Here is a 56,499-nt window from a genome sequence, read left to right as displayed (position 1 = left end):
TGGTTTGGCGGCCGGTGTCAACGAGCATGTAACCCGTGGGCAATATCTCAAGGGTGCTGTCGCGTAAAAGCGGAGCGGCTACCACATGCTGGCCAATGAGGAAATCGGGGTTACGGCCCGAAATCAACGAGAGCAGCAAAATGGCGTCGGCTTGGCTGTCAATGTGCAAGCTGTTGCTGGGGAACAGCACCACAGGCACATCAGATGCCGATTTCAGCAAACGCAGCAAGGCAGCTTGGTGCTGCGTAGTCACCAAGCTGCCACCCACGAAGAAGTAATCAACGGCATGTGCCGTAGTCAATTCTAAAATACGCCGACAAGCCGCCTCGTCGAGGTTATCAGGATCGAGCAACACGGCCAAAGATTTCTGGCCGCGGTGCCGACGGGCGTACAGGTCGTCATGCAGGCGGGTTAGGCGCATGCGCGTCGTCGTGGTGGATGACAAAGTCGATGTCCTTGGTTTCAGGCTCAGTGGCCGAAGCTGCAAGGTCCGAATTTTTGTTTACATCCATCAAGTCATTCAACTTACGGGTAACCACCGCAATGAGCACCCCCGTTGCCTGACCGATCAGCATCTTGCCCGCGTCGGACTCGGCAAACGCTTTGAGCGTATCCCAAACCAGCGAGTTTTGCGGCTCGGGCTGCCGGTAGCGTTTTTGGGGCTGGTAATGAGCCACCGGCACCACGGCCGAGGCCTGGCCACCCGCATCGAAAGCGGGAAAAGGGTCGGAGTCAGCCGCGGCGTGGTATACGTCGGGGGCTAACTGAGCGCGCGGGTGTTCCCCGCCGCCGAAGCCGTAATCATCGGCCTGCGGTGCTAAACGGGGTTTGCGCTGCCCTTTTTTGCCTTTCTTCAGCTTAGCGGGCTGGTACTCATACTCGTCGTCATCATCGGAGCTACGCAGCACTTTGCTGACCAGCCAGAAGCCGCCCAGCAAGGCAGCTCCAATGGCCACGTATTTGCTCACGCGGGCTGTTTGGCCCTTGATGTGGTCGACGTCGCCCAGCAGGGCGCGTTCGTATTCCAGCTTCTGGCGTTCCAGAAACTCCCGTTCGTCGTCGAACAGCGGGTTATGCAATTCGCTCATAGCGCAGCTGTTGAGGTGGTTATTGGCGCTTGTCCGATTTATAGATGGTGTCGTCCAGCATTTTGTCGGCTAGGCCTTGGTAAAGCTTTTTCCCTACGCCCACCACAAAAATGATGAGCAGCAGCAAATAAACGCCCGCCACAATGCCGAAGCCCCAGTAGTGGCTGTCGAGGGCGCTGTTAAGAGCCAGGCCCGCGAAGATGCTCAGGAAAATTAGGAACAGCAGCCCCAGTAGGGCCAGCGTGATGCCTTGCGCCGCGCCCACGAAGGCGGTTTTCACTTTCTGCTGGACCTCGAGGCGAATTAGATCGATGCGCGTGTCGAGGTAGCCCATCAGATTGCTCATCAGGGAGTCGTTGCGGGGCGTTTTGTCGTCGTCGGTAGCCATACGGCGGCAGATTCGGTTAGGTGAGAAGGACGGGCGGAGGCAAAGAAAAGCAAGCGGATCGGTCGAACTTCAACCGCCGGAGCGGAGTTGTACTGACCGAGGCATTCATACGGAAAAGCAGACCGCGCGTCTGAACTTGCCGTACTTTTACCTTCTTCCCGAGCCCCCGTGAGTCAAACCCTCTACCAGGTGCTGGGCGTGGCTCCGTCGGCTACGCTGGCCGATATAAAGCAGGCTTACAAGCAATTAGCCTTGCGGTATCATCCCGACCGTAACGGGGGAAGTACGCGCTACGAGGAGCAATTTAAAATAGTAGCTGCCGCATATAGAGTGCTGGCCGATGCCGGCCGGCGGGCTGCTTATGACCATCAGTTGCGCACGGCCGCGTTGCGGGGTGAGGAGCAACGACGCGCCCAAGCCTACCGGCCGCAGGCCCAGCACGTGTACGGCGTACCCATGCCACCGCCTGCGCCACTGCGCACCCGGCGCCCGGCAGCGTCGGCCGAGCGGCATTACGTACGCCGCGGCAAAGCCCGCTTTACCCGCCGCGACTACCAACTGGTGGCGGTGGTGATGCTGGGTATGCTGGTTTTCGGGTTCAGCTTGAAATGGGTGATGGACCGCGTTACTGCCGCCAACAACTACCGCGACGGCCTGCGGGCATACACGCAGCGTGAGTGGAGCACCGCCCATAGCTACTTATCCGATGCGCTGTATGTAAAGCCCGACCACGTGAAAGCCTTGCGGCGGCGGGCCGAGATAGAGCAGTTGGTGCTCCGCAATTACCAGCAGGCCCGCACCGATTACGTAGCCGCCCTGGCTCATACCACCGACAACCGGGTTGCCGCCCAGCTTCTGTACCGTATTGGGCAGTGCGAAGCCGCGCAGGGCAAACCGAAAGTGGCTATCCAGAGCTTTTCACGGGCCTTAGTGCTTGATACCGCCCTGAGCAATGCCTGGCTGGCACGGGGCGAGGTCTGGCTTTTTGAGCACCGCCGGTTTCCCACCGCGGTTCACGACCTGAGCGTAGGGTTGCGGCAGCGGTCGGCACAGCAGGCGCCATCGGCAAAATGGTTAACCTACCGCGGGCTGGCGTTTTTCAAGATGGGCGAATACTCCAGCGCCCTCGCCGATTACCAGCAGGTGCTGCTAATGCAACCGTATAGCGGCCAGATTCATTTTTTGCTGGGCCGGGTGGCGCAAAAGCAGGGACGCAAACGAGAGGCCTGCGAGTTTTTTCGGCGGGGAGAAAAGCTGGGCTACCTGCCCGCCGAGCAGGCCCGCCGCACCAGCGGCTGCGGCGGTTAACGCACAAAGCGGGCTACCAACGGCGGGGTGCAGTACGCAGGGCCGTATCGAGATTAGCTGCCACATCGGCGAAGTACGAGTGGTCATCCAGGAACGTCATGTCGAACGCTTTGGCATTCAGGCCTGCCGTAGCCGGGATGTAGCTTTCCAGGGGTTCTTCCAACTTGGACCTAGGCGTGGTAAAGTCCGTCAGCTCGTACCGAGCGCGCCCTTCCTTGGTTTCGATGGTAACGGTGCACGAACTGGGAGTGCCGTCTTTGGCCAAAGTAACACGGCCTTTGATGCGGCCGGCGTACGGGGTTTCGGCTAGCTCGATTTTGGCCAGCTGGCGCTTGTTGGTGATGAGCCACTCTTTGGCCCGGCGGTAGAGCTCGGCTTGGGTGGCACCGGGTACCTCCACCACAGCGGCATACGTAATCTTGCCCGAGACCGAATCGACGGGGAAGTTCTCAATGCCCCGGTAGTGATACTTCTGCGCTGAGGCGTGCAGCGACAGATAGAACACAAGAATAAAAGTACAAAACCACTTCATCGCTGAAAATTAGTAAAACGGAATGGCAGCATAACAATCGGAGCTGTTAATATTAGATAATTTGGTAGGGTCAGGTTTGTGAAAAGCCCCGGTTGTGCTCATAAACACGACTCTAACTCGTTGCGGTCTAGATAAGCTTGCTGGCATCAGCTCAGGTTCGTACCGTCTAAGGCCGAGGTAACCGTTGAGCTTATAAATACGAATGTCTTGAAATAATTAAAATTTAAACTAGTTAATAACCGTGCTTGTAAAAGGAGGGTCCTAAATGGTAAGGCCATTACAGGCTTAAAACAATGTGAGTAGATAGCCCAGCAGTGCTCCACCCACCACCACGAAAGCGCTATTGATTTTAGGGTAGGCAAGCGAAACTCCGAGGCTGAGCGCCGCAATAAGCAACGTGAGCCAGTCGGTAAGAGCCATGCGGGTCATGGCCACCAACACGGCCACTATTAAGGCCACCGAGGCGACGTTTACGCTGTCCAGAAACGCTGAAAAAAGCTGCGACTTGCGCAGGCGTGGCAGCAGCGGGTTCAGCAGCCACACAAAGACGAAGGAGGGCAAAAAGATGCCCACCGTGGCGGCCAGCGCCCCGCCCCAGCCACCGAGCTGCCAGCCCACAAAGGTCGCCGTCGACAGCACCGGGCCGGGAGTAAACTGCCCCACGGCCACGGCGTCGAGCAGTTGCTGGCGGCTGAGCCAACCGGGTGCCACCAACTCGCCTTCCAGGTACGCAAACAGCACGTAGCCACTGCCGTAAAGCGTAGCCCCTACCTTCAGAAAGCTCCAGAAAACACCGCTAATGGACAAGCCCGTGTTAACAAGCGGCCCGGCTAGAATGCTGGCGAAGGGCATCACGCTCAGCGTTTGGCGGAGCTTGGGCGGTTGGCGTAAGGTGTGCAATACCAAGCCAGCCATGCCCGCGCCCAGCAGGGCTACTATCTCGTGCACACCCAGTAGGGCCGCTAGTAGTGTAGCCGCGCCTATCCCGGCCAAGAGCTCCGACTTTACCGCTTTGCGCCCCAGGGTGTAAGCGGCCCCCGCTATGATGGCAATAACGGCAGGAGCAATACCGTACACGAATGGAGCAACCTGCGGCAACTGCCCATAGCGCTGATACAGCCAGGCAAATACCCCCGTAATAATCACGGAGGGAAGAATGAAGGCCAGTCCCGCTACCACCAGCCCTGCACCTCCGGCCCGCTCGTGGCCGCAATGCATGGTCATTTCGGTGGAGTTCGGACCCGGAATAAGGTTTGTGGCGCCAATCAGGTCCAGAAAGTGCTCGGCGCTCATCCACTGGCGCTTGCGTACCACCTCCTCCTCCATGAGGGCAATGTGCGCGGCTGGCCCCCCGAACGACAACGCCCCGAGCCGGAAGAACACCGCTGCAACTTCCCGCAGGCGCGCTGGGGTAGCTTTGGTTGGCAATTCGCTCATACTGCCCATCGGTTAAGCTGCGGTTCAGAAGCCCACCGCTGGCCAAACGCAATTAACACAACACGGCAGAATCCCAGTGTAAGCAGACCCGTCTCATGGAATCGTCGGGCTGCGTGGGACTTGGTTGATAAGATTATTGGTTGGCCTGCTGCCGAGTGAAAAGCGAAGCGCATCATCAGCCTAAGCAGCGAGTTAGTAGCGTTGGTGGGAATGAGCGGTTTGGAGAGCATAAGCAAGAGCGTAAACCTGCCATGAACCATAAGTGTAGCCTGAGGGCGGCAAAATAGTGCGGGTTTAACCGCTGAACGTGGTTTGCGCCTGCTTACCGATGCCACGAAAACGCACCGGAGCTTACGCTTGCTGAGGGTATCCGCAGGCAAAAGCTAGCACCGGTTTAGCTGGGTGAATCCGCTGAGCTAGTGGCCTGCGCCGGGTAATACTTGCGGCGAAACCAAAAGGCCACATTTACCAGCGCAATAAGGGCCGGTACTTCAATCAGCGGGCCGATGACGCCCGCAAAGGCCTGCCCCGAATTCAAGCCGAATACGCCTATGGCTACCGCAATGGCCAGCTCGAAGTTGTTGCCGGTGGCCGTAAAGGCAATGCTGGTATTCTCGGCGTAGCTCGCGCCCAGGTACTTGCCGGCCACAAAGCTCACGACGAACATGATTCCGAAGTACAGCGCCAGCGGCAGCGCAATGCGCAGCACGTCCAGCGGAATGCGCACTATTAACTCGCCCTTCAGGCTGAACATCAGGACAATGGTAAGCAATAGCGCAACGAGCGTAACGGGGCTGATGGCGGGCAAGAACACCTGCTCATACCACGCGTCGCCCTTGAGGCGGCGCAGTACCAGCCGCGAGAGGAAGCCGGCCGCAAACGGAATGCCCAGGTACACCAGCACGCTTTGAGCAATATCACCGATGCCAATGTTTACGGCGTAGCCTTTCAGGCCGAAGTAAGGCGGCAGCACGGTGATGAACAACCACGCGAGCAGGCTGTAAAACAACACCTGAAAGATGGAGTTCAGAGCCACCAGGCCAGCGGCGTACTGCCGGTCGCCGTCGGCTAAATCGTTCCATACCAGCACCATGGCAATGCAGCGGGCAATGCCAATGAGAATCAGGCCCACCATGTAATCGGGCTTGTCGGGCAGCAGCCAGATGGCCAGCAAGAACATCAGCAAGGGCCCCACCACCCAGTTCAGAAACAGGGAGAGGCCGATGATGCGCGTGTTTTGAAAAACCCGGCCGAGCTGCTCGTACTTCACCTTGGCCAGCGGCGGGTACATCATCAGAATAAGCCCCAAGGCCAGCGGCACGTTAACTGTGCCTACGGAAAAGTAGTTGATGCCTTGCTCGATGCCGGGCACCAGATAGCCCAGGGCCACACCCAGGGCCATGGCCAGAAAAATCCACAAGGTGAGGCCCCGGTCGAGCCCCGAAAGCTTTTTGCGGGCCACCGCTTCGGCCGCGGGGGCCGCTACTGGAATCGAGGGCGCTTTCATATAGATAGAGACGGGGCGGTAAGGGCAACCTGGCGCGAATGAAGCCCAAGCGGCAAGGTTAACGAAGCCAATAGCCGGGAAACCAGACTACTGGTCGGTGTTGGGTACGCCCACGCGGGCACTGCGGCGTTCCAGCAGCAGGGTGTCGCGCCAGCGGCCGGCCATTTGTCCTATTCGTTCACGCCGACCCACCTGCCGGAAGCCCAGTGCCTCATGCAACCGCACGCTGGCTTCGTTTTCGGGGAATATGCCGGCCTGCAGCGTCCACATACCGTAGTCCTCCGACTCGGCGACGAGGGCAGCTAGTAACTGCCGACCCACGCCCTGGCCGCGCGCCGCGCCGGCCACGTACACGCTCACCTCGGCTACGCCACCGTACACGCACCGGCCCGATACCGGCGACAAAGCCGCCCAACCCAGTGCCTGGCCCGCGTCGTTCAGGGCCACCAATCGGCTGTGGGGCAAGTGGTCGGCGTCCCACTTTTCCCAGCTGGGAGCCTGGGTGGTAAACGTGGCATTACCGGTGGCAATGCCCTCCTCGTAAATAGCACGCACCTCGGGCCAGTGCGCGGCAGTAAGGGGTTGCAGTTTCATGAAAGTAGAAAAGCAGTTAGTAGGCTTGGCGCAGCATGGCGGCGTATTCGTTGGGCAGGGGCGAGGCCTCCACGGCCCGGGCGGCTTTTTCCACGTCGTAAGCCACGCGTACCAGTTCCGAGCGTACTCCATGCGGGTCGGTTAGCGTGGTGTTTTCGTCGAGGTACAGCAGTTGGTAGGCCGCACGCGGGTCGCCGTCCTTGGGTTTGCCCACCGAGCCGATGTTCAGGGCGTGGCGGTAACGGGTTGCGCCCTCGTGCTGGTAGGCGAAGGTGCGGTGGTAAGGCTTGTGCGTGTGGCCGAAAAGCAGAATATCGGCGCTGGCGTCCTCCAATATGCGCAGGAAACTGGCTTCGAGGCGGTCCTCAAACAGGTACTCGTTGATCTTGCGGGGCGAGCCGTGCACCATCAGCAAACTCAGGCTGGTGGGTTCCTCCTGAAAGTCCAGGCGCATGTGCTTGGGCAGGTAACGCAGGTAGCGCCGCTCGTCGGGGCCTATTACTTCGTTGGTAAAGGCAATGCTCTGCGCGCCCAGGTCCTTTTCGGTATCCGATTTGTACGCGCAGCCGCAGTTGGCGCTGGCCAGCCCAATGCCCTGATCGTAATTACCGGCCAGAGTGGGAATGCCGCGGCGGCGCACTTCGTTCACTACTTCGTTCGGCCAGGGTGCGTAGCCCACCAAATCGCCCAGGCAGAAAATCAGGTCGGGGCGGCGCTGCTCCATATCAGCCAGCACCGCTTCCAGGGCCGGCAGGTTGCCGTGCACGTCGGAGAAAAAGGCAATTGTCATTCGGTGGAAGGCAACAGTAAGGGGAGAGGAAGCAAAACGGCGCTACCCGCGAGGGCAGCGCCGTTACACGAGCTTAGCAGCATCCGCCGCCGGGGGTGCAGGCAGAGCCGGCTACTTGCAGCTGCGGCAGCGCAAAGGCCTCGGCCGGTATGCCGCAGGCGTCCTGGGCCAGGCAAGCCGTTTGCTTTGAGGTCAGCACGAAATCGGTACCGTCGAAGGTGAGACCGAACTTGCCGATGGTGGCCTGCTGGTATTCCACTTCGATGCCCAGGTCTTCGCTGCCCAGAATTTTCTCCGAAAGCTTCAGGATGTGCAGGAATTTTTGGGGCGCCAGGCGGTGGTCGTAGTCGCCGGCTTCCCACAGCTGGAAGTTGGCCACGGTTTCGCGGCGCTCCACGCCCCCGCAGTCGATGAAATGCTTGCTCACCAGCCCCACCTCCGTCACGTGGAAGTGCGCGGGCAGGTATTCGCCATTCGGCAAGCGGAAGTTAACAGCGGCGAGTCCTGCCAGGGACTGTTTCATTTCGGAAATTTTCATGGTCAGAGCGGGTTGAAATGAGTACCGGAAAAAAGTAGGGTTAGCAGGCGCAGGCATCGGCTGGCCCGCAGGCGCCGCCGGTGGTGGCCTCAATAAAGAAGGCTGTGAACTGCTGATGGACTTGCTTCAGCAGATCGGTGTTAAGACAGTAGCAGACGGTCAGGCCCTCAATTTCGCCGCGTATCAAATCCAGGGCCTTCAGTTCCTGCAGGTGCTGCGACACGGTAGTTCGCGACAGGGGTAATTCGGCGGCTATATCGCCCGAAATGCAGGTTTGCTTGGACGCCAGCAACTGGATAATGGCTATGCGCGCCGGGTGGGCAAGGGCTTTGGCCACGCGGGCCAGCTGCTGTTGCTCTTCGGTAAAGGCGGCGGTTTTGGCGTAGGTCATCAGTGGGTTATGAAGTGTGTCGCAAATATACGACATTCATTGACGTATGTTTACGTCATAGCCAAAAATTTTTCTTGCAATTCAGTGCGTAGCCCTGCGTAGCCCTTTTCAGCCAATGATGACGAGGTTGGCAAGCCTTTGTTAGTAGTTGCTCTGGGACTAAATCGTACGCCAAAGCACAGGCAGGAAGGCCCTGAAAATCAAGACAATTAGATGAAAGCTCTGTAAAAATTCAGCGCGCTGGCGGCGGGTGCTGTTATTTGCCGATGCCGTTAACCGAGTGCATACTGCTTCAGCTTGCGAGAGGATGACCGAAGTGGGTGTGCAGCAGGTTGCTGATTTTTTCCCTGGTCAGCGGCTTGTTGAGGTAACCGGCAATGGGCAGGCTTTGCATCTGCGCCATGTCGTTGGGGTTTAGGGAAGTCGTTAAGATAATGATAACGGGTAGCGGCAAGCGGACGGGCTGCTGGGCATAAGCCTGCAGGAACTGCACTCCGTTCATCACGGGCATGTTCAGATCCAGCAGGATTAGCTCTGGGCACGGGGATTCAGCGGACTGATTGCACAAGGTGTGCAGCAAGTTCAGGGCCTCTTGGCCGTTGAGGGCCACCAGCGAGTTGGAGAAGCCCAGTTGCTGAAAAAGCCGTTGGTTAAGGAAGTTGGTCGTGTCGTCATCATCAACAAGCAGGATGCGGGGAAATAACGGCATAGCGCAAAGAAGGGAGCGGAGGTAGGGGAAATCAGGCCGAAGCCCCAAGTGCGTGCGGTAGAGCTACGGAAAAGGTAGTGCCCGTTCCAAGCTGGCTGCGCACCTCAATTCGCCCACCGGCGTTTTCAACCATGCGTTTGACCATGAAAAGCCCAACGCCCGAGCCCTCTACGTGGTCGTGGAAGCGTTGGAACATGGTGAAAAGCCGAGGCAGGTGGGTTTCAGACAGGCCTAAACCGTTATCGTGCACCTCCAGCACCGTGTAGTTTCCCTCTACACGGGCTTGCACATGAATACTAGGCTCACGGGCGGGCGAGCGGTACTTCAATGCATTGCTGAGCAAATTGAAAACCACCGAACGTAGGTTCTTTTCGGCAATCAGCACGGCGGGTACTCCGCTAACATCCAGATGCAGCTGAGCACGGCTTTCCTCCAGCAGCGGGGCCAGGTCCAGGCGCACCGCCTCCACAACCCGCGCCAGATCTACCGACATGGTAACCGGAGCGTGCTCTTTTTGTAGTCGGGATACGTCGGTCAGGTGTTCGATAGTGCGTTTGAAGCGTTCCACCGCGTCGAGCATCCGTGTAAGAGTGGCTTCTACGTATCCATTCTGCGCTGCCTCGGCGGGCAACTCTTCGCGCAACAGGTATAGCAGGCCCTCAATGTTACTGATGGGCGCTTTTAAATCATGCGAGGCAGTGTAGATGAAGTTGTCCAGATCCACGTTGGTGCGCCGCAGCTGCTCATTGGCCTGTTTGAGTTCGGTAATATCAATGGCCGAGCCCACGTACCCGTACAGCTCACCACCCGGCAGGTAGCTCGGCGCACCTTGGGCCAGCAACCAGCGGTATTGCCCGTCGTGGCGCCGCATGCGGTGCTCCACTATATAAGGCTGCCTGCGCCCAATTGCCACCGACAGGGTCTGCTGCGTTAGTTCCAGTTCATCGGGGTGGAGGTATAGGCGCCAGCCCGTGGCCATGTACTCCTGCTCGGTTTGCAGTCCTACAAAGTCGAGAAAAGCGCGGTTAATGTAACGGATAGACGAGTCCGGGTTCACGGCCCACACCATGTTGGGGGCGGCGTCGGCCATGGTGCGGAAGCGGGCCTCGCTTTCCTGCAGGGCCGCTACAAAGCGCTGCTGCTCCGTAATGTCGCGGGCTACTACCAGCAGGTGAGGCTGGCCGTCGAGCTGTAGTCCAGTCGCGCTGATTTCCACGGGGTACACGTACCCGTCCTTGCGCCGGTGTATGGTTTCAAATAGCGGAATGGCTTCCTGCTGTGCTTGGGTAAATAGCTGGCCGAAAGAGTCTTCCTGGTAAATCAGATCGACGTCGGGTACGCGCAGGCCTGCCATTTCTTCGGCCGTATAGCCCCATGCCTCCAAGGCGCGCTGATTCAGGTAAGCAAAGCTGCCGTCGGCACGCGTGAGAATGAACGGGTCGCGGGCCTGGTCGGCCATGAACTTGAAGCGTTTGAGCTCCTCACTGCTGTCTTCCACGCGCTTCCAGGCTTGCACCTGCTCGGTCACTTCCAGCGCGAAATTCAGAATCCCATTCACGCGGCCTTGCTCGTCGCGTCGGGCCTGGTACACGAAGGTGAAGTAGCGGTCCTCCAATGCCCCTGGCTGTCCGTTCTCATCGACGCGAGCAATGGGAATGAGAAACGCTTGCTCCTGCTGTGTCTCTCCTGTCTCGTACACCTGCCGGAGCAGGCGTTCGACGTCCGTACCCGCTAGTTCAGGCATAACTTCCAGCAGTGGCCGACCCAGCAGCACCCGGCCAGGCAGCAGCCGCTTGTAGCTCTCGTTAACGAACTCGTAAACCAGATCGGGACCGACGAAGATGCAAAGGCCGACGGGCGCCTCCTCGAATAGCGTGTAGAACTTGCGCTGCTGCGTTTCGCGCTCCTGCCGGGCCCGCACCTGTTCGCTTACATCATAGGCAAAAATGGAAATGCCGGCTACGGTGCCGTTCTCTTTGTAGGCCTGATAGGTGAAAGTAAAGTACTTGTCCAGGGCCGGTTGACCGTCGGCTTGGTCGATGGTAAGCAGTATCTCTGTGCCGAAAAACGTTTCACCGGTCTGGTACACGTTGTTCATCCACGCTACAAACCCCTGCGCTTCGGTTTCGGGCAGGGCTTTGCGCAACGGCAAGCCCAGCAACTGCCGGCCGGGAAACAGCTGCTGATAGGCCGCGTTAACGTACTCGAACCGGTGCTCCGGACCGCGCAGCAAGGCAATACAAGCCGGCGTTTGCTCGAATATTTGGTAGAATGTTTCGCGCTCCTGCACTTGGCGCTGTGCTACGGCCAGCACTTCCGCTTGTAGAGCATCGGCCTGCTGCCGGGCCTGTACCAGTTCCGTCACTTCAAACCCAAAAACCAGTACGCCGTCGATGCGGCCCTGCTCGTCGTAGCGCGGTTGCTGTACATAGGTGAAGTAGCGGTCCTCCAGCACCCCATCAGTGGCGCGGGTCAAGGGGGTGTGCAGAGCCTGCTGCCAACTGGTTTCGCCCGTTTCGTACACCTGCCGCATGCTGTGGTACACGGCGTGGTCGGCCAGTTCCGGTAAAGCCTTCTGCAAAGGCTTGCCTAACAGTTGGCGTTCGGGGAAAAACTGCTGATAGATGGGGTTAACCAGTTCAAAGACCAACTCCGGACCGCCTACGATACAAATGGCTGCCGGGGCCTGCATGAACAGGCGCTCCAGCCGTTGGCTTTGCTCGCGTACTTGCTCGGTGCGTTCCTGCACGCGGGCTTCCAACTCTTGGTTCAACTGCTCAACCTGCCGGCGGGCTCGCACTTGCTCCGTTACTTCAGTCCCAACCGAACGGATGCCGATGACGCTGCCATCGGGCTGGAATTCGGGTTGAAAGACAAAGTTCCAGTACACTACTTCCGACCGGCCGTGGCGGTTAATGATCGTGTGCTGTTCGTGGGCCGTGTACGGGGTGCCGGTCGTGAAAACCTGGTCAAATATAGCCACAACGCTAGGGGCCGCTGCCTCGGGCAAAACCTCAAATACCGGCCGGCCTAGTACGTCAGGGAGCGAGCGGCCCCAAATAGCCAAGGTTGTGGCGTTTGCCAGTTCCACTATGTACTGCGGCCCCCGGTAAACTGCTACCGCCACGGGAGCGTGTTCTACAAAATCCCGCAGTTCGTTGCGCTGCTGCTCGGCTTCGGCGCGGGCTTGCCGCTCACGCACCTGGCTTTCACGCAGGGCTACTTCCACGGGGGTGCGGGGCTGGTCGGCGGTATCGGTGAAGCTCACCAGCAGGCCTTTGCCGGCGCGGCGGGCCGTAAGGCGGTAGTAATTGTCGTAGCCGTCGGCCTGGTAGTTGATGTTGTAGCTGCGCGGCTCCCCGGTCACATAAGCATCCACGTGGAAGGCAAACGTGCCGTGTTCCCGGCTGTGGGGCCACTGCTCGTTGTGCGTTAGGGTAGGCCGGGCCGGCATGTGCATCATGCGCTGGGCCGTGGGGTTGAGATACTCGAAGCTGAAGTCGACGATGTCGCCGGAGCCAGCGGGGTCGTAGATGGGCAGGTAGAAGATCAGCCCGGTCATCGACACGTTAAGCACCTCGCACAGCATTTCGTCAAAGGGCAGCCAGGTAGGCAAATCCGCTGGGCTGGCAGCTTGAATCGAGGAAGCAGGCATGAACGGGCGACGTGGAAGCGAGAACAGAAACGTGGGGCTGCGGCAATGACTTCGGGGAAGTACGAATTTCTCCGGTCTGCGGACAGCAACCAAACAAACAACCGCAAGCTTCCGCCCAAGGCGGTTGGCCGGAACGCCGTAGAGTTAGTGGCTAATATGTCCCGTATTTATAACAGCAACTTGGACCCCGAGCTCGGCGCGCAAGCGTTTAAAGAACCAAGGTAGATGGTTGACGGGTAAAGTATTAGGAGCAAGGGCCTAGCGGGTGAGACTAATTGCCGTGGCTAGTTATAGCAAGATGGACAAGGTAAACTGAAACCGCAAAGGCCCCAATGCCTAACCTGGGGCATACTACTGACCCACAGATGCAGCACACGCCATAACTGCAAGGGGGATATAAAATGAAATAGGGGTGGTCGGCTTTTCCTGTGCCCAGGTCCACAGAACGCGCTAGGCGAAACCTAATAAACGCAAAAAACCCTCTGGCAGACCAGAGGGTTTTAGTGGTGATGGACGGAATCGAACCGCCGACACAAGGATTTTCAGTCCTTTGCTCTACCAGCTGAGCTACATCACCGTATCCGTTCGGGTGAGCTGAACGGAGCGCAAAAATACGAACGACCCCGCAGCAAGCAAGATTTTGCCCAAAAAAATCTTTGTGCCGAAACGGATTACTTTTGTTCGCGTAGCAAAAGTATTAGGCATGCCTACTATCTTGCCACTCACGTAACCCCTCTCGTCCGTGATTCAACAAATCCTCTTTTTCCTCGTGGCGGCCGCCGGCTTCGGGCTGTTTGCCTGGCAGGTGATGAAAATCCGCGCCAACATCCTCAAAGGCAAAGACCGCGCGATGGGCGGTCCAGTCAGTGAGCGAATCAATAAAACGATTCTGGTAGCCCTAGGCCAGCAGAAAATGTTTAAGCGCATTACGCCGGCGTTGCTTCACTTAATTGTGTACGTCGGCTTTATCGTCATCAACATCGAGGTCATCGAAATTATGATTGACGGCCTCTTCGGTACGCATCGGGCGCTGAGCTTTCTGGGGCCGGTGTACGATGTGCTGATGGCCACCAACGAAATTCTGGGTGCTCTGGTGATTCTTGCGGTGGTGGCTTTTTGGTGGCGCCGCAATCGTTCCCAGCCCGTGCGCCGCTTTACCGGCGTGGAAATGCGCGCCTGGCCCAAGCTCGATGCCAACGTTATCCTGTATGTGGAGGTCATTCTGATGGCGGCCCTGTTCACCATGAACACCGCCGACTTGAAGCTGCACCAACTGGAAGGGGTAGACTTGCCGGGTTCGTTTCCCATTAGCTCGTTGTTGGTGGGCCTGTTCCCGGATAGCCCCGCGGCCTTGCACGTAATGGAGCGCGTGGGCTGGTGGTTGCACATCTTGGGTATTCTGGCCTTCCTGAATTACTTGCCCAGCAGCAAGCACTTCCACATTATCATGGCCTTCCCGAACGTGTACTACTCACGTTTGGTACCGCAGGGCCAGTTTTCGAACGTGGACAGCATTACCCACGAGGTAAAGGCCATGATGGACCCCAGCTACCAGGTGCCGCCGCCCCCCGTGGATGCCGAAGGCCAGCCATTGGTGCAGCGCTTCGGTGCCAAAGATGCCGACGACCTCTCGTGGCTGAACCTGCTAAACGCCTACTCCTGCACCGAGTGCGGCCGTTGCACCTCGGTGTGCCCGGCCAACATTACGGGCAAGCTGCTTTCGCCGCGCAAAATCATCATGGACACGCGCGACCGGATTGAGGAGCAGTACAACTCGCCACTCGTTTTTGCCCCGAACAAGTACAACGGCGACACCGGCGCGCAGCCGGAAGAGCTTACCCTCGTACGGGGCAAGGTAACGCCCGAGGAATTGTGGGCCTGCACCACCTGCAACGCTTGTGTGGAAGCCTGCCCGGTGAACATCAACCCCTTGGACAGCATCATTGAAATGCGCCGTTTCCTGGTGCTGGAAGAGTCGGCCGCGCCGAACTCCCTGAACGTGATGTTCTCTAACATCGAAAACAACGGCGCACCGTGGGCCTTCTCGCCTTCGGACCGCTTTAACTGGGCCGACGACCTGTACGTGGCCGAGAAATAGCCATCAGCTGTTGGCTGTAAGCTGTTAGCAAGCTGGAAAGCCAACCACTGCCGCCGAAAATAAATCATTCAAAAAGCTAATAGCTGACAGCTAAAAGCCAACAGCTTTCCTAATTATGGCTGAGCAAGAAATAGCCAAGCGCCAAGTTTCCGTTCCGCTCATGGCCGATTTCGCGGCCCGCAACGAGCAGCCCGAAGTCCTGTTCTGGGTGGGCTGCGCCGGCGCCTTCGACGACCGGTACAAGCGCGTAACCCGCGCCTTTGTGCGTATTCTGGAACACGTGGGCGTAAAGTACGCCGTGCTGGGCATGGAAGAAACCTGCACCGGTGACCCCGCCAAGCGCGCTGGCAACGAGTTCCTATTTCAGATGCAGGCCATGCAGAACATCACCACGTTCGACGGCTACGGCATTAAGACCATTGTAACGGCCTGCCCGCACTGTTTTAACACCATCAAGAACGAGTACCCGGCGTTGGGCGGTAACTACGAGGTAATTCACCACAGCACCTTCCTGCAGCAGCTCATTAACGACGGCCGCGTGAAAGTGCAAGGTGGCGAGTCGTACAAAGGCCGCCGCATTACCTTCCACGACTCCTGCTACCTGGGCCGCTCGAACAACATTTACGAAGCCCCACGGGAGGTACTGGCTGCCCTCGATGCCGACCTCGTGGAAATGAAGCGCAGCAAAGCCAACGGCCTGTGCTGCGGCGCCGGTGGTGCCCAAATGTGGAAAGAGCCTGAGCCCGGCAAAAAGGATATCAACGTAGAGCGCACCGAGGAGGCCCTGGCTACCCTCGACGGCAACGCCGCCGCGCTGGATGCGCTGTACGGAGTAGAAAGCGGTAACGCTGGTGCTACCCCTGCACCCAAGGCCAACAGCCAAGGCAGCATCATTGCCGTAGGCTGCCCGTTTTGCATGACCATGATGAGCGACGGCGTGAAAAACAAGGAGCGCGAAAGCAACGTGCAGGTGTTCGATCTGGCCGAGCTGGTGGCTTCCGCCGAAGGCCTGAACGCTTAACCAATACCCGCGTTTTCGCGGTAGCTTAGCGGCCCGGCCTGGTGGAACTTTCCACCGGGCCGGGCCCTTTGTTTTTTACGGGCCCGCCGTATGCCGGCCCATTGTCAACCAAGCTCTTACCGGCCGCTTTCCAACCTTTATGTACGTTCCCTTCGACCAATTGCCGCCCGAGGCGCGCATCTGGATCTATCAGGCCAACCGCGCCTTAACCGAGGACGAGATACAAACCGTGCAGCCTTTGCTCAGCCTGTTCGCCGCCGAGTGGACCAGTCATGGCCGCACCTTGCACGCTTCGGCGGCCTTTCTGCATCACCAGTTCTTAGTGCTTGGGCTTGATGAGGCCGCCGCCGGCGCCAGCGGATGTTCCATTGATGCTTCCGTACGATTTGTACAGGGGCTGGAGCAACGCCTTGGGATTCAACTTCTAGCCAAAGAAGCCTTGGCATTTTTGGGCCCTGATGGCCACGTTCAATTGTTCAACCGCCGGGACTTGCGCCAAGCCGTGGCCGAGGGTCGCTTGCGGCCTGAGACACCGTACTTTGATAACACCGTTGCCCAGCGTGGGCAGCTGGCCACCACATGGCCGGCGCCGGCCGCAACGACCTGGCTAGCTCGATATTTTACAGCTTGATATAAAAAAATTGGGGTGTAGCCAGAAAGCACGTCATTATTAGTATAATTGCTAGCCCTAGATTGGCTTTGCACCGATTTTGGCGCTTCAACTCCACACCCACCCACCCCCTTCTCTTTTCATTTATGAGGAACCTGATAGTTGCCTGCGCCGCGGCCGGCTCGGTAGCCGTGCTTAGCGGTTGCGCCGCTTCGGGCGGCCTAAGCAAGGCCGACAAACGCTTCCAACGCGGCGAGTACGAAACGGCCATTGAGCTGTACAAAGCCGATGTGGCCAAAGGCAAGGACATTGCCATGGCTAACTACCGGATTGGTGAGGCCTACCGCCTTTCTAACCGGGCCGAGCAGGCTGAATCGTACTACAAAGCGGCACTGGATGGGGGAGTGAAGAATGCCGATGCCGTTTTTAATTACGGCTTGGCGCTGAAGGCCAACGGTAAGTTTGAGGAAGCTGCCGCGCAGTTTCAGCAGTACGCCACCAGCGGCACAAACCGCACCTTAGTGGCTCGCGCCGAGCGCGAGGCGCAAAACGCCCAGGCAGCCACCCAGCTGACGGCCATGCGCACCAACAACGAGGTGATGCCGCTCGACCAGATTAACACCCCCGCGGCGGAGTTTAGCGCCACCATGAAGCCCGATACCAAAGAGCTGGTATTTGCTTCGGGTCGCGACGGAAAAAAATATGCTGGCAACGGCGAAGGCTTCAACGACCTCTACACCATTCGTTTCGACGACGTGGTGAAAATGACGGGTGGTACGGTTCAGTCGTTAGAGGCCTCGACTACGGCCCCCGCTGCTGCCGGTGCTACGCCTGGCTCGCCCACGGCAACCCCGGCCAAAGACAAAGACGCGGGCAAGCCCATCTTTAACAAAGCCAACACGCACGAAGCCTCCGCCACGTATTCGCCCGATGGCAAGACGATGATCTTCGCCCGGTCGAACGACGGCTCTAAAAAAGGCTTCCTGAGCGTAGACTTGTACGTATCGTACTTCCGGGGTGGTACCTGGACCGAGCCTGAGCTGGTGAAGGGCGTGAACAACAGCAAAGCCGACGATTTTTCGCCGGTTTTCTCGCCCGATGGCCAGACGCTGTACTTTGCCTCAAGCCGCCCCGGCGGCCAAGGCGGTAACGACTTGTACAAAGCCACGATGGGCGCCAACAACCGTTTCTCGGCTCCCGAGAACCTGGGCGACCAGATTAATACCCCCGGCAACGAGAACTTCCCCGCCGTGGCCCCCGATGGCACCATGTACTTTTCCTCCGACGGGCACCCCGGCCTGGGCAAGCTCGATTTGTTCCGGGTAGAGAAGAATGGCAAGGTGACCAACATGGGCGCCCCCATTAACAGCACCGGCGACGATTTTGCACCCTACTTCACGGGGCAGGACGTGGGCGTCTTCTCTTCAAACCGCGCAGGTGGCAAGGGTTCGGACGATTTGTACATGTTCCGCAAGAAGCCGCTGAAGCTCGTCACATTCTACGCCGAAGGCAAAGTGCAGGAGATGGACACGAAAACGGGGGCGGTGGCGCCATTGGCGGGCGAAACCGTGACCATTATGAACAGTGCTGGCCAAAAAGTGCAGGAAGTGCAGGCCGGAGCCGATGGCACGTTCAAGGTGAAGCTCGACTCGTCGGCGGCTTATTCGCTGATGGCTGACCGTCCGGGTTACTTCGCGGCACGTCAGAGCGTAAGCACCGTGGGCCGCATGCCCGCGCAGGATCAGCTGCCCAACGAGATGAACGACATTGCGCTGCCGGTAACACTGACGCTCAACAAGATCGTGGTGAACAAGGCCATTGTGGTGGAGAACATCTTCTACGACTACAACAAGTGGGACATTCGCGCTGACGCTGCTACCGAGCTGGACAAGCTGGTGCAAACGCTGGTCGACAATCCCAACATCAGCATTGAGCTTAGCTCGCACACCGACGCCCGCGGTAAGGATGCGTTCAACCAAACCCTGTCGCAGAAACGCGCGCAGTCGGCCGTCGACTACATCATCTCGAAAGGCGTAGACAAAGGCCGCATTACGGCCAAAGGCTACGGCGAAACCAAGCCGGTGGTGAAAGTAGCTAAGTCGGAAGATGAGCACCAAAAGAACCGCCGTACGGAGTTCAAGGTGACCAAAATCAACGAAGGCAACTAGCCCGTAAGCACACAGCAAAAAGGCCCCATGCTCATCAGTATGGGGCCTTTTTGCGCTTTGTTAGGTTCGCAGGCTAACGACCTCGGACAGCTGGGTAGGCCAATTGATTAGCGCGTGTTAAAGGGCATACGGATTGGCATAGAAGTTGGCTTATGGGCTGAACTGGTGGCTACTGCATAGCCGTCGGTTTAGCTCTCAACAAGCCATGAACAGATTCTTACTCTTATGCCTGGGGCTGGTGCTAATGGCCCAGGCGGCGTTGGCCATTCCCGCAGGCATGGCCGTGCGCTCGGAAAACGGCCTGCCCTTCCGGCTGCGCCTCGATGGGCAGCGCATTGGGGGGCGCTATGGCCTCACGCAGGTTCGTTTCGATCGGCTGGCGCCTGGTTACCACTGGGCCGAATTCCAGGTTCCTGCTGGCCGGGGCGTGATTAACTACCGCACCCAGGTGCGTTTGCCCGAAGGCCGCGAAAGCCGCTTTATACTGGTAACGCGTCGCGGCTACCCACCAGTGCTGCGCCGTTTCGATGAAATTCCGCTGGCCGGGTGGGCCAACTACCGAGGCGGGCCTTTCGCCGACTACGGGTACCACTGTGAGCCTACGCCCTATGGAAACGCCGGCGGCTGGCCCGTTCCAGGAGGGCGCGACGATTGGTACAACGACCGGAACGGCGGCTATGACGAAGGCGGTTACAGCCATAACGAGCCCTATAATCAACAGCCTAACGGTGGATATAACAACGGCTACCCCCATAATGGAAACTACAACAACGGCGGGTATAACGGCAGCGGCGCTTACGGCAGCAACTACCGCCACCTGCTGGAGCCGCGCGAGGTAGAAGACCTGCTGCGGGCCGTGAACAGCAAACCCTTCGATAGCAGCAAGCTTGCCATAGCTAAGCAGGCACTTGATCAAAGTGACATCCGGTCCGAGGACTTGCGCCGCCTGCTCGAGGGGCTGGACTTCGAAAATTCCCGCCTCGATCTGGCTAAGTTTGCCTTTAACCGCGTGGCCGATCGGCAAAATTTTCACCGCGTGTACGACGCTTTTGACTTCGAATCGAGCGTGCGCGAAATGCAGCGCTACATCGATGGCAACCGCAGCTAAAAACTGTTAGGACAGCAAAAGGCCCCTGCCGGTAATTTCGGCAGGGGCCTTTTGCTGTCCGTGTTTGCCGGTGTTTAGCGCAGGCGGTCCATGGAACGCACCAATTTCTCATCGGAGCGGATAAAACGGTTGGCCAGCAGGTTCAGCAGCAGCGCCAGTGTGGGCAGGTAGAAACCGGCTTCGAAGTCACCGGGAATCTTCACGTTCAGCATTTGTTCGCCTACTGAAGAGTAATAAAAGCTGGCGCCGAGCGTGGCTGAAATCAGGAGCAAGTTGAGGGCGCCTAATTTCAATTGGTTGAACCGGTTGCGGAATTGGAAGATTTCGAACAGCGCCACAGCGGCCGATGCCAAGGCCAGTGCCCCAATTGCGTATGTGGCCATACTCGTCACGCCCGTGCCCGTGAGTTGCCAAGCCGTCATGGTAAGGGTTTGGCCGCTGGTGGGGTCGGTTTTAGACCAGATGGGCAGGAACGCTACGCTGATCATGGCCAAGGCCAGCAGCAGGAGAAACACGCTTTGGATTCTTTGTATCATCTTTGTTGTTAAGAGCTGAGTCGGTCGTTTCGGGCCGGCAAAAATAGCCAAAAGACTCCGGTAACCCGCATTTACTCAATGCCAGAAGCATATATCGTAGACGCCGTTCGCACGCCCGTGGGCAAATTCGGCGGCGCCCTTAGTTCTGTTCGTCCCGACGACATGGCCGCGCACGTACTGCGCGAGCTGATGCGTCGCAACCCCTCCGTCGACCCCGCTTTCGTGGAAGACGTGATTATGGGAGCCGCTAACCAGGCCGGTGAAGACAACCGCAACGTAGCCCGGATGGCCAGCCTGTTGGCTGGTTTACCGCTAACGGTAGGCGGCGTAACCGTTAACCGTTTGTGTGCCTCGGGCCTGCAAAGCATCATCGATGCCTCCCGGGCTGTGCGCTCCGGCGACGGCGACGTGTACCTGGCCGGCGGCTCGGAGAGCATGACCCGCGCTCCGTTCGTTATGGCCAAGTCGGAAACCGCATTTGGTCGCGACTTCACGGCTCACGACACCACCTTGGGCTGGCGTTTTGTGAATCCGAAGCTGGCCAAGCTGCACCATCCGTACGCAATGGGCGAAACCGCCGAGAACGTAGCCAACAAGTACGGCATCACGCGCGAAGAGCAGGATCAGTTCGCGTTTGAGTCGCAGCGCAAGTACCAGCGGGCCTTTGAAAAAGGCCGTTTCCGACGCGAAATCGTACCCATTTTCGTGGCGCAGCCCAAAAACGACGCCGTGCTGTTCGATACCGATGAGCATCCGCGTCTAACCTCGGTGGAAAAGCTCGCTACCCTCAAGCCCGCTTTTGCGCCCACGGGTGGCAGCGTTACGGCCGGTAACTCGTCGGGCATTAACGATGGTGCCGCCGCTACAATGGTGGTAGGAGAGGAGGCGCTCAAGCGCTTTAACCTTAAGCCTTTGGCCCGTGTGGTGTCTACTGCCGTAGCGGGTGTCGACCCAGCCATGATGGGCATGGGCCCGGTGCCGGCTACCCGCAAAGCTCTGCAGCGCGCCGGTCTCACGGTACAAGATCTGAACCTGATTGAGCTGAACGAGGCCTTTGCCTCACAGGGCATTGCCTGCATGCGTGAGCTGGAGTTAGACCCCGCTTGTGTGAACGTGAACGGGGGTTCCATTGCCATTGGTCACCCATTGGGAGCCAGCGGCGCCCGCATTACGGCCACGCTGCTGCACGAAATGCACCGCCGCGAAGGCGTGCGTTACGGCCTCGCCACCATGTGCGTAGGCGTAGGGCAGGGAGCGGCTATCATCTACGAAAAGCTGTAATGCAACCCGCCCCGGCTACCGACTTGCTCCGGCCCGTGCTGGAACTGCCGATAGTCGGGGTGCGCCTGCGGCCTTTCCTGCCCACCGATGCGCCCACCTTGGCCCAACACGCCAACGACCGCGCTATCTGGCTGAATTTACGCGACCGTTTTCCGCATCCGTACACCTTGAAGGATGCGGAATGGTACGTGAAGTTCGTGCACAATGAAGGCCGCAACGACCTGCACTTGTGCATTGAAGCAGCCGGCGAAGCCGTGGGCAGCATCAGCGTGTTGTTTCAGGACGACATAAACCGCCGCGAAGCCGAAATAGGGTACTGGCTGGCGCGTTCCTGCTGGGGAAAGGGCATTGCCACGGCAGCGGTTAAGGCGTTAAGTGACTACGTGCTGGCCCACTTCGATATCTGCCGGCTGTACGCCACTGTTTTCGAGTACAACCCGGCTTCGGCCCGGGTACTTGAAAAGGCCGGCTTTGTATTGGAAGCGCGCCTGCGTAAAAGCATTACCAAAGCCGAGCAGACCGTGGACGGTTTGCTGTTCGCGTTGGTTAAAGACTGAGTGCTGTTTAACACCGGTAAACCATTCTCCTCAGCATTTCTCACGTGCGCTATTTCCTTGAGTTGGCTTACGACGGCACCCGCTACCACGGCTGGCAGGTGCAACCCAACGCATTGAGCGTACAGCAGGAACTGGACCGCTGCCTTTCGCAGGTGTTGCGGCAGCCAATTCATACATTGGGCAGTGGCCGCACCGATACCGGCGTGCACGCCAGCCACCAGGTAGCGCACTTCGATGCCGAGATGCCCGCGCACCTCGACGAAACCACGCTGCTCTACCGCCTGAACCGCGCCCTGCCGCCCGATATTGGCGCCCACGCGCTTACGCCGGTGCGCGCCAACGCCCACGCCCGCTTCGATGGGCTGGCGCGCAGCTACGAGTATCACGTAACCCTGCGTCCCGACCCCTTCAAGGTAAACCAAGCCCTGTGGCTCGACCGGGCTCCTGATGTGGCGGCCATGAACGAAGCAGCTGCCTGCCTGTTGGGCCAGCGCGACTTTATCAGTTTTTCCAAGACCAAAGGCGCCGAAACGCATTACGTGTGCTGGGTGCACGAAGCCGCGTGGCACCCCACCCCGCACGGGCTGGTGTTCCGCATTCGAGCCAACCGTTTTGTGCGCGGCATGGTGCGGCTGGTGGTAGGTACTTTACTCGATGTAGGCCGCGGGCGCCTAAGCCCTGCGCAGTTTGCCGATGTGCTGCACCGCCAACAACGCATAGCGGCTAGCGGCGCAGCAGCGGCGCACGGCTTGTTTCTGAGCCGCGTGGAATACGCTCCGGATATTCTGTCGCCTGGCCACGAGCCAGCCGAACGCCCGTATTTTGTAACCGAACAGGAGTTAGCGCCGCACTATTGGAACCAGGGCCCAGGCCTCGAAAACGCCGCGCCTGCGGTTACGCCGTAACTTGCGCCCGCACCGCCTGTTTGGGTAACAACTGCTGGCCGCGCAGCCCGTACGCCTTACTTGCTGTTATTTCTCCGCTTCAGTCTGTCTGTGGAATCCGCTACTCCTACTTCTGCCACCAAAACCGGCAACATCTTCGACTGGCAAGTACTGCGCCGGCTGATGGTGTACGTGCGGCCATATCGCGGCGTGTTCGTGCTGCTCATTTTCCTCACCGTTGCCACGGCAGTGTTGGGCACCGTGCGTCCCTTCCTGATTCAGCAGATGGTGGACGTGCAGATTGCCGACGGCGACTGGGGCGGGCTGAACCGCATGTTTGCTCTGCTGCTGGGCGTGCTGGCCGCCCATACCGGCGTGAGCTACCTGCAAACGTATTACGGCGGCTGGCTCGGGCAATTCATTGTGCGCGACATCCGCGTGGACCTTTACCAGCACATCCTGAACCTGCGCCTGCAGTTCTTCGACCGTACGCCGCTGGGCGTGCTGGTAACGCGCAATATCTCCGATGTGGAAACGCTGTCGGATGTGTTTAGTGAAGGATTAGCCGCTATGATTGGCGACATTCTGCAGTTGGTGTTCATTACGGCCTTCATGTTTTACATCGATTGGCGCCTGACTTTGGTGAGCCTCTCGGTTATTCCGCCGCTGCTGCTGAGTACCTATGTGTTCAAGGAGAAGGTGAAAAAGTCGTTTCAGGAGGTGCGTACAGCCGTGGCTAACCTAAACGCCTTTGTGCAGGAACACCTAACGGGCATGAACGTGGTGCAGATTTTCGGCAACGAGCAGCGTGAGTTTCGCAAGTTCGAGAAGCTGAACCAAGAGCACACCCGCGCCAACATCCGCTCGGTGCTCTACTACTCGGTGTACTTTCCGGTGGCCGAAGTGTTGGCCGCCATCGGCGTGGGCTTGCTGGTGTGGTATGCCGCCCAAGGCCAGATTGAGGGCACTATTTCCAAGGGTGCGCTGATTGCCTTTATTATGTACAACGCGCTGTTCTTCCGGCCCATCCGCCAGATTGCCGACCGATTTAACACGCTGCAGTTGGGCTTGGTAAGCACCGAGCGTCTGCTAAAATTGCTGGACAGCAAGGAGTTCATTGCCGACGAAGGCACGCGCCAAGCCGAAAACCTGCGCGGCCAGGTAGAGTTCGACCACGTCTGGTTTGCCTACAACGAACCCGAGTGGGTGCTGCGCGACATCAGCCTGAAAGTGGAGCCCGGCCAAACCGTGGCCTTGGTAGGCGCTACCGGCGCCGGCAAAACCAGCATCATCAACCTGCTGAGTCGCTTCTACGACATTCAGCGCGGCCACATTCGCGTAGATGGCCACGACCTGCGCGAGTACGACCTGAAGACCTTGCGCCAGCAAATAGGCGTGGTGCTGCAGGACGTATTTCTGTTCGCGGGGACCATTCAGGACAACATCACGCTGGGCAACCACAGCATTAGCGAGGAGCAGATCTGGCACGCAGCCGACCTCGTAGGAGCGCGTAAGTTCATTGAGCGGCTGCCGGGTGGTTTGCAGTACAAGGTGATGGAGCGCGGCGCTACGCTATCGGTAGGTCAGCGGCAGCTCATCAGCTTTGTACGGGCCATGGTGTACAATCCACGCATCATCATTCTCGACGAAGCCACGTCTTCGGTCGACTCCGAAACCGAAGAGCTCATTCAGGAAGCCATTGAAAAGCTGATGCGCGGCCGGACTTCGCTCGTTATTGCCCACCGCCTGAGCACTATTCAGAAAGCTGACCGCATCATTGTGCTGGAGCGCGGTGAAATAAAGGAAAGCGGCCAACACGAAGAGTTGCTGCGCCTCGGCGGTTACTACGCCCAGCTTTACCAAATGCAATACAAAGACGTTATCAACCCCGCGTAATGGTTTCTCGCTGGTTTCTAATTATTGGGGCAACGCTGGTCCTGGGTTTTGCGGGCGTGTATGCCTGGCTGGGCGGCTTTCGTACGCCCGAAGTGGACGTCACGACCACAGCCCGTCCTGTTTTCTTAGCGGGACAATACTACAGCGGCCTGCCCAACAACGATTTCGGCAAGCTTTTCAGCCGGGCCAACGAGCTACAGCGCAACGGGCAGATTAAGGGCACTTTAGGCAACATCATCTACAACAATCCGCAGAAGGAAGGTGACTCGGTGAAAGCATTCATCGGCTTGCTCGTAGCCGATACCACGAGCCAGTCGTTGCCCGCCGGGTATAGCTACCGCATCTTTAGCGCCGGGCAGCGGGTGTTGCGCGCGCGCGTTAACGCCCACTTCATGCTGGCCGCTGGCCGCCTGTACCCGGCCCTGGAAAAAACGGCCAAAGAGCAAAAGCTCAAGCTAAACCATGTGTACCTCGAGCAGTTTCCGGCCGATGCGCCGGCCGAAGTACTGGCCGTAATTCAGTAGCATCACAGCCCAAGGAACGCGTCGGTAAGAAGATGCGTCCTTCACAATTTGTTAACAAAGCACCGTCGAGGCCTTGCCGAGTTATTCGGTAAGGCCTTTTTCGGCTAATAGCGCGCTTGAATGGAATAAAGCGGCCGCCGATTGCTCGCGGGTACGCGCAAGGCAGAGCAGTACCTCCAGCTTTCCGACAAGGAAACAACCGGGGCGGAGTTGTACTTTACAGGAGGCTCTTCTCTTGTTTCAAATAGCTGCTGGAGCAAAGGTGTATTGCCCGCAATGCTCACCCACCTTTTCTTTCTCTTATGAACAGACATCTTACGCTTTTCTGCGGCCTGCTGCTAGCCGGGGTTACCGCCCAGGCGCAGGCACTCACGGGTACGGTTACGGTGGGCGGCGCCAATTCCACATACCCATCGGTTACCGATGCAGTTACGGCCTTGCAAACCAACGGTGTGGGCACGGGCGGCGTTACCATTGCCGTCCGGCCGGGCACGTACGCGCAGCGCATTCAGCTGAACAACGTAACCGGCTCGTCGGCTACCAACCGCATCCGCTTTGTAGGACGCGGCGGAGCGGTAACGCTGCAGCCGTTGGGCACCAGCGCCACCAATGACGCCGCCGTAAGCATCACGGCCTGCGACTACGTGACCCTCGACTCCCTGAACGTGGTTGACGGCGGCACTACGGCCGCCGACCAGATCGAAATCGGCTACCTTATCACGGGCACCGCCACCAAGGGCAGCACCAACATTACGGTGAGCAACTGCAGCATCCGCTTGGGTGGCGGCACGGCTCAGGTTAGTTCCACTAACGTCCGGGGCGTAAGCATTGCGTCGGTGGCTACAGCTGCCAGTGGAGCCAACAACAACAACCGCATCCTCAATGTGCTGGTGGATAAAGCGGCGGTAGCCGTGCGAATGGCCGGCGCTGCCAATCTTGCTGGCCTTCCTACTTTTCCCGATCAGGGCAACGAAGTGAGCGGGTGCATCTTCGGCAGCCGGGCAGCCATTGGCCTGGGCGGCGGTACGGGCAGTTCGGGCAGCGGCATTCAGGCTGGGTCGCAGCGCCGCATGGTACTGACCAACAACCGCATTGATAGCGTGCTGGTGCGCAACGTTAGCCCAGTGCTGCCAGGCAATACCTCCGGTATCAGCCTCGACAATGCCAGCGGCCGCCTCGAAAACAACCGCCTCGGTTACATCCGCTTCGCGGGGCAGGGCGGCACATTGGCCGTGGGCATCCGGGCCAGCATCATTGCCGGCGACACGCTCAAGGTGTTCAACAACTTCATAAGCGGGGTGCAGCGGGTTGATTTCACGGCCGGCACCACCGACAACAGCCTATACGCCCTGGGTATTTGGGTATTCCGGCAATCAGGCGGCGGTGGGCTTATGCAGGCCTTCCACAACTCCATTGTAATGCCAGCCGCCCCGGCACCGGTGGCGTACAGCTCGGCCGGCTTTTACCTGAACGGCGGCAGCACGGGTCTTTTTCCGGCTGAGCTGCGCAATAACATTATTGTCAACCGGCTGAGCACCAGCGCTGCTGCGCAAAACGCTATTGCGGTAGTTGATGGCAACACCACCCGGGGCAACCTCACCAGCAACAACAACCTGCTGCTGGCGCCCGGCACCAACGGCGCCGTGGGCCAAACCGGCCGCGAGCTGGGCGGCACCCGCATTACCTCGGCCACGCTCGCCGATTGGCGCACCAAATCGACCTACGACCCCGGCTCCGTGAGCAAACCCGTAAGCTTCGTGAGTGAAGCCACCGGCGACCTGCACCTCGCCGGCACCTCGGTAGGCGACCGGGACCTGGCCAGCCCCCGCCTGCCGTCCGTACTGCGCGACATAGACGGTGCCGCCCGCGCGCTTGCCACCTACAAAGGGGCCGATGAAGGCGCCATCGTGTTGCGGGCCGCGGCCTCCCAGGCATTGTTGCTGGGCCTGGAAGCTTACCCGAACCCGGTTCAGAATACATTAACGCTACGCTACCGGCAAACCGCTGCCGGTGCCGCCCGCATTCTGGTGTTCGATGCGCTTGGCCGGAACGTTAGGGATATAACTTCCGCAGTCCATGCCGCCGGGCAGCAGCAGCAGGCCGTAGATGTAAGTGCTTTGGCGCCGGGCGTGTACACCCTTCAAATAACCATCCCTTCTGCAGATGGTTCCCCGGTTTCGGCCGCGGCTCGGGTAAGCGTGGTTCGCTGAGTGTTTGTCACCAAAAAAGCCCCGCCGAACAACTCGTTCGGCGGGGCTTTTTTGGTGACAAACATTAAGTGCTGGAGCAGTTTGAGAGGCGACAGTCTTACAGGCCCAGGTAGAAGAAGGCTCCTACCGAGAGGTTGCGCAAGCCGAAATTGGCGTTTACACCGCTTTCTTTAACCTCGTAAGGCCGAAAGTTTGGGTTGTCTGATGTGTAGTCGCTTTTGAGGCTGGAGAAGCCAAAGTTGCCCAGGGTTAGCTCCACGCCGAACTTTTCGGTGGGGAAGTACACGAAACCGGGGGTGAGGTTCGCAAAACCGCCATTTCCTTCAATACGCTCATCGAAGTCACCGGGACGCGACGTATCATATTCCGTTTTCCGGCTTTGCAGACCGCCGGCCAGCTGCCCGAAAAAGCCCGCTTTGCCCTCGTCGCCTACCAAGTGGTAATAGCGCACAAACGGACCAACCTGGGTTTGGCGGGTCGTTTCTTCGGCTTTGAACTCTACGCCGCGGCCATCGAACAGAGGGCTGGTTCTTTTCTGATTGGAGAGGTCAGCGAAAAGCCCTACTGCCAGATTATCGGACAGGAAGTACCCCACTTGCGGGGCAATGCTGAAGGAGCGGCTTTTTACTTCGGTGTCGGGTTGCGTCGAGCTAAAGTCTGTTTCAGTGGTACGGCTCGAAAAGCCCAAGCTACCGCCCACCATAATGGTACCGGCAGATGTTTGAGCCTGGGCGGCACCTGCGGCCAGCAGCAAGGCAGCGGCAAAAACAAAGTTCTTCATGTAAATGGGGTAGGTGAAAGCGTTGTTTCTGAACGCGAACTTAACAGGCAGTAGTATACCAAGCCGGCTGGTTCAGAAAACCGTAACGCTAACCACCTCATTTTGGCCCGGTAGCAAACGAATAAAAACACGAAAGCCCGCCAAACCGAAGTTCAGCGGGCTTTCGTGTTCGTCGGAGTGGCAGGATTCGAACCTGCGACCTCCAGCACCCCATGCTGGCGCGATACCAGGCTACGCTACACCCCGAGAGGGGCACCCTTGCCGGTAGCAAAGGTAGCCTACATTGTCCAGGGAAAAGGCATCGGCACAAGTGCCAACACATATTACCTCCTGGTAGTCGGGGTGGCAGGATTCGAACCTACGGCCTCTACGTCCCGAACGTAGCGCGCTACCGGGCTGCGCTACACCCCGTTTTCGGACAATGTGGCTGCAAATGTACACAACCGGGCCGCATTTCCGCAATGTAGATCAGGGTAAATTTTCTTTGCCTCGGAAAAAAGTTGGTACAAGTGTTGCTAAATAAAAACGGCGTACAAGCGTTTTATCCGGCGGCGTCTCTTCTTGTCGCCTCTGATCCAGAGCGCTAAATACGTATCTTGCATCCTGATTTGCAGCACGTTTGTCTTATGAAGCACTTCTTCTTTCTCGCCTTACTAATTGCGCTGCCAGTACTGACGATGGCCCAATCGGCTCCTTCGGTAGCCAACTCGGCCCTTATCAGTTCCGATACGGTAAAGTCTAAGCTGGACGCGCCCTCGGTTACGTTTAACCTGGAGGCCAACCCAGTGACGAATGCTTTGCGCGTACGCACTAACGCCAAGGGGCCCATGCGTTTGGAGATTAATGATACCGACGGACGGCCCGTTTTCACCAAGGCCTTATCCGCTACGGGCTCAGCCCTATCGGTGCCTTTGGGCAACCTGCCGGGCGGCACGTACGTGGTACGCTGCACCGTAGCCGACAAAGTGTACATGCGCCGAATGACTTTGGGGCAATAGATCCAGGTCGCTCAGGAAAGCCCAGTCCTGTATTTTAGCCTTCCGGTACATCGTGCCGGAAGGCTTTTTTTGTTGACGTTATGCCCGCCTCGATTTCTTACTGGGAGCATCAAACATTTCTGAGCAAAGCCGACGTAGCGGTGGTAGGGGCCGGAATTGTGGGGCTGACAGCTGCTATTTATACCAAGCGGCGGCGCCCGGCAGCGCGGGTCCTGGTGCTGGAACGCGACGTGCTGCCCAACGGTGCCAGCACCAAAAATGCCGGTTTTGCTTGCTTCGGTAGCGTTTCAGAACTGATTGAACAAGAACAGAAAAGCGGAACCGCTGCTTTGCTATCGGTGGTGGAATACCGTTGGCAGGGGCTAGAGCAGTTGCGCGCTTTACTCGGCGACGCGGCCGTTGGTTTCGAGCCGGTAGGGGGCTACGAGTTATTTCGGGAAGCCGATGACTCACTGGCTGAAACCTGCCTTAACCGGGCTGGCTATTACAACGACCTGCTCGCGCCCATCATCGGACGGGAAACCATTTTCCGGGATGCCATGGCTCAGTTACCGGCCTACGGTTTTGCCGGTGTACGTACCATGCTGGAAAACACGGCCGAAGGGACGATAAATACCGGCCAGATGATGCAGGCGTTGCTGCGTTTGGCGTGGCAGGAAGGCGTGGTGGTGCTGCACGGTTTGCCGGTGCAGGCCCTGGAGGCTACGGCCTCAGCTGTGAAACTAAGAACTCCCCTGGCCGATATAGAAGCCGGACAGGTACTGCTGGCCACGAATGCCTTCAGCCGGCAGTTCTTTCCGGAACTGGACGTAACGCCCGGCCGCGGACAGGTGCTGGTAACCGAGCCTATTGCCGGGCTGCACCTTCCCGGCAGTTTTCACTACGACAAAGGCTATTACTACTTCCGGCAGGTGGGAAACCGCCTGCTATTGGGCGGCGGCCGCAACCTCGATTTCGCGGCCGAGGCTACCACCGAGCCCGGTTTGACGCCACTGGTTCAGCAGCGGTTGGAACAGCTACTAGCGGAGGTAATTTTACCTGGCCGGCGCCCAGCCATTGATTACCGCTGGAGCGGGGTAATGGGGTTTGGGCAAGACCTTGAGCCTTTTATAGGCGAACTGGCCCCGAATATAATCGGAGCGCTGCGGTGCAACGGCATGGGTGTGGCCATGGGCACGCGAAGCGGAGAGCGGGCGGCGGAGCTGCTGTCGGCCTAAGCAAACCGACTACGCGGCTTCCTCGCCTTGCAGCTGCCGCTCGTAGAGGGCGCGGTACAGGCCTGCGGCGTCGGCCATGAGTTCCTCGTGGGTGCCGTGCTGCACAATGCGGCCGTCGTCGAGCACTAGAATGTGGTCGGCGAGCTTCACCGACGACACACGGTGGGAAATAATCAAGCTGGTGCGGTCCTGCATAATGCGCTGCAGGCTGTTGAGAATCACGTTTTCGGTTTTGGTGTCGACGGCCGAAAGCGAGTCGTCCAGAATCAGGATGCTGGGTTCTTTCACCAGCGCCCGAGCAATGCTCACGCGCTGCTTCTGGCCGCCGGACAGCGTAATGCCCCGCTCGCCGACTTTGGTATTGTAGCCCTCAGGGAACCGCAGGATGTTCTCGTGCACGTCGGCATCCTGCGCGGCTTGCACCATTTTCTCCTCGCTCAGGCTGTCGAGGCCAAAGCCGATGTTATGGCCGATGGTATCGGAAAACAGGAACACATCCTGCGGCACATAGCCGATTTGGCCGCGCAAGGATTCCAAGTTGTAGTCGCGTACGTCCACACCGTCTACCAGAATGCGGCCGTCGGTTACGTCGTAGAGGCGGCAGAGCAGGTTGGCAATGGTGCTTTTGCCCGAGCCGGTGTTGCCGATAACGGCCAGCGTGTGGCCCGGCTGAATGCGGAACGATACGTCCTGCAAGGCCTGAATGCCGGTGTCGGGGTAGGTAAACGAGACGTGGTCGAACACGATGTCGCCTTTGATAGCCTGCTCGATGTTCTGGCGCGACACGATATCCGTTTGCTGGTGCATGAACTCGTTGATGCGGGCCTGCGAGGCTTCGGCGCGCTGTACAAGGCTGCTGGTCCAGCCCAGAGCCGTAACCGGCCAGGTGAGCAGGTTCACGTAAATAAGGAACTCGGCAATGGTACCGATGCTAATGGTGCCGCGGATAACCTCCTGCCCGCCTACCCACACGGTAACCAGCGTGCTGATGCCCACCAGAAACAGGATTAAAGGGAAGAACAGCGCGTTTACAAAGTTAAGGTCCAGCGTTTTGGCTTTGTACGCATCCGAGGCGGCCGTGAAGTTGCGGTGCGAATCCTGCTCCCGCACGAACGACTTCAGCACCCGAATACCCGAAAACGCTTCCTGTACGAACGTGGTCATGTCGGACAAGGCGCGCTGAATTTCGTCGGACTTCTTTTCAATCAGGTTGTTGACGTAGAAGATGCTGATGCTCAGAATGGGCAGCGGCAGCAGCGTCAGCAACGTCAGCTTCACATTTACCACCAGCATGAGCGGCACGATGAGCAGGAACAGGATAACCAACTGCATGAAGTACATGATGGCCGGCCCGATGTACATGCGCACCCGGCCTACGTCCTCGGAAATGCGCGCCATCAAGTCGCCGGTGCTGTGGCGGCGGTAGAAGCTGAGCGGCAAGGACTGGTAGTGCTGGTAGATTTCGTTTTTCTGGTCGTTTTCGATCAGCCGCGACATGACGATGAGCGTTTGGCGCATGAAAAACAGAAACACGCCGCGTAGCAAGGCCATCAGAATAATGAGGCCCCCGTACAGCACTAGGTTTCGGCCAAACAGGGAATAGATTTCCTGTTGGCCCGAAGTGCCGTTGTAGAGGTGGTAGAGGTCAATGCCTTCCTGCACTAAATCGAAAGCGTAACGCACGATTTGGGCCGGGAAAATGGCCAGCAGCGTACTCAGCGCCACGAACAGCACACCGCCCAGAAAATGCCATTTGTAGCGGAGTAAGTACTTATCGGTAGCGCGTAAAGCTCTCAAGGCAATGGGGAAATAGAGGCGGAAACCTAGGCCGAAAGCGAAGAGCCTCGGTGGCCTAAGTGGGAAAAACGGGTTACCTTTGCGGCCGGTTTCAGGGGGCAGTGGTTCCTTGTAGCCAAAGGTACGGGAGTAGCAGGTTTTGGTGTCGGGGGTAGCAGTACCACCGGTATAACCGTCAAAACGCCTGTTCGTCCCGGCCTGTTCGCCCTCCCATCCACATTTCCCCAATCTTTTTCATTTCCCCAATGGTTGAGATTCAAGCCCTGTCCGATACCAGCATTTTCGGACAAATTGCCGAGCACCAGCACGAGCAAGTGGTGTACTGCCACGACCACGAAACCGGTTTGCGCGCCATCATCGGCATCCACAACACGGTTCTGGGCCCGGCTCTGGGCGGCACCCGCATGTGGCACTATGCCTCCGATGCGGAAGCCCTCAACGACGTACTGCGCCTTTCGCGCGGCATGACCTACAAGGCTGCTATTTCGGGCCTGAACCTGGGTGGTGGCAAGGCCGTGATTATCGGCGACGCCAAAACGCAGAAAAATGAGGCACTGCTGCGCAAGTTCGGCCGCTTCGTGCAGAACCTGAACGGCAAGTACATCACCGCCGAAGATGTGAACATGACCACCAAGGACATGGAGTACATCCGGATGGAAACCAAGCACGTAGCAGGCCTGCCCGAAACGATGGGCGGCTCCGGCGACCCGTCGCCGGTAACGGCTTTCGGTACCTACATGGGCATGAAGGCCGCCGCTAAGAAGGCGTTCGGCTCGGATAGCCTTGCCGGCAAGCGCGTAGCTGTACAAGGTGTGGGCCACGTGGGTACCTATTTGATGGAGTACCTGGTGAAAGAAGGCGCCGAAATCGTGCTGACCGACTACTACACCGAGCGTGCCGAGGAGGCCGCCGCCCGTTTCGGCGCCAAAGCTGTGGGCCTGGAAGAAATCTACGACCAGGACGTAGACATCTACTCGCCTTGCGCCTTGGGTGCTACCCTCAACGACGATACCCTTTCGCGCCTGAAGTGCCAGGTAGTGGCCGGCTGCGCCAACAACCAGCTGAAGGACGAGCACGTGCACGGCCCGGCGCTGGTGCAGAAAGGCATCATTTACGCCCCCGACTTCCTGATCAACGCCGGTGGCCTGATCAACGTGTACTCCGAAGTAGTAGGCAGCAGCCGCCAGGGTGCCCTCACGCAAACCGAAAAAATTTACGACTACACCCTGCAAGTGCTTAACAAAGCCGAGAAGGAAGGTCTGCACCCCCAGCAAGCTGCCACGCAGATTGCCAAGGAGCGCATCGCCGCCATCGGCAAGGTGAAGTCGACGTACTAATTTCCGGTTGTCGGTTGCCAGTTGTCGGTTGTTAGTCATTTCAACGGATTGGACTAGCAGCTCACAACTGGCAACTACCAACTGACAACTCAACAGAATGCTCAACCGTCGCACGCTTCGTATTAAGGTCATGCAGGCCCTGTACGCCTATGAACAGGCCATTGGGTCCGATTATTCGTTGGCTCTCGACCGCATCAGCGACGCGTTTCAGCCCGACCTGAACTCGATGCAGCCGCAGGACAAGCGCCTGCTGCAGGGCCAGCAGAAAATGGCCGACGCTACGTTCCGCGAGTGGCACACCGCCCATGTGGCCGGCAAAACGCCCGACATTGAGGCCTCCGACGACAAAGACGTGCAGGATGCCGTGGACGACGCCGTTCGGTACTACCAAAAGCAGGTGCAGAAGGAGACGACCTTCTTCATGAACCAGATGCTGCACGCCACCGAGAGCATCCACGATCAGTACGTGCATTTGCTGAACCTGCCCGCTGCCTTGCTGCAGGTGTTGGAAGACGAGAAGAGCCGCGAAGCCCGCCGCTTCACCGCCTCGACCGAAACCGTGGACACTACGCGCCTGGAAAACAACCCGGTGCTGCACAAGCTCACGGCCAACAAGCAGCTGCAGGAGCTAACCATTCGGCGCACGCAGCAGTGGGCGGGCGAAGACGAAATGGACGCTCTGCGCCAGGCTTGGCGTAACGAAATGCGCAACGACACCGAGCTGCGTAGCTACCTGGAAGGCGCGTCGGCCATTGAAGGCGCGGCCCCGGATTACGCCGCCGAGCAGGAATTTCTCAAGTACCTCTACAAAACGTTCGTTTTCAAGGGCACGGCTTTGCCGGCGCGTTTGGAGGAAGACGATTTGAACTGGGAAGAGAACCGCTCCATCGTCAAGAACCTGGTGGTGAAGACGCTGAAGATGCTCGACGAGGCCGCCGACGAAAACATGGAGCTGTTGTCGCTTTCGGCTAACTGGAAGGAAGACAAGGAGTTTGCCGAAACCCTTTACAAGCAAACGCTTGTGGAGGATGCGAACTACGAAGCCCTCATCAGCGGTGCGGTACAGAACTGGGACGTAGAGCGCGTGGCCCTGCTCGATAAGATTATCCTGAAAATGGCCCTCTGCGAAATGCACTTGTTCCGGTCTATTCCGGTGAAAGTGACCATCAACGAGTACATTGAAATCAGCAAACTCTACAGCACGCCCAAAAGCAAGCAGTTCATCAACGGTATTCTGGATAAATTGGCGCAGGACTTGATGGCCAGCGGCGCCATCCGCAAGTCGGGCCGCGGTTTGCTGGACAACCAGTAACCTGCGCAGCCCGTCGGTCGGCAACCCCGGCCGGGCGGCCGCCGTTGAGCTTTTGTCGGGTCCCTGACGTCTGTTTCCCCACTTGTTCTCCTTCCGCCTTATGCCCAGCAAAACCACTACCGGCATTTTGTGCTTCGTAACCGGCGCTCTGGCCGGTTCGGCCGTCGCGCTTTTGTACGCTCCCGAAAAAGGACGCGAAACCCGTAATTGGCTTAGCTACCAGCTGGAGCGGTACCGCGAAATTCTGGCCGACCTCACCGAAGGCCTCGTAACCAGCCGCGTCGACGAAGGTCCTTCGTCGGCCCGGGCCGAGGGACAGCGCGTAATTCGCGACGCCAAAGACAAAGCCGAACAGCTGCTCGGCGACGTAGACCAGCTCATTAATCAGATCAACTCGCGCCGAACGGCCTTGTAAATGAGAGAAAGGAAATAATGTGTTGAACATGTTTAGGACCGTCGGAAGACGCCCGCGGCATGTTCGACACATTTTTCATTCCTGCATTTCCCTTACCCAGCATTTCCCACATCAAGCACGAATGCATACAATAACCCTCATCCCCGGCGACGGCATCGGGCCGGAAATTACCCGCGCGGTACAAGATATTTTCACGGCGGCTCAGGTGCCGGTGCAGTGGGAAGAGCAGAACGCGGGCCAGACCACCTTCGACCAGAGCGGCGAGCTATTGCCCCAGGCGTTGTTCGATTCGCTGGAGAAAAACCGCGTAGGCCTGAAAGGCCCTATTACCACGCCGGTAGGCAAGGGCTTCCGCTCCATTAACGTAACGCTGCGCCAGAAGTACGACCTGTACCAAAACCTGCGCCCGGCTAAAACCACCGAAGGCATTGCCTCGCGCTACGCCGAGTCGGGTATTGACGTGGTGTTGTTCCGCGAAAACACCGAGGGCCTGTATTCCGGTCTAGAAGTGTACGATGAGCAACGCGGCATTGCCGACTCGTTTAACCGCATTTCGGTGGAAGGCTCGCGCAAAATTTGCCGCGCCGCCTTTGCTTACGCCGCTAAGCACGGCCGCAAAAAGGTAACGCTGGCTCACAAGGCCAACATTCTAAAAATGGCCGGCACGCTCATGCTGAACGCGGCCCAGGAAGCTTCGCGTGAGTTTCCGCACATTCAGTACGAAGACAAGATCATCGACAACATGTGCATGCAGCTGGTTATCAAGCCAGAGCAGTTCGATGTAATTGTAACGACCAACCTCTTCGGCGACATCCTTTCGGATTTGTTGGCTGGCCTAGTGGGCGGTTTGGGCGTGGTGGCCGGTGCCAACATCGGCGACGACATGGCCATTTTTGAAGCCGTGCACGGCTCGGCGCCGGACATTGCCGGCAAAGGCATTGCCAACCCCACGGCCCTTTTGCGCTCAGCGCTGCTTATGCTGGAGCATTTGGGCGAGCATACTCAAGCCAAACGCATTGAAGCGGCGCTGAACGAAACCCTGCGCCACCGCGAGCAATGCACCGGCGACCTGGGCGGATCGGCTTCAACCCAGCAATTCGCTCAAAACGTTATCAACAACCTAAAGTAAAGCCGCACTAGACGCGCGGCTGTTGTCGCGTATCTTAGCGGACGGAACCCGCCGCGCCGCCGGAAAAGGGCGGCGCGGCTTTTTTCTTTATTACACTCGCATGAAACGCACCTTTTTTTCAACCATGCTGGTAGCAGCCACGCTGCTAACCGGCGCCTGCAATCAGGACAAAAGCGAAGTTGGCGAAGCCGGCATGAACGCTGCCGCCACCGAAGCCGCCGCTAACCCGGTGGTGGACAACCCCAACGTGGCCGCCGAAACCGAAGCCCCCAACCCCAATGCCCCGGTGATGACCTTCACCGAAACGGAGCACGACTTCAAGGACATTCCGGCCAACTCGGTGGTGAAGCACACCTTTGAGTTTACCAACACCGGCAAAACGCCACTGCTCATCGAAAACGCCCAAGCCACCTGCGGCTGCACCGTGCCCAGCTGGCCCAAAGACCCGGTAGCTCCCGGCAAGAAAGGCACCATTGAAGTGCAGTTCGACGCCCACGGCAAAACCGGCATCCAGAACAAGCAGATTACCATTCGGGCTAACACCCAGCCGAGCATCACCCAGCTTGCCATTCGCGGCAACATTTTGGGCGACGGCAGCCAAGGCCCCGTTGCGCAGTAGGTAAACAGCCGGGAAGCGGGGCAGAAGTGGTTTGAACATTCCTAACTCTGCTTTCCGGCATTGCTGCCTTCCCTTCTCTTCAAAATTGCCCCTCCCATGTTGCTGACGTTACTCTTGCAGGCCCAAACCGAGAACAGCCCGTTCCAGTGGCTGTTTCCCATTTTGCTGTTGGGCGTGTTCTACTTTTTCATGATCAGGCCCCAGCAGAAGCGGGCAGCTGATGCCAAGAAGCTCCGTGAAAGCCTGAGCAAAGGCGCACAAGTAGTAACTATTGGCGGTTTGCATGGCCGTATTGTGGAGCTGAGCGCCGAGAAAGTGACGCTGGAAGTCGACCGCGGCACCCGTCTCACGTTTGACCGTTCGTCCATAGCCCGTACCCTGGAAACCCCAGCCGCCAAAGCGGCTACGGAGCCGGCTGCTTAGTCCTGGCCCTCCGCGGTACCGGTGGAAGTACTGTTGTCGCGCTCTGATTTTTACGTTCTCAGCCCTACCGAAACATGCCGCTGCAACGTGCCCGTACGCTGGTTCAATGGTTCGTTCGGCCGCTCTCGGAACCTGAGCGCAGCTTCTGGCGTGTGGTAACGAGTTGCCTGCTGGCGGCGGTAACGTTGTGGCTGTTAAACGCCCTCAATAAAACGTACACCACCCGCATCAGCTACCCGCTGCAGTGGAACTACGACGCCACGCAGTACATCCCGGTACGGCCGCTGGAAGAACATATTTCGGTGCAGGTAACCGGGCGGGGCTGGAAGCTATTGCGCAATTCCCTGGGCTTCGAGGTCCGGCCGGCCGAGGTAACCGTGCGCCGTCTGCCCGTTAGCCGTTCTTTGCCTGGTGGCACGTTGCGCCCCGCCTTAATTGTAACGATGGAGGGCCTGCAGCTAAACGCCATCCTCACCGATTCGCTCTACTTCGAGTTCGAAAAGCTGGTGGAGCGCCGCCTGCCGTTGCGTTTAAGCCCCGCCGCCGACGGCTCGGCGTTGCCTTTTGCGGCCAGTTTTACGCCTACCAGTATAACCTTCCGGGGGCCGGCCAGCACCATTGCCAGCTTGCCCAGCCCGTACCCAGTGCATTTGCCGCAAGCGCCAGCTGGTAGCAGCGAGGGAAGCATTATTGTCCCCATTGGGGGACCGGCATTGGTAGAAACTAACGTTGCCGAGGTGCGCGTAAAGCTGCAGCCCCGGCCCTTACTCACCCGCGTGGTGCGTGTAGTGCCAGAAGCCCGCAATTTCCCCCTTGCTTTAAACTACCGCCTAAAACCCGCGCGGGTACCAGTGCAGGTACAATATTTCGCCGAAGACAGCGCCCGTATAAGCGCCTCGCAGGTGCGCGTGCTGGTGGATTACCGCCAACTGGGCGAATCTGACTCGGTACTGCAGCCGGTGCTTATGCCGCTGCCGACCGCAGTACGCGGTGCCCGTATTTTAACTCCCGCCCTGCGGCTGTCAGTGCTTCCGGCCGAAACCTCACCAAACTAGCGTATGCTTCAGGTAGGTATTACCGGCGGAATTGGTTCGGGTAAAACGGTGGTTTGCCGCCTGTTCGCCACTTTGGGTGTACCCGTGTATGATGCCGATACCCGCGCAAAATGGGTAATGCGCCACGACGCCACCTTGCGGGCCGAGCTTATAGCAGCCTTTGGGCCGGAAGCCTACTTACCCAGCGGCGAACAAAACCGCACCTACCTGGCTGCCAAAGCCTTCAACGACCCTGCCGAGCTGGCTCGGCTCAATAGCTTGGTGCACCCGCGCGTGGGAGCAGATTTTGCGCAATGGGCCGCCGCACAGCGACAGGCCGGGCACCCATACCTGCTGAAAGAAGCCGCATTGCTCTACGAGTCGGGGTCGTACAAGCAACTCGACCGCATAATAACCGTGTATGCCCCGCAGGAACTGCGCCAGCGCCGCGTGCTGCACCGCGACCCGCACCGCACCCCCGACGACGTGTTGAGCATTATCGGCAAGCAGCTCAGCGAAGAAGAAAAGCTGCAGCGCGCCGATTTTGTGCTCTACAACGATGACCAACAGCCTTTGCTGCCGCAGGTGTTAAGCCTGCACGAGCACCTGCAAATGTTAGCCGCTGTGCCGGCTGCTGCGCGGTAAGGGCCCCTTACCTTTTCATGACCGATAGAATCTTCACCCCGTTGCTGTATTCGGCGTGAACTTCCCAACCGCGGCCTTCGTACGACGGGTACGGCCAGCAGCGGTAGAAGGCCAGAAAGTACGTGCCTTCGCCCGGCGGCACCACCACCAGCCGGGCGCGCTGCTCGGCCGATAGAATCAGGATATTGTAGGCGACTACGGGATGGTCTGCCGATACGGTGATGGTTGCCGAAGAGTCGTTCGCTAGAATCCATTCCAGTCCTTGGCGGTTGCTCACGCCCCAATAGTCGCGCTCGAAGCCTTTGCTGCGTTCCTGCGTTTCCCGTAAGAAGGCACGGCCGGTTTACGGGGACAGAGTGGGTTGCAGTTGAGGCGGGGGCTCAACCGGGTCGAGCTGGCTCAGCAACAAGGTAATGGCGTTTTCTTCCTCGGGCAGGCCGGGTTGCCTCCACAGTTCAATGCCCTGCCGAACCAGTACGCAGGCCGGTAGCTCGGTGGCGTGGAAGCTGCGCACTACGGCCGGATGCGTGGCTTCATCGATTTTCATAATGCGAACCGCCGCTCCAAGGCGCTGCTGAAGCCGGTCGAGCGACGCGGAGCTGCTGGCCTTGAGCTGACCCGAGACCGGGAGCAACACCAGCAGCATGGCCGCGTCGGAAATCGGCAGGAGTGATTTGGGTTGAGGCGTGGTCATGAGGGTACAGGCTACAATGCAATAGTAAAATTGCCGCATTCGGGGGCCGCTTTCTATGACATTCGTCAGGGCTCGGTGTAACATGCATCATATCCGGCCGTTTTCTCCCCTATTTTGGGGCCGCATCGGGCGTTACTGCTCCGCTACCGTTTTTGCCTATGTCTTCGAACCCGTATGCCCACGCACTCACCGACCTGCTGCTCGCCCAGGCGCAGGAATTCATTGGCGTGTATGACGAAGCGCTGGGCTGGTTTGTGCAGGTTAACCCCAGTGGCCTCAAATTGTTGGGCTACGCCTCCCAGGAGGCGTTTCTGAACGAAGCAACCCGGCATTTGCCTCTGTGGCCCGCCGAGGGTCAAAGCTGGGACGACCTGCTGCGCACAGCCCGCCAAACCGGCCACTACGCCGCCGAAACCGACGTGGCCCGGCTCGGCGGGGAGCCTTTTGCCGGGCACATTCAGCTCACGCACTTTCAGCACAATGGCCGCTCCCTGTTTTTGGTGCGCCTCAGCGAGCAGGACCGCCTGCAGCTGGCCGAACGTGAGTTGGCCCAGAGCCTTAGTCGGTTCGAAGCCGTAGTGACCAATGCCACCATCGGCATTGTAATGTGCGACCGGCAGGGCCAGATTATGTCGGCCAACCGGCTATCGGAGCAGCTGTTTGGTTACAACGAAGGCGAGCTGCTGGGTCAGCGCATTGAGGTACTGGTGCCCAACGCCATTGGGCGGCAGCACGAGCGGCTGCGGGAATCGTTTAACGCCGAACCCAGCGTGCGGTCCATGGGCGCCCACCGCGGCGACCTGCAGGCCCAGCGCAAAGACGGCTCGGTGTTTCCGGTAGAAGTCAGCCTGAGCTATTTTCACATCGACGAGGAGCTGTACGTGGTATCGTACATCCTCGACATTACCTACAAGAAAGAAGCCGAGCGGCAATTGGTGGATCAGCGCCGGCGGGTGGAAAAACTCAATGCCGAGCTGGAGCAGAAGGTAGCCGACCGCACCCACGCTCTGCTCAGCACCCTGGCGCAGCTGGAGCAGCGCACCGAAGAGCTGGCCAAAGCCCTGGCCGCCGAGCAGGAGCTGGGCGAGCTGAAGTCGCGCTTCGTGAGCATGGCCTCGCACGAGTTTCGCACGCCGCTTACGGCCGTCATGAACTCGGCCACGCTCATCGAAAAATACCCCGGCGGCGACCAGCAGGACAAGCGCGTGAAGCACTTGCAGCGAATTCGGGCCTCGGTAAAGCACCTGAACGATATTCTGGAGGAGTTTCTCTCGGTGGGCCGCATTGAGGAAGGCCGCATTGAGGCCCGTCCCGTGGAGCTGGAAATCAGCGCCCTGCTGGCCGATACCCTCACCGATGTGCAAAGCCTGCTTAAACCCGGCCAAACCATTGTGCAGGAAGCCCGCTGCCCACTGCCCGTCCGGCTAGATCCTTCGCTGCTGCGTAAAATCCTGGTGAACCTGCTTTCAAACGCCATTAAGTACTCCGGCGAAAACTCGGTGGTAACGGTGCGCACCACCTGCGAGGCCGGCCAGCTCACGTTGTCGGTGCAGGACCAGGGCGTGGGCATTTCGCAGGAAGACCAGGAGCACCTGTTCGAGCGGTTTTTCCGGGCCCGCAACGTTACCAACGTGCCCGGCACTGGCCTCGGGCTCTATATCATTGCCAAATACCTGGAGCTCATGGGCGGCACCATTGCCCTGCACAGCGAGCTGGACCACGGTACCACCGTCACCGTCACGATTCCCTATGAAAACCATTCTGCTGATTGAGGACAACGACCTGATTCGGGAAAGCACCGCCGAAATTCTGGAGCTGGCTGGCTACCACGTGCTGACGGCCGAAAACGGCAAAGTAGGCGTGGAGCAGGCCCGCGCCACCCGGCCCGACCTCGTTATTTGCGACATCATGATGCCCGTGCTCGACGGCTACGGCGTGCTCCAGATTTTCAATCAGGACGCGCAGCTTTCCGGGGTGCCCTTCATTTTCCTGACCGCCAAAACCGAGCGCACCGACATGCGCAAAGGCATGGAGCTGGGCGCCGACGACTACCTCACCAAGCCCTTCGACGAAAGCGAGCTGCTGAGCGCCATAACCGGCCGCCTGAACCGCTTCCGCCACCTCAAGCCCGACTACGACCTGCAGCACGAGGGCCTGAACGAGTTTCTGGAAGATGCCCGCGCCGTGGGCAAGCTGGAAGGTCTTTCGGCCGACCGCAAGGTGCATACCGTGCGCAAAAAGCAGGATATCTACCGCGAAGGTGACGAGCCCAACCGGCTGTACTTCCTGAAAGCCGGGCGGGTGAAAACGGTGAAAACCACCGCCGCCGGCAAAGAGCTGATTACTGGCATTTACGCCCCCGGCGAGTTTTTCGGCTACATGGCCCTGCTGGAGCAAACCAAGCACAGCGACTCGGCCGTGGCCGTTGACGATTCCGAGCTGGTGTACATTCCCAAAGACGACTTCACCCAGCTGCTGATTCGCAACCCCGAAGTCAGCCAGCAGTTCATTCGGTTGCTGGCGGGGCGGGTGAGCGAGCGGGAGCATCAGCTGGTGGGCATGGCCTATAACTCCATTCGGCGCCGCGTGGCCGATGCGCTCCTGCGCCTGCACGAGCAGCATGCCGAAACCGCGCCGGCCACCTTCCAACTCTCCCGCGACGACATGGCGGCCCTGGTAGGCACGGCCCCCGAGTCGCTGATTCGTACCCTGAGCGAGTTCAAGCAGGACGGGCTTATTGAGCTGACCGGCAAGGACATCCGCGTGCTGCAACCCGACAAGCTGCGCCGGGCTAACTGGTAGACAATACCGCTTAGCGAGTTGGGGCTGGGCTTTGCGGACGTCAGACGGTTTTCAAGGGCGTCATTCCGAGCGCAGCCGAGGAATCTCGCGTGTTAAGCCCGATAGTAAAATCTTCGTTGAGGTTACTACCGGACGTCAGCACGCGAGATTCCTCGGCTGCGCTCGGAATGACGTTTTTGAGGCGTTGACTATTAGGCCTATCAGCCTAGCAGTCCACCAGCTCAGGGGTGAGGTGCTGCACGTCGACCGACAACCAATCGATGTCTTTTTTCAGCCACCGCAGCGTCTCGGCCTCGGGGGTGCCCGGGGAAGGTTGTTGGTTGTAGTGCCACTCGCAGCGGGGCGGCAGGCTCATCAGGATGCTTTCGGTACGGCCGCCGGTTTCCAGTCCGAACTTGGTGCCGCGGTCGATGGCTAGGTTGAACTCAGCGTAGCGGCCCCGGCGAATCAGCTGCCATTGGGTTTCGCGTTCCGTGAAGTGCAAATCGGCGTTTTGGCGCAGCAGCTCGCAGTAAGCGTGGCCGTACACTTCGCCTACGGCCTGAACGAAAGCGAACAACTCCTCGCGGGTGCCGTCTTGGCCCACGGTTAGGCGGTCGAAGAAAATGCCGCCCACGCCGCGCGTTTCCTGCCGGTGGGTCAGGTAGAAGTATTCATCGGCCCACTGCTTAAAGCGGGCGTAATAGGTAGTGTTGTGCGGCCGGCAGGCGTGCTCAATTTGCTCGTGGAACCAGCGGGCCTGCTGCACGTTCACGTAAATGGGGGTTAGGTCGAGGCCGCCGCCAAACCACGCCTCCCCGTTGCCGGCCTCAAAGTACCGCACGTTCATGTGCGAAATGGGGACCATGGGGCTGCCCGGGTGCTGCACTACCGATACGCCGGTGGCGAAGTAGCGCGGGTCGGGCATTAGGAGCTGCCTGGCGGCGCGCTCGTCCATCTGGCCCCACACGGCCGAGAAGTTCACGCCGCCTTTCTCCAGAATCCGGCCGTTCTGAATAACGTTCGACTGCCCGCCGCCGCCCGAATGGTGCTGCCAGTGGTCGGCCTGAAAGGTAGCGGCGCCGTCGGTGGTTTCCAGCTGGGTGCAGAGCCATTGCTGAAAGCCGCGCATCCATTTTTCTACTTCGTAGCGAAAAGGCGTGGCGTGGGAATCGGTAAACATAACTGATGCTGAAAAGGAGGGAGAAAAAGGCCCGTTTTGCTACAGGGAGGCCAAGGCGGGCGTGGTTTCGGAAGCAGTATCCTGCAGAGCGCAATGCTGGCAGCAGAACGCGTCGTCGGGTTGCTGTTGGGGGCGAATCACCAGCACCGGAATGCGGGTGTGGTAGGCGTGGGTTTTGGTGTAGCTAACGTCGAAAAAGCGGCTTAGCAGGCTGGCGTTGGCCGGCGCAAACACCAGCAGTTGCGCCTGAATGTTAGAGCAGAACTCGCCAATACCTTCCAGCGGATCGTCGTCGAGCACCAGCTTGCTGTCGATGGCTACCCCGGCCAGCACCTGTTTGATTTGCAGCATGCCGCGCTTAATGCCTACCAGCTCACCCAATTTCAGGTCGCGGTAGAAATGCACCAGCTGCAGCTGCGCGCGCAGCCCGCGCACCAGCTCGCCCAGCCGCGGCAGGGTACGGCTTTCCAGGTGCGCAAAGTCGGCCAGAAACACGATGCGCGACGGCAGGGGCTGGTTGCCGGGCGGCACCACCAGCACCGGGCAGCTGGCCAGCCGCACAATGCGCGCCGCGTGGTTGCCGTTCACCGACTCCTCGCCGCAGTCGGTATGCTCAAGGTTCATAACCACCAGTTCGGCGCCGTACTCGTCGATTACGCCTTGCACGTGGTCGTGAAGGCAGCCGTTGCGCACCGCGTAACGGTACCGGATGCGGCGGCCGTCCTGGCGCGTGAGCTGCACGTAGCGGAGCCGCTCGGTTAAGTTTTGCAGGCGCTTCTGGTGGTCGGTGAAATTGGGGGAAGGCTCGTCGGAATCGTGGTGGCAATACAGCAGCACGATTTCCGCGCCCAGGCGCACGGCCAGCTTGTTGGCGTACACAAGGGTGTGCTCTGCGGCGGCGGTCAGATCTACGGGAACCAGAATCGTTTTCATGGGAGCTATGCGGTCTGAAGAGAGAAGTAAAAGCCTGCGAGCGAGAGAAGAAGCCGGCTAATGCGCGGCAGAGTCGTGGCACATGGTCATGGGAGCGGGGGCGGCATTGGGTCCCGCCGCGGGTGCCGGGAGCTGCGGGCTCAGGTACGGAATACCCAAGCCTAAACCGCGCACAATGAACAACACCGCCATGGCCGTGGCCACCACCGGCACGGCCTGCCGCAGCCGCAGGCGCCACGGCAGCGGCACAAGTTGCCCCGTGAGCGACAGGGCCAGCATCAGCGGAAGGGTACCCAGCCCAAACAGGCCCATGTACACCGCGGCGCCACCCACGCCCGGCGCACTAAGCGCGCCCGCTAATGCCAGGTACACCAGGCCACAGGGCAGCAGGCCGTTCAGCACGCCGGTCATGTACAAAGCACCCACGGAATGCTGCTGAAAGAAGTACGCCAGGGTTTGCTTGAGGCGGGCCAGCACGCGGTCGAGGCCCACGGCTGCGGCGGCGCGGCCGGTGTAGCGCTCCGGCACGGCCACCAACAGCAGAATCAGCAGGCCCGAGGCAATGGAGAGGCTCTGTTGCCAGCCGGCCATGCGCAACGACTGCCCCAGCAAACCGGCCAGGGCCCCCAGCGTGGCGTAAGTAGTTACGCGGCCCAGGTTATAAAGCACCCGGCCGGTTACGTAGCGGCTGCGCGGCTGTCCGGCGCCGGGCAAGGCCAGCGCAATGGCGCCGCACATGCCCACGCAGTGGAAACTACCGAGAAGCCCGAAAACGAAACCGGCCCAGAGCATGAAATGGTGGCGAAGAGAAGAGGCCAGCTGAAGTGCTAACCGATGCAAGTACGCCCGCTCCGCCGCGGACTACCATGACAAAAATCAGTTGGTCACGGTGATATTCTTCTCCACAAAATAGACCTGGCCGGCAGCTTCAAATTCTACCCGAATGCGCCAGTAGCCGTCCTGCAGCTTGGCCGTGCTCAGGTGCTGGGCACCGGCGGCGTTGGTTTGCAGCGGCACGTTGAAATCCAGCGTTTGGTCGGAGGGGCGGAAAAACTGCACCTTGCCCGTGGCCTGCTGGCCAGCAAATCGGGCGGGCAGTTGCAGCGTTAGCTCCTGCACGGCGGGCTCGTACGTAACCGCCACCTGGCCGGGCAGGGCGGCGGTGCGGGCCACGGCCTCCATGCGCTGCTGGTGCTCTAGCTCCTGTTGGTAATAGTCCTTGCTCACGAGGTCGACGCTGGTGCTCATGGCCTGCTTCACCATGTACCCGATGAAGCTGGCGAAGAGGATGAATACCGCAATAATGGCGTACGGCCAGATGCTGCGGGTTTGGGCGGGTTTATTCACGGCGAGGGAGGTCATGATCTGTGGTATTGTTTGACCGTCATGTCGAGCGGAGTCGAGGCTTCTCGCGGGCTGACGTGCGGTAGTAATATTCTGGTGCAGGATTTTACTATCCGGCGAGATGTCTCGACTCCGCTCGACATGACTTTTTTGTGTAATCCATTTACTGCGCCGGGGCCAGGAACTTGGTTTTTTCTTCCGTAATCAGCTTGCCGCCGCTGTACACGCCAATGCGGATGTGGTTGCTCGTTTTGGTAAGCGCCGTTTTGGGCAGCTCGGCGAAAAACACCCCGTCGGCTTTGCCCTGGGCGGGCAGCTTCAGGCCGTTTTGGCCTACCAGCTTCACGGTGCCATTGGCCGGCTCCAGCACCCGCAGCTCAATGGGCATGGCCGCGTTGGTTTTGTTGATAACGGAGATGTTGTAGAGGTTGGTAACGGTGCCGCGCTCGGTTTTCTGGTAAAGCTGGCCCGGCGTGCGCAGTACGGTGGCCTCTACGTTCGAGCGCGTGAGCAGCAGCCCGGCCATAATCAGCAGCAGCGCAATGAGTACACCGGTGTAAGCCTTGATGCGGGCCGTCACCTTAAACGGAGTGCCAGCTTCGATGTGCGCTTCGGAGTCGTAGCGGATCAGGCCCTGCGGCTTGTTGATCAGGTCCATAATGGAGTTGCACACGTCGATACAGGCGGTGCAGTTGATGCACTCCATTTGCTGGGCGCCGTTGCGGATGTCGATGCCGGTGGGGCATACCTGCACGCACTGCTTGCAGTCGATACAGTCGCCGGCGGTGCGCTCCTGGTTTTTGCGCAGCTTTTCGCGCGGCTCGCCCCGGCCGTAATCATAGGCTACCGTAATGGTATTCTTGTCGAGCATTACGCCCTGCAAACGGCCGTAAGGGCAGGCAATGGTGCATACTTGCTCACGGAAACGGGCAAAGACGGCGTAAAACAGGCCCGTGAAAATCACCATAGAGCTCAAGCCACCCAGGTGCTGCAACGGCGAGTCGGTCACAATCTCAACCAGCGCATCGGAACCGATGATGTAGGCCAGAAAGGTATTGGCAATCAGAAACGAGATGAGCACGAACACCGCGTGCTTGCCCGTTTTCCGGCCGATCTTGTTCCAGGTCCAGTCGGCTTTGTCGAGGGCTTTCTGTTGGGGTGCGTCGCCTTCGAAGAAGTATTCCACGCGGCGGAATACCATTTCCATAAAGATGGTTTGGGGGCACACCCAGCCGCAGAACACGCGCCCGTACACCACTGTGAAGAGGATGATGAACAGGATAAAGGCCATGAAGCCCAGCAGCAGAATAAAGAAGTCCTGGGGCCAGAAGATCTGACCGAAGATGATGAACTTCCGCTCCACCACGTTGAGCATCAGCACCGGCAAGTCGTTGATGCGCAGCCAGGGGCCGGCAAACAGCAGTGTGAGCAGGCCGTAGCTCACCCACTTGCGGGCGTTAAACAGCTTGCCGCTGGGCTTCTTGGGGTACAGCCACACGCGCTTGCCTTCGGCGTCTATCGTGGAGATAGTGTCGCGGTAGGATTCATCGGTGGTGGGTTTCGGGGCGACGGTACTCATCCTGTGTTGGGGCCCCCTGGGTTCAAAGCGCCAGGCGGCGTTATCTGCTGCACATTCCGTCGGCCTGCGAGAGGCCTGGCGTGGCCCCGGCGCTTTGCCGCGGCTGGTAACCCAAATGCCCGCCGCCAGCACAAGGGCTGGCGGCTCATCCGAACCTGGGCTGTGCTGAAAATCAGCGTTTGGATGAACGGCGGGGAAGGAGCAACCGCCGCGGACTACTGGTGCGCCGTGGCGCGGGTTAGAGCATGGCTACCGGCTTGGTAGCAGCTTCTTTTTCGCCCTGCGGCGCCTTGGCGTTGGCCGGGTTCGTGCCCTGAATGCTCAGGATGTACGACGACACCTGGAGCATTTGCTTGGAGGACAGCTTGCCTTTCCAGGCTACCATGCCCTTATTGGTCACGCCAAACTTCACGGTTTTGTACACCTTGTTTACTTCGCCGCCGTGCAGCCAGTATTCGTCGGTCAGGTTGGGGCCTACTTTGCCTTCGCCGGCTTGGCCGTGGCAGGCCGCGCAGTTCTGTACGAACAGCGTTTTGCCGGTTTCCAGGTCGGCGGCGGCCATTAGGGGCTTGTAGTCGGTGGGCTTATTGGGGTCGTCGTTGGCGCCCAGCTTGGCGGCCAGCATGGCGGCTTCGGCCATTTCGTGCTGGTACTCCGCGTCGCTCAGCTTGCCGGTGTCGGTAACGTGGTAGTGAACGAAGTACACCACGCCAAACACGATGGTCGCGTAAAAGCCGTACTTCCACCACGGCGGCAGGTCGTTGTCGTACTCGGTAATGCCATCGTAGTCGTGGCCGGCCATTACGTCTTCCTTGTACTTGCCTGTCAGGCTCACCGTGTCGCCGAGGAACAGGCCCAGGGCCCGCCCGTACCACGATTCACGAATGGTTTCAATGGCATACACCTCGCGCAACAGGGGCCGCATCTGCCAGAGCAAGGCAAACAGCATCAGCAGCACGAAAATGATCAGACCCGTGAGCCCACCCATCAGCCAGAGCATAGCGTTGAGGTTGGAAGCTGTTTCGGCAGCGGGCTTGGCGGCTTCGGCGACCGGGGCGTCAGCTTCCTGGGCCAAGGCGGCTGAGCCGGTGAGCAAGGTGCTCAGGGCCAGCAGCATTCCGAAGGTAATTTTACGGGTTAGCATAGCGCACCTCCTTTGGGCTGGGGCTGCTGGGCGTCGTCGTCCTGCAGGGGCATTTGGGCCATGGCTTTGATATGCTCGCGGTTGGCCACGGCCACGTAAACCAGCAAAGCCAGGAAGAAGAGGAAGAAGATGGCGAAGGAAATGAGCGGGTAGATTTCGATGCCGCTGATTGCCTGAAGGACGTTCTTGTACATGACGCTTGACTCGGGAAAGCCGGAGGACGGAGCACCGATCAGGTGTTCTCAGCACGTTTTGCAGGTGCTCCGCCCCAGGGCTGTGGGTTATTACTCAGCGGCAGCAGCGGCCACGGCGGCTGCCTGTTCATCCTTCACTTTAATGTCGGTACCAAGGCGCTGCAGGTAGGCAATGAGGGCCACGATTTCCTTGTCCGACTTCACCTGGATGTCCTCCTTGGCTAGCTCGGCCACAATACCATCGGCCTGCTTGCGGGCGTCGGCTACGGCTTGCTGCTCATAACCGGCCGGGTAAGGCGTGCCCAGCTTGCGCAGGGCGCTGATCTTGTCGGCCGTGGAGCTGTAATCGATGTCGTTTTCGAACATCCAGGGGTAAGGCGGCATAATGGAGCCCGGCGACATGCTCGTGGGGTCCAGCATGTGGTTGTAGTGCCAGGAGTGCGGGTACTTCTGGCCCACGCGGTGCAGGTCCGGACCGGTGCGCTTGCTGCCCCATAGGAAGGGACGGTCGTACACAAACTCGCCGGCTTTGGAGTACTCGCCGTACCGCTCGGTTTCGGAGCGGAAGGGGCGCACCATCTGGGTATGGCAGTTCACGCAGCCTTCCTTTATGTATAGGTCGCGGCCTTCCAGTTCCAGCGAAGTGTAAGGCTTCACCGAGGCAATAGTGGGCACGTTGCTCTTGATCAGGAACGTGGGCACCATTTCCACCGCGCCGCCAATCAGGATGGCTACCGTAGCCCAGATGCTGAGTTGCACGGGGCGGCGTTCAATCCAGCGGTGCCAGTGGCCGCCTTCGTGGCTGTGCTCGTTGTCGATTACGGCCGGGGCGTGGAACTTCTCGTTGGCTAGCAATGAGCCGGCAGTAGCGGTTTTGTAGAGGTTGTACACCATCAGGAACACGCCGCTCAGGTACAACACCCCGCCAATGCCGCGCAGGTAGTACATGGGTACAATCTGCATCACAGTTTCGAGGAAGTTGGCGTACTGCAACATGCCCTCGTCGTTGAACTGCTTCCACATCAGGCCTTGGGTAAAGCCGGCCCAGTACATGGGAATGGCGTAGAACAGGATGCCCAAGGTGCCCAGCCAGAAGTGCACGTTCATCAGCTTGCGCGAATGAATCGGGGTCTGGTAGAGGCGCGGCCACAGCCAGTAGAGCACGGCGAAGGTCAGGAAACCGTTCCAGCCCAGGGCGCCTACGTGTACGTGGGCTACAATCCAGTCGGTAAAGTGGGCAATGGCGTTAACGTTCTTGAGGCTCAGCATGGGGCCTTCGAAGGTGGCCATGCCGTAGGCGGTAATGGCTACCACCATGAACTTCAGTACCGGCTCGGTGCGCACCTTGTCCCAGGCGCCGCGCAGCGTGAGCAAGCCGTTGATCATGCCGCCCCAGCTCGGGGCAATCAGCATGATGGAGAAAACCACGCCCAGGCTCTGCGCCCAGTCGGGCAGGGAGGTGTACAGCAAGTGGTGCGGTCCGGCCCAGATGTAAATGAAAATCAGCGACCAGAAGTGGATGATGGACAGGCGGTACGAGTACACCGGGCGCTCCGCCGCTTTGGGCAGGAAGTAGTACATCAAACCAAGGTAGGGCGTGGTCAGGAAGAACGCCACCGCGTTGTGGCCGTACCACCACTGCACCAGCGCGTCCTGCACCCCGGCGTAGGCCGAGTAGCTTTTCAGGAACGATACCGGCAAAGCCACCGAGTTAACGATGTGCAGCACGGCTACCGTGAGGAACGTGGCAATGTAGAACCAGATGCCCACGTACAGGTGCTTTTCCTTGCGGCGGGCAATGGTGCCGAACATGTTCCAGCCAAACACCACCCAGATCAGCGTAATGGCAATGTCGATGGGCCATTCCAGCTCGGCGTATTCCTTGCTGCTGGTATAGCCCAGCGGCAGCGTAGCCACGGCCGAAACGATGATGAGCTGCCAGCCCCAGAAATGAATCTTGCTGAGCAAGTCGCTGAACATCCGGGTTTTGCACAGACGCTGCAGGGAGTAGTACACCCCGGTGAAAATGCCGTTGCCCACGAAGGCAAAAATCACGGCATTGGTATGCAGCGGTCGGATGCGCCCAAACGTGGTGTAGGGCGTACCCATGTTCATTTCGGGGCGGGCCAGCTGAAACGCGGCTATAACCCCGATGAGCATACCGGCAATGCCCCAGAACACGGTAGCAATGCCGAAGTCTCGGACGATTTTGTTGTCGTAAAAGGATGCGAGAACGGCCTTCGAGAGTTTTTCCTGCTCTTTGGGCGGCTTCGCTTGGACCAGCACAGCCATAGCGCGAAACGGGTTATTTTGAGTGTTACAAAACTCCCCATTGGCCCCCTCCGAAAAGATGACGAACGTCAGACACTGGCGCTGATTGATGTCAGGTGTTGCCCTAATTCACCAGCAGGAAGCTGCGGCATCATTCGTCGGCTGAATTACACAGCGCGCCGTGGCGGCCTTGCAATAGCCAAGGTCCTCATGTTGTGGTAAGAGCGTAGTGGTGCGCGGTACTACAGCACCCAGAAAATCATGTGCAAGTCTTCGGAGCTGAGGGAAATGAACTTCCGTCGGTATTAGGCTGCTGGGCAAAGCTGGAAAAGCCGTACCGCTGCCAGGAAAAACGCCGGAGCGGGCCGCACAACACTTTAATGGTGGTGCGACCCGCCCCGGCGTTTCAGACTGCTGCATTGTTAATGCTTCGCGGGCGTTTGCGTTTCGTTGTCTTCAAACAACATGCGCACTGCGGGGGTGTAGGTATCGTCGTATTGTTTGCTGCGCACGGCCCACACGAAGGCCAGCAGAAACAGCACGGCAACAGTGAGCGAAATAACGATGAGACCGAAGATGATTTCCATGACCGGAAGAAGTTAGAGTTTGCGTTTGTAAGCCGCCAGCCGCACCAGCAGAGTGGCGAAAAGCATCACGCTCAGGGAGCTGATGGGCATGAGAATGGCCGAGACAATGGGTGTGAACTTGCCCTGTACCGCTAGGCCCAGCCCCACGCCGTTGTAAACGAAAGAGAGGACGAACGTGGCCAGCACCACCTGTAAGCAGTCCTGGGTGAACTTCAGGAAGGTGTTCAGCTTGCCAAAGCTGCCCGCGTCCAGAATGGCGTCGCAGGCCGGGGAAAAGTTCGAAAGCGTATCGGTGAGGGCAATGCCAGCATCGGCCTGTTGCAGAGCGCCGGCGTCGTTCAGCCCGTCGCCCACCATAATAACGGTTTCGCCCTGCCGCTTGAGCTCGGCTATGTAGTCGAGCTTCTGCTGGGGCGTCTGGTGGAAACGCAGCTCGGCTTTCGGCCCGAACAGCTCGCGCAGGCGGTCCTGCTCGGTGTCGTTGTCTCCGGAAAGCACCGCCATGCGGTAGCGCCGGCCGAGGTCGGCGAGAATTTCGCGCAGGTCCTGGCGGTACACGTTGCGGAACACGTAGCAGCCGGCCAAATCATCGTCGAGGCTGACGTACACTCGGGACTGCCGATTGTCGGCGGTTTCAGCGGTAAGCGGTTCCAGTTTTGCCTGCCTAGCCTGCTCTAAGCTTGGTTCGGCCTCTATAAAAGCTGCCGAGCCCACCTTCACCACCACGCCGTTTACCGTACCGCGCAGGCCCTGGCCCGGCACTTCCACGAAATCGGTAACCGTAAACGAGCCTTGCGGCAGCTCTTCGGCCAGGCGTAGGCTTAAAGGGTGCGTCGATTGGCGCACCACCGCCGATAGCATCTGCTGCTCGTGCGGGGTAAGCACCGGACCGCTATACTCCACTGCCGAGCGTTTTACATCGGTGAGGGTGCCGGTTTTATCGAACACAATGGTGGTAGCGCGGCCTAGGGTTTCGGCCACGTTGGAGTTCTTCAGGAAAAACTTCCAACGGCCGAAAGCCGTGAGGGCGCTGCCTAGTGCAAAAGGCGTCGCCAACGACAATGCGCACGGGCAGGCAATAACGAGCACCGAGGTAAAGGCCCGCCACATCATCTGTTGGTCGCGCGGGTACCAGTACAGAATGGCGCCGGCCGCAATCAGCAACGTAGCGGCCACAAAGTAGCGGCCTACCTTGTTGGCGTAGGTTTCCAGTGTCTGCTTGTCGGCTTTCTGAAAGGCGGGATTGTTCCAGAGCTGCGTGAGGTAGCCCTGCGACACTTCGCGCACTACTTCCAGCTCCACAGCTTCGCCCACCTGCCGGCCACCGGCGTACACCACCTCACCCGTTACCTTGGCCACCGGTACACTCTCACCCGATACAAAGGAGTAGTCGATCTGGCCCGTGCCGCGCATGAGTATGGCATCGGCGGGAATCACCTCCTGGTTGCGTACCAGTATGCGGGCGCCCACTTGTAGTTCTTTCACCGACACTGATTTCTCGCCCTCTTTCGTGAGCAATGTCACGGCTACTGGGAAGTACGAGGTGAAGTCACGGTCAAAACGCAGGGCATCGTAGGTGTGCTGCTGCACCCATTTGCCGATCAGCATGAAAAACACCAGTCCCGTAAACGAGTCGAAGTAACCGGGTCCGGTACCCGTCAAAATTTCGTAGCTGCTAACGCTGAACAGGGCCGTGAGGCCGAGGCTGATAGGAAAGTCGAGGTTGATGTAACGCTGTTTCAGCCCCGCCCAGGCCAAGCGGTAAAAGTCCTGCGCGCTGTACAGCAGCACCGGTAAGCTCAGTACCAGGCTGATAAAGCCGAAGAAGCGCCCGAATGCATGAGCCAGCTGATCGGTGAACGACAGGTAGTCGGGGAAAGCCAGCAGCATTACGTTGCCGAAGCAGAAGCCCGCCAGCCCCAGCTTATAGTAGATGGCGCGGCTTCCATGATTAGGTTGCGCGCCCAGCTCAGCCAGCGTAATCTGCGGCTCATAGCCCAGCGAAGCCAGCAACTTCACCACTTCCTTCAACGACGTTTCGGCCGGCACGTAGCTGATGCTGATTTCCTTGCGCAAGAAATTAACCCGCGACTCCGACACGCCCGCATTGAGCTTGTAGAGGTTTTCGAGCAAGTAGATGCACGAGGCACAATGCATCTGCGGAAGCATTAGCGTAAGCCGCGCCAGCGTATCGGAGCGGAAGCTCAGCAACTGCGCCTGCACCGTTTCCGAGTCCAAGTAATCGAAACGGCCGGGTAGCTCCACTTCCTGTACCTTCTGGCCAGGGTGCTCGTCGAGGGCGTAGTAGGTACAGAGGTTATTCGCGTCAAGCAGTTCGTACACGGCTTTGCAGCCCTGGCAACAGAACGGCTTGTCGCGCAGCAGAATGGGATGCGTGGGGCAATCCTCGCCGCAGTGGGTGCAGGCATGGCGGGTAGGAGTGAGCTTCGCGGTAGTAAGCACGCCGGGGTCAGGGTCTGATGAAGAGCAAATTTCCGTTGCTCATCCGTACCAAAAGCTGACGAACATCAGCTGCTTAGTTGATCCTCATCAGCCCTTCACCATGAATCACCCCCGACTTTTGAACTGTTGTTCCAGCGGCCAGTCCCGCTTTGCTCGCGGTCTGACTTGCCTCATCACGTTTCCTTATGCGTTTTTCTTCCGCTACGCTTTCCCTGCTGCTGGTGCTGTCCTTGTTTTTATGGGCGGGTATGGTAGCGGGTATCTCCTTTCTGGAAGCGCCACTGAAGTTCACTGCCCCCAACATCACCGTAGTGCTGGGTGTAGGCATTGGCCGTATTGTGTTTCATGCCCTCAATAAAGTAGAGCTGACTCTCAGCGTAGTAGCCCTACTCTGCGCCGGAATCGTACGGATACCATCCCGCTTGTGGCTGGTGCTGCTTACGGTGGTCCTTATTCTGTTGGCGCAAACATTCATCCTCCTTCCCGCGCTGGACGCCCGTGCCATTACTTTGCAAGCCGGCTCACTCACGCCACCCAGCTCCCAGCACGCCGTCTACATCGGTCTTGAGCTGACCAAGTTCGTGTGCCTGATCGTGGCCGGCACCTTAGCCTTTCAAGCCACCATCCGCCGTGCAGTTTATACGAGCTTGGCGCTACCGGTAGCAGCCTAATTTAGCCCAATTCATTTGTTCGTCCTTCCCATGAGCCCCGCCGCTTTCGTCCCCCTAACCGACATCTGCACCGAAGCCGATATCAAGGTTCTTGTCGATACATTCTATAATAAGGTGAACCAGGACGAGCTACTCGGTCCCGTTTTCAATTCCATTGCTCAAGTGTACTGGCCCACCCACCTGCTAACCATGTACGACTTCTGGAGCTCGGTTCTCTTCGGTACTGCGCGGTACAAAGGCCGCCCTTTTCCTAAGCACATGGCCCTGCCCCTCGAAGCCGAGCATTTTCAACGTTGGCTGAAACTGTTTTTTGCTACCGTCGAGGAGAAGTTCTTTGGCCCGAAAGCAGAAGAGGCAAAAGGAAAGGCACTAAACATTGCCACTATGTTCGAGTATCGCATGCGACCCAAGTCTTCCCTATCCATCCTCTAAGTGCAAACTTTGCCATCATCATGCTTCATTACACTCCTGCCATCAGCCTTATAACAGCTCTATAGAAAATTATTGTCGGAAAGGAACCTGTTTCGAAGCCAGTTGGTTAAGCCCTCCGTCACCACTGCCTAAAGAAAAGGGAAAGACAATCTTGAAAGGTTTTTTCCTTGCAAAGGTTGTAAACACCAAAACGCCTCTTACCTTTGCACCCCGCTTCAGAAGGAAGGGGGCTTGTACGAAGAGAAAGAAATTAAGTTTGAATTTTTTTCTTGATCCTCTTGCAAAACAGAATAAGCTTCCTACCTTTGCATCCCCAAACGGAACGACGCAAGGGTCACAGAAAAAGATAAAGGTTAGTGAACGAATCGAAATGCAGTTGATGTTACTTCTCTGCTTCCGATAACTAGCTAACGAAGCAGGAACACATAAGGCTACTTGATTTGGCCGCCAAGTTGATTCAGATGGAATCAGCAAACGTTCTTTGAAAGACTGGAAAGACAATTGGTAAGACTGTTTTGCTTCGGCAAAACAACGAGCAGCGTACAAAGAATAAAGCTCGTCAAATACGGGTCGGATCAGCACTCGACATGGATCTAGCTCCGGCTAGATCGACAATATACTACAATGGAGAGTTTGATCCTGGCTCAGGATGAACGCTAGCGGCAGGCCTAATACATGCAAGTCGA

The 56,499-nt window shown here is 58.7% G+C and carries 53 protein-coding genes, 3 tRNA genes and 1 rRNA gene (1 of these 57 only partly in view); 27 read left to right on the top strand and 30 right to left on the bottom strand.

The genetic code is table 11. From position 1 onward, the window contains the following. The 3 genes in view from ABD903_RS18995 to ABD903_RS18985 are tightly spaced (at most 19 nt apart) and all read right to left on the bottom strand, a layout consistent with a single transcriptional unit that may run on beyond the window. Window positions 1–421 carry the 5' portion of a phosphoglycerol geranylgeranyltransferase gene (locus tag ABD903_RS18995; protein ID WP_345226886.1) on the bottom strand. The gene continues 353 nt to the left of window position 1, outside the view, so only the first 421 of its 774 coding nucleotides appear in the window; the start codon lies at window positions 419–421; its stop codon lies off the left edge, out of view. Then, entirely contained in the window at window positions 399–1,088 is a 690-nt protein-coding gene (locus ABD903_RS18990) for a hypothetical protein (protein ID WP_345226885.1), read from the bottom strand. The genes ABD903_RS18995 and ABD903_RS18990 overlap by 23 nt, the downstream gene beginning before the upstream one ends. Before the next feature lie 19 nt (window positions 1,089–1,107). After that, the gene (locus tag ABD903_RS18985) at window positions 1,108–1,476 is read right to left on the bottom strand and encodes a phage holin family protein (RefSeq protein WP_345226884.1); all 369 of its coding nucleotides are present in this window, start codon (window positions 1,474–1,476) and stop codon (window positions 1,108–1,110) included. Between the two features lie 168 nt (window positions 1,477–1,644). Here ABD903_RS18985 and ABD903_RS18980 point away from each other — a divergent pair, with 168 nt between their 5' ends. Continuing rightward, window positions 1,645–2,784 (top strand): J domain-containing protein, encoded by a 1,140-nt coding sequence (locus ABD903_RS18980; RefSeq protein ID WP_345226883.1) that lies wholly within the window; start codon window positions 1,645–1,647, stop codon window positions 2,782–2,784. A 13-nt stretch (window positions 2,785–2,797) separates the two neighbouring features. On the opposite strand, the gene ABD903_RS18975 is transcribed toward ABD903_RS18980, so the two are convergent. The 10 genes from ABD903_RS18975 to ABD903_RS18930 all read right to left on the bottom strand — a co-directional run bounded on the left by ABD903_RS18975 (window position 2,798) and on the right by ABD903_RS18930 (window position 13,514). Then, the gene (locus tag ABD903_RS18975; protein ID WP_345226882.1) at window positions 2,798–3,289 is read right to left on the bottom strand and encodes a DUF4468 domain-containing protein; all 492 of its coding nucleotides are present in this window, start codon (window positions 3,287–3,289) and stop codon (window positions 2,798–2,800) included. A 312-nt stretch (window positions 3,290–3,601) separates the two neighbouring features. Further along, entirely contained in the window at window positions 3,602–4,753 is a 1,152-nt protein-coding gene (gene chrA / locus ABD903_RS18970; protein WP_345226881.1) for a chromate efflux transporter, read from the bottom strand. A 394-nt stretch (window positions 4,754–5,147) separates the two neighbouring features. Then, window positions 5,148–6,260: an ACR3 family arsenite efflux transporter gene (gene arsB / locus ABD903_RS18965; protein WP_345226880.1), complete on the bottom strand. Its 1,113-nt coding sequence runs from the start codon at window positions 6,258–6,260 to the stop codon at window positions 5,148–5,150. A gap of 87 nt (window positions 6,261–6,347) precedes the next feature. After that, window positions 6,348–6,854, bottom strand: coding sequence for a GNAT family N-acetyltransferase (locus tag ABD903_RS18960; protein ID WP_345226879.1), 507 nt, complete (start codon window positions 6,852–6,854; stop codon window positions 6,348–6,350). Between the two features lie 16 nt (window positions 6,855–6,870). After that, complete coding sequence (locus ABD903_RS18955) at window positions 6,871–7,644, bottom strand: metallophosphoesterase family protein (RefSeq protein WP_345226878.1); 774 nt, start codon at window positions 7,642–7,644, stop codon at window positions 6,871–6,873. A 73-nt stretch (window positions 7,645–7,717) separates the two neighbouring features. Continuing rightward, on the bottom strand, window positions 7,718–8,182 hold the full coding sequence (locus tag ABD903_RS18950; RefSeq protein ID WP_345226877.1) for a DUF6428 family protein: 465 nt from the start codon (window positions 8,180–8,182) through the stop codon (window positions 7,718–7,720). 40 nt (window positions 8,183–8,222) lie between these two features. Beyond that, on the bottom strand, window positions 8,223–8,573 hold the full coding sequence (locus ABD903_RS18945; protein WP_345226876.1) for an ArsR/SmtB family transcription factor: 351 nt from the start codon (window positions 8,571–8,573) through the stop codon (window positions 8,223–8,225). A 292-nt stretch (window positions 8,574–8,865) separates the two neighbouring features. Continuing rightward, window positions 8,866–9,282, bottom strand: coding sequence for a response regulator (locus tag ABD903_RS18940; protein WP_345226875.1), 417 nt, complete (start codon window positions 9,280–9,282; stop codon window positions 8,866–8,868). A gap of 31 nt (window positions 9,283–9,313) precedes the next feature. After that, complete coding sequence (locus ABD903_RS18935; protein WP_345226874.1) at window positions 9,314–12,937, bottom strand: PAS domain-containing sensor histidine kinase; 3,624 nt, start codon at window positions 12,935–12,937, stop codon at window positions 9,314–9,316. A gap of 504 nt (window positions 12,938–13,441) precedes the next feature. Then, a tRNA-Phe gene (locus ABD903_RS18930) sits at window positions 13,442–13,514 on the bottom strand. Between the two features lie 165 nt (window positions 13,515–13,679). Between ABD903_RS18930 and ABD903_RS18925 the strand changes: the two genes are divergently transcribed. The 5 genes from ABD903_RS18925 (at window position 13,680) to ABD903_RS18905 (ending at window position 19,942) form a co-directional block, all read left to right on the top strand. Beyond that, window positions 13,680–15,035, top strand: coding sequence for a 4Fe-4S dicluster domain-containing protein (locus ABD903_RS18925; RefSeq protein WP_345226873.1), 1,356 nt, complete (start codon window positions 13,680–13,682; stop codon window positions 15,033–15,035). A gap of 160 nt (window positions 15,036–15,195) precedes the next feature. Then, window positions 15,196–16,056, top strand: a complete 861-nt coding sequence (locus ABD903_RS18920; RefSeq protein WP_345228104.1) for a (Fe-S)-binding protein — start codon at window positions 15,196–15,198, stop codon at window positions 16,054–16,056. Between the two features lie 139 nt (window positions 16,057–16,195). Next, complete coding sequence (locus ABD903_RS18915; RefSeq protein WP_345226872.1) at window positions 16,196–16,687, top strand: hypothetical protein; 492 nt, start codon at window positions 16,196–16,198, stop codon at window positions 16,685–16,687. Window positions 16,688–16,812: 125 nt separating this feature from the next. After that, window positions 16,813–18,834 carry an OmpA family protein gene (locus ABD903_RS18910; RefSeq protein ID WP_345226871.1) on the top strand — a complete coding sequence of 674 codons (2,022 nt, stop codon included), beginning with the start codon at window positions 16,813–16,815 and terminating at the stop codon, window positions 18,832–18,834. 205 nt (window positions 18,835–19,039) lie between these two features. Next, window positions 19,040–19,942 carry a proline and serine-rich protein 1 family protein gene (locus ABD903_RS18905; RefSeq protein WP_345226870.1) on the top strand — a complete coding sequence of 301 codons (903 nt, stop codon included), beginning with the start codon at window positions 19,040–19,042 and terminating at the stop codon, window positions 19,940–19,942. 74 nt (window positions 19,943–20,016) lie between these two features. Here the strand turns inward: ABD903_RS18905 and ABD903_RS18900 are convergent, their stop codons facing one another. Then, the gene (locus tag ABD903_RS18900; RefSeq protein ID WP_345226869.1) at window positions 20,017–20,478 is read right to left on the bottom strand and encodes a DUF4293 domain-containing protein; all 462 of its coding nucleotides are present in this window, start codon (window positions 20,476–20,478) and stop codon (window positions 20,017–20,019) included. A 78-nt stretch (window positions 20,479–20,556) separates the two neighbouring features. Between ABD903_RS18900 and ABD903_RS18895 the strand changes: the two genes are divergently transcribed. The 6 genes from ABD903_RS18895 (at window position 20,557) to ABD903_RS18870 (ending at window position 27,830) form a co-directional block, all read left to right on the top strand. Then, window positions 20,557–21,759: a thiolase family protein gene (locus ABD903_RS18895; RefSeq protein ID WP_345226868.1), complete on the top strand. Its 1,203-nt coding sequence runs from the start codon at window positions 20,557–20,559 to the stop codon at window positions 21,757–21,759. After that, entirely contained in the window at window positions 21,759–22,316 is a 558-nt protein-coding gene (locus tag ABD903_RS18890; RefSeq protein WP_345226867.1) for a GNAT family N-acetyltransferase, read from the top strand. The genes ABD903_RS18895 and ABD903_RS18890 overlap by 1 nt, the downstream gene beginning before the upstream one ends. A gap of 44 nt (window positions 22,317–22,360) precedes the next feature. After that, window positions 22,361–23,221, top strand: a complete 861-nt coding sequence (gene truA, locus ABD903_RS18885) for a tRNA pseudouridine(38-40) synthase TruA (protein ID WP_345226866.1) — start codon at window positions 22,361–22,363, stop codon at window positions 23,219–23,221. 162 nt (window positions 23,222–23,383) lie between these two features. Beyond that, entirely contained in the window at window positions 23,384–25,096 is a 1,713-nt protein-coding gene (locus ABD903_RS18880; RefSeq protein WP_345228102.1) for an ABC transporter ATP-binding protein, read from the top strand. Beyond that, window positions 25,096–25,620, top strand: coding sequence for a hypothetical protein (locus tag ABD903_RS18875; protein WP_345226865.1), 525 nt, complete (start codon window positions 25,096–25,098; stop codon window positions 25,618–25,620). The genes ABD903_RS18880 and ABD903_RS18875 overlap by 1 nt, the downstream gene beginning before the upstream one ends. A gap of 302 nt (window positions 25,621–25,922) precedes the next feature. After that, window positions 25,923–27,830, top strand: coding sequence for a T9SS type A sorting domain-containing protein (locus tag ABD903_RS18870; RefSeq protein ID WP_345226864.1), 1,908 nt, complete (start codon window positions 25,923–25,925; stop codon window positions 27,828–27,830). 97 nt (window positions 27,831–27,927) lie between these two features. Here the strand turns inward: ABD903_RS18870 and ABD903_RS18865 are convergent, their stop codons facing one another. From ABD903_RS18865 to ABD903_RS18855, 3 genes are all read right to left on the bottom strand, one after another. Beyond that, window positions 27,928–28,611 (bottom strand): outer membrane beta-barrel protein, encoded by a 684-nt coding sequence (locus tag ABD903_RS18865; protein ID WP_345226863.1) that lies wholly within the window; start codon window positions 28,609–28,611, stop codon window positions 27,928–27,930. A 172-nt stretch (window positions 28,612–28,783) separates the two neighbouring features. Continuing rightward, window positions 28,784–28,857, bottom strand: a tRNA-Pro gene (locus ABD903_RS18860). A 91-nt stretch (window positions 28,858–28,948) separates the two neighbouring features. Then, window positions 28,949–29,022 (bottom strand) — tRNA-Pro (locus ABD903_RS18855). Between the two features lie 215 nt (window positions 29,023–29,237). Between ABD903_RS18855 and ABD903_RS18850 the strand changes: the two genes are divergently transcribed. Together ABD903_RS18850 and ABD903_RS18845 are read left to right on the top strand one after the other, a co-directional pair. Further along, window positions 29,238–29,609, top strand: a complete 372-nt coding sequence (locus ABD903_RS18850) for a hypothetical protein (RefSeq protein ID WP_345226862.1) — start codon at window positions 29,238–29,240, stop codon at window positions 29,607–29,609. Between the two features lie 80 nt (window positions 29,610–29,689). Next, complete coding sequence (locus ABD903_RS18845; RefSeq protein ID WP_345226861.1) at window positions 29,690–30,826, top strand: NAD(P)/FAD-dependent oxidoreductase; 1,137 nt, start codon at window positions 29,690–29,692, stop codon at window positions 30,824–30,826. Window positions 30,827–30,835: 9 nt separating this feature from the next. On the opposite strand, the gene ABD903_RS18840 is transcribed toward ABD903_RS18845, so the two are convergent. Further along, window positions 30,836–32,623: an ABC transporter ATP-binding protein gene (locus ABD903_RS18840; RefSeq protein ID WP_345226860.1), complete on the bottom strand. Its 1,788-nt coding sequence runs from the start codon at window positions 32,621–32,623 to the stop codon at window positions 30,836–30,838. Between the two features lie 245 nt (window positions 32,624–32,868). Between ABD903_RS18840 and ABD903_RS18835 the strand changes: the two genes are divergently transcribed. The 8 genes from ABD903_RS18835 to coaE all read left to right on the top strand — a co-directional run bounded on the left by ABD903_RS18835 (window position 32,869) and on the right by coaE (window position 39,537). Further along, a complete protein-coding gene (locus tag ABD903_RS18835) occupies window positions 32,869–33,960 on the top strand; it encodes a Glu/Leu/Phe/Val dehydrogenase dimerization domain-containing protein (protein ID WP_345226859.1) in 1,092 nt (363 codons plus the stop codon). Window positions 33,961–34,057: 97 nt separating this feature from the next. Then, on the top strand, window positions 34,058–35,272 hold the full coding sequence (gene nusB, locus ABD903_RS18830) for a transcription antitermination factor NusB (protein ID WP_345226858.1): 1,215 nt from the start codon (window positions 34,058–34,060) through the stop codon (window positions 35,270–35,272). Between the two features lie 100 nt (window positions 35,273–35,372). Beyond that, window positions 35,373–35,687 (top strand): YtxH domain-containing protein, encoded by a 315-nt coding sequence (locus ABD903_RS18825; RefSeq protein WP_345226857.1) that lies wholly within the window; start codon window positions 35,373–35,375, stop codon window positions 35,685–35,687. 121 nt (window positions 35,688–35,808) lie between these two features. Beyond that, window positions 35,809–36,816: an isocitrate/isopropylmalate dehydrogenase family protein gene (locus ABD903_RS18820; RefSeq protein WP_345226856.1), complete on the top strand. Its 1,008-nt coding sequence runs from the start codon at window positions 35,809–35,811 to the stop codon at window positions 36,814–36,816. A gap of 100 nt (window positions 36,817–36,916) precedes the next feature. Further along, the gene (locus ABD903_RS18815; protein WP_345226855.1) at window positions 36,917–37,435 is read left to right on the top strand and encodes a DUF1573 domain-containing protein; all 519 of its coding nucleotides are present in this window, start codon (window positions 36,917–36,919) and stop codon (window positions 37,433–37,435) included. Between the two features lie 96 nt (window positions 37,436–37,531). Beyond that, window positions 37,532–37,858 (top strand): preprotein translocase subunit YajC, encoded by a 327-nt coding sequence (yajC, locus tag ABD903_RS18810; protein WP_345226854.1) that lies wholly within the window; start codon window positions 37,532–37,534, stop codon window positions 37,856–37,858. A gap of 74 nt (window positions 37,859–37,932) precedes the next feature. Further along, window positions 37,933–38,913 carry a YbbR-like domain-containing protein gene (locus tag ABD903_RS18805; RefSeq protein WP_345226853.1) on the top strand — a complete coding sequence of 327 codons (981 nt, stop codon included), beginning with the start codon at window positions 37,933–37,935 and terminating at the stop codon, window positions 38,911–38,913. Window positions 38,914–38,916: 3 nt separating this feature from the next. Further along, the gene (coaE, locus tag ABD903_RS18800) at window positions 38,917–39,537 is read left to right on the top strand and encodes a dephospho-CoA kinase (protein WP_345226852.1); all 621 of its coding nucleotides are present in this window, start codon (window positions 38,917–38,919) and stop codon (window positions 39,535–39,537) included. A 7-nt stretch (window positions 39,538–39,544) separates the two neighbouring features. Here the strand turns inward: coaE and ABD903_RS18795 are convergent, their stop codons facing one another. After that, window positions 39,545–39,814 carry a hypothetical protein gene (locus ABD903_RS18795; RefSeq protein ID WP_345226851.1) on the bottom strand — a complete coding sequence of 90 codons (270 nt, stop codon included), beginning with the start codon at window positions 39,812–39,814 and terminating at the stop codon, window positions 39,545–39,547. 66 nt (window positions 39,815–39,880) lie between these two features. Beyond that, window positions 39,881–40,231: a thioredoxin gene (locus ABD903_RS18790; RefSeq protein ID WP_345226850.1), complete on the bottom strand. Its 351-nt coding sequence runs from the start codon at window positions 40,229–40,231 to the stop codon at window positions 39,881–39,883. A gap of 158 nt (window positions 40,232–40,389) precedes the next feature. On the opposite strand from ABD903_RS18790, the gene ABD903_RS18785 reads away from it, so the two are divergent. Both ABD903_RS18785 and ABD903_RS18780 read left to right on the top strand, forming a co-directional pair. Beyond that, window positions 40,390–42,003 (top strand): sensor histidine kinase, encoded by a 1,614-nt coding sequence (locus ABD903_RS18785; protein WP_345226849.1) that lies wholly within the window; start codon window positions 40,390–40,392, stop codon window positions 42,001–42,003. Next, window positions 41,981–43,033 carry a response regulator gene (locus tag ABD903_RS18780; RefSeq protein WP_345226848.1) on the top strand — a complete coding sequence of 351 codons (1,053 nt, stop codon included), beginning with the start codon at window positions 41,981–41,983 and terminating at the stop codon, window positions 43,031–43,033. The genes ABD903_RS18785 and ABD903_RS18780 overlap by 23 nt, the downstream gene beginning before the upstream one ends. Before the next feature lie 205 nt (window positions 43,034–43,238). Here the strand turns inward: ABD903_RS18780 and hemF are convergent, their stop codons facing one another. From hemF to ABD903_RS18730, 10 genes are all read right to left on the bottom strand, one after another. Next, window positions 43,239–44,195: an oxygen-dependent coproporphyrinogen oxidase gene (gene hemF / locus ABD903_RS18775; protein ID WP_345226847.1), complete on the bottom strand. Its 957-nt coding sequence runs from the start codon at window positions 44,193–44,195 to the stop codon at window positions 43,239–43,241. 39 nt (window positions 44,196–44,234) lie between these two features. Further along, window positions 44,235–45,128 (bottom strand): universal stress protein, encoded by an 894-nt coding sequence (locus ABD903_RS18770; RefSeq protein ID WP_345226846.1) that lies wholly within the window; start codon window positions 45,126–45,128, stop codon window positions 44,235–44,237. A 57-nt stretch (window positions 45,129–45,185) separates the two neighbouring features. After that, window positions 45,186–45,920, bottom strand: a complete 735-nt coding sequence (locus ABD903_RS18765; protein ID WP_345226845.1) for a sulfite exporter TauE/SafE family protein — start codon at window positions 45,918–45,920, stop codon at window positions 45,186–45,188. 84 nt (window positions 45,921–46,004) lie between these two features. Beyond that, window positions 46,005–46,490 carry a FixH family protein gene (locus ABD903_RS18760; RefSeq protein WP_345226844.1) on the bottom strand — a complete coding sequence of 162 codons (486 nt, stop codon included), beginning with the start codon at window positions 46,488–46,490 and terminating at the stop codon, window positions 46,005–46,007. Between the two features lie 145 nt (window positions 46,491–46,635). Beyond that, window positions 46,636–48,051 carry a cytochrome c oxidase accessory protein CcoG gene (gene ccoG, locus ABD903_RS18755; RefSeq protein ID WP_345226843.1) on the bottom strand — a complete coding sequence of 472 codons (1,416 nt, stop codon included), beginning with the start codon at window positions 48,049–48,051 and terminating at the stop codon, window positions 46,636–46,638. A gap of 238 nt (window positions 48,052–48,289) precedes the next feature. Then, window positions 48,290–49,195, bottom strand: coding sequence for a cbb3-type cytochrome c oxidase N-terminal domain-containing protein (locus tag ABD903_RS18750; RefSeq protein WP_345226842.1), 906 nt, complete (start codon window positions 49,193–49,195; stop codon window positions 48,290–48,292). Further along, the gene (locus ABD903_RS18745; RefSeq protein WP_345226841.1) at window positions 49,189–49,389 is read right to left on the bottom strand and encodes a hypothetical protein; all 201 of its coding nucleotides are present in this window, start codon (window positions 49,387–49,389) and stop codon (window positions 49,189–49,191) included. The genes ABD903_RS18750 and ABD903_RS18745 overlap by 7 nt, the downstream gene beginning before the upstream one ends. Window positions 49,390–49,479: 90 nt before the next feature. Continuing rightward, window positions 49,480–51,681, bottom strand: a complete 2,202-nt coding sequence (gene ccoN, locus ABD903_RS18740) for a cytochrome-c oxidase, cbb3-type subunit I (RefSeq protein ID WP_345226840.1) — start codon at window positions 51,679–51,681, stop codon at window positions 49,480–49,482. Between the two features lie 401 nt (window positions 51,682–52,082). Continuing rightward, on the bottom strand, window positions 52,083–52,247 hold the full coding sequence (ccoS, locus tag ABD903_RS18735; RefSeq protein ID WP_345226839.1) for a cbb3-type cytochrome oxidase assembly protein CcoS: 165 nt from the start codon (window positions 52,245–52,247) through the stop codon (window positions 52,083–52,085). A gap of 12 nt (window positions 52,248–52,259) precedes the next feature. Next, window positions 52,260–54,710, bottom strand: coding sequence for a heavy metal translocating P-type ATPase (locus tag ABD903_RS18730; RefSeq protein ID WP_345226838.1), 2,451 nt, complete (start codon window positions 54,708–54,710; stop codon window positions 52,260–52,262). A gap of 185 nt (window positions 54,711–54,895) precedes the next feature. Between ABD903_RS18730 and ABD903_RS18725 the strand changes: the two genes are divergently transcribed. The 3 genes from ABD903_RS18725 to ABD903_RS18715 all read left to right on the top strand — a co-directional run. Beyond that, window positions 54,896–55,381, top strand: coding sequence for a hypothetical protein (locus ABD903_RS18725; RefSeq protein ID WP_345226837.1), 486 nt, complete (start codon window positions 54,896–54,898; stop codon window positions 55,379–55,381). A gap of 30 nt (window positions 55,382–55,411) precedes the next feature. Further along, entirely contained in the window at window positions 55,412–55,813 is a 402-nt protein-coding gene (locus ABD903_RS18720) for a group III truncated hemoglobin (protein WP_345226836.1), read from the top strand. Between the two features lie 621 nt (window positions 55,814–56,434). Continuing rightward, window positions 56,435–56,499: ribosomal RNA gene (locus ABD903_RS18715) — 16S ribosomal RNA — on the top strand; the annotation flags it as partial.

This window comes from Hymenobacter koreensis, assembly GCF_039541855.1.
In the GTDB taxonomy this organism is placed as follows: Bacteria; Bacteroidota; Bacteroidia; order Cytophagales; family Hymenobacteraceae; genus Solirubrum; species Solirubrum koreensis.
Note: the sequence above shows the minus strand (reverse complement) of the source record. Positions and strands in the feature narration are given on the sequence as shown.

Bases quoted from the DNA above. Each gene is read 5' to 3' on its own strand.
- ABD903_RS18905 (WP_345226870.1), top strand. From the start codon at position 19,040: ATGAACAGATTCTTACTCTTATGCCTGGGGCTGGTGCTAATGGCCCAG.
- ABD903_RS18955 (WP_345226878.1), bottom strand. From the start codon at position 7,644: ATGACAATTGCCTTTTTCTCCGACGTGCACGGCAACCTGCCGGCCCTG.
- ABD903_RS18945 (WP_345226876.1), bottom strand. From the start codon at position 8,573: ATGACCTACGCCAAAACCGCCGCCTTTACCGAAGAGCAACAGCAGCTG.
- ABD903_RS18920 (WP_345228104.1), top strand. From the start codon at position 15,196: ATGGCCGATTTCGCGGCCCGCAACGAGCAGCCCGAAGTCCTGTTCTGG.
- ABD903_RS18850 (WP_345226862.1), top strand. From the start codon at position 29,238: ATGAAGCACTTCTTCTTTCTCGCCTTACTAATTGCGCTGCCAGTACTG.
- chrA (WP_345226881.1), bottom strand. From the start codon at position 4,753: ATGAGCGAATTGCCAACCAAAGCTACCCCAGCGCGCCTGCGGGAAGTT.
- ABD903_RS18940 (WP_345226875.1), bottom strand. From the start codon at position 9,282: ATGCCGTTATTTCCCCGCATCCTGCTTGTTGATGATGACGACACGACC.
- ABD903_RS18880 (WP_345228102.1), top strand. From the start codon at position 23,384: ATGGTGTACGTGCGGCCATATCGCGGCGTGTTCGTGCTGCTCATTTTC.
- ccoN (WP_345226840.1), bottom strand. From the start codon at position 51,681: ATGGCTGTGCTGGTCCAAGCGAAGCCGCCCAAAGAGCAGGAAAAACTC.
- ABD903_RS18960 (WP_345226879.1), bottom strand. From the start codon at position 6,854: ATGAAACTGCAACCCCTTACTGCCGCGCACTGGCCCGAGGTGCGTGCT.
- ABD903_RS18790 (WP_345226850.1), bottom strand. From the start codon at position 40,231: ATGACCACGCCTCAACCCAAATCACTCCTGCCGATTTCCGACGCGGCC.
- ABD903_RS18835 (WP_345226859.1), top strand. From the start codon at position 32,869: ATGGTTGAGATTCAAGCCCTGTCCGATACCAGCATTTTCGGACAAATT.
- ABD903_RS18765 (WP_345226845.1), bottom strand. From the start codon at position 45,920: ATGCTCTGGGCCGGTTTCGTTTTCGGGCTTCTCGGTAGTTTCCACTGC.
- ABD903_RS18875 (WP_345226865.1), top strand. From the start codon at position 25,096: ATGGTTTCTCGCTGGTTTCTAATTATTGGGGCAACGCTGGTCCTGGGT.
- ABD903_RS18985 (WP_345226884.1), bottom strand. From the start codon at position 1,476: ATGGCTACCGACGACGACAAAACGCCCCGCAACGACTCCCTGATGAGC.
- arsB (WP_345226880.1), bottom strand. From the start codon at position 6,260: ATGAAAGCGCCCTCGATTCCAGTAGCGGCCCCCGCGGCCGAAGCGGTG.
- ABD903_RS18725 (WP_345226837.1), top strand. From the start codon at position 54,896: ATGCGTTTTTCTTCCGCTACGCTTTCCCTGCTGCTGGTGCTGTCCTTG.
- nusB (WP_345226858.1), top strand. From the start codon at position 34,058: ATGCTCAACCGTCGCACGCTTCGTATTAAGGTCATGCAGGCCCTGTAC.
- ABD903_RS18750 (WP_345226842.1), bottom strand. From the start codon at position 49,195: ATGCTAACCCGTAAAATTACCTTCGGAATGCTGCTGGCCCTGAGCACC.
- coaE (WP_345226852.1), top strand. From the start codon at position 38,917: ATGCTTCAGGTAGGTATTACCGGCGGAATTGGTTCGGGTAAAACGGTG.
- ccoG (WP_345226843.1), bottom strand. From the start codon at position 48,051: ATGAGTACCGTCGCCCCGAAACCCACCACCGATGAATCCTACCGCGAC.
- ABD903_RS18745 (WP_345226841.1), bottom strand. From the start codon at position 49,389: ATGTACAAGAACGTCCTTCAGGCAATCAGCGGCATCGAAATCTACCCG.
- ABD903_RS18720 (WP_345226836.1), top strand. From the start codon at position 55,412: ATGAGCCCCGCCGCTTTCGTCCCCCTAACCGACATCTGCACCGAAGCC.
- ABD903_RS18825 (WP_345226857.1), top strand. From the start codon at position 35,373: ATGCCCAGCAAAACCACTACCGGCATTTTGTGCTTCGTAACCGGCGCT.
- ABD903_RS18845 (WP_345226861.1), top strand. From the start codon at position 29,690: ATGCCCGCCTCGATTTCTTACTGGGAGCATCAAACATTTCTGAGCAAA.
- ABD903_RS18805 (WP_345226853.1), top strand. From the start codon at position 37,933: ATGCCGCTGCAACGTGCCCGTACGCTGGTTCAATGGTTCGTTCGGCCG.
- ABD903_RS18815 (WP_345226855.1), top strand. From the start codon at position 36,917: ATGAAACGCACCTTTTTTTCAACCATGCTGGTAGCAGCCACGCTGCTA.
- ABD903_RS18990 (WP_345226885.1), bottom strand. From the start codon at position 1,088: ATGAGCGAATTGCATAACCCGCTGTTCGACGACGAACGGGAGTTTCTG.
- ABD903_RS18785 (WP_345226849.1), top strand. From the start codon at position 40,390: ATGTCTTCGAACCCGTATGCCCACGCACTCACCGACCTGCTGCTCGCC.
- ABD903_RS18895 (WP_345226868.1), top strand. From the start codon at position 20,557: ATGCCAGAAGCATATATCGTAGACGCCGTTCGCACGCCCGTGGGCAAA.
- ABD903_RS18820 (WP_345226856.1), top strand. From the start codon at position 35,809: ATGCATACAATAACCCTCATCCCCGGCGACGGCATCGGGCCGGAAATT.
- ABD903_RS18910 (WP_345226871.1), top strand. From the start codon at position 16,813: ATGAGGAACCTGATAGTTGCCTGCGCCGCGGCCGGCTCGGTAGCCGTG.
- ABD903_RS18935 (WP_345226874.1), bottom strand. From the start codon at position 12,937: ATGCCTGCTTCCTCGATTCAAGCTGCCAGCCCAGCGGATTTGCCTACC.
- ccoS (WP_345226839.1), bottom strand. From the start codon at position 52,247: ATGGAAATCATCTTCGGTCTCATCGTTATTTCGCTCACTGTTGCCGTG.
- ABD903_RS18890 (WP_345226867.1), top strand. From the start codon at position 21,759: ATGCAACCCGCCCCGGCTACCGACTTGCTCCGGCCCGTGCTGGAACTG.
- ABD903_RS18770 (WP_345226846.1), bottom strand. From the start codon at position 45,128: ATGAAAACGATTCTGGTTCCCGTAGATCTGACCGCCGCCGCAGAGCAC.
- ABD903_RS18900 (WP_345226869.1), bottom strand. From the start codon at position 20,478: ATGATACAAAGAATCCAAAGCGTGTTTCTCCTGCTGCTGGCCTTGGCC.
- ABD903_RS18870 (WP_345226864.1), top strand. From the start codon at position 25,923: ATGAACAGACATCTTACGCTTTTCTGCGGCCTGCTGCTAGCCGGGGTT.
- ABD903_RS18780 (WP_345226848.1), top strand. From the start codon at position 41,981: ATGAAAACCATTCTGCTGATTGAGGACAACGACCTGATTCGGGAAAGC.
- ABD903_RS18865 (WP_345226863.1), bottom strand. From the start codon at position 28,611: ATGAAGAACTTTGTTTTTGCCGCTGCCTTGCTGCTGGCCGCAGGTGCC.
- ABD903_RS18915 (WP_345226872.1), top strand. From the start codon at position 16,196: ATGTACGTTCCCTTCGACCAATTGCCGCCCGAGGCGCGCATCTGGATC.
- yajC (WP_345226854.1), top strand. From the start codon at position 37,532: ATGTTGCTGACGTTACTCTTGCAGGCCCAAACCGAGAACAGCCCGTTC.
- ABD903_RS18760 (WP_345226844.1), bottom strand. From the start codon at position 46,490: ATGACCTCCCTCGCCGTGAATAAACCCGCCCAAACCCGCAGCATCTGG.
- ABD903_RS18950 (WP_345226877.1), bottom strand. From the start codon at position 8,182: ATGAAAATTTCCGAAATGAAACAGTCCCTGGCAGGACTCGCCGCTGTT.
- hemF (WP_345226847.1), bottom strand. From the start codon at position 44,195: ATGTTTACCGATTCCCACGCCACGCCTTTTCGCTACGAAGTAGAAAAA.